Genomic DNA, 57671 nt, shown 5'->3' with positions numbered 1-57671 from the left:
TCATGTAAGCACAAGCTGGTTTATACGCAATTTCAAACTTTATGTTGGCTCTACACCAATGCAGTTCATTTTGCAAAAACGCATTTGCAATGCAGAAGCCCTGCTCTTGAATACGGAATATAACATAAACGAAATTGCACAAATTGTTGGCTATGATAATGCTTTATATTTCAGCCGCATGTTCAAAAAGATAAAAGGCATATCTCCCTCAGAATACCGCAAAAATATATAATAAACTGCAACGGACAGAGAATATTTACACACTCTCTGCCCGTTGCAATTTTTGTCTATTTATTTTTTTATTTTGGCAAGTAATATACCCCTTCGTGTTATATAATGACAGCGTAAACAGAAAGGAGATGAACTTCCATGAGAAACAAATTCCACAACTTTATTGAAAACTTACTTAGCTTTTATGCAAACTTTTTCACACACAGATTTTACCCTATGTAATATGCAGTTGTCCCACAAACAGATCTTGCAGAACATTATGGTAATAGCCATAGGAAAACGAAAGGAGATAGACTTTCATGAAAAATAAACTTCACAACTTTATTGAAAATATACTTAGCTTTTATGCAACTTTCTTCACAAGAGGATTTTATCGTTTTTAAATATCATTCAATACTTTCCTCGATTCGCCCATCCGTCAAATCATAACTCATATCAAGAAAATCTAATATCTTCGCCTCCTGGACTGTCCCATCCAGAAGAATTGTCATCCAATTGCTTTTATCCATGTGATATCCCGGCAGAAAGCCTTTCATGTGTGTCATAACACTTATCATATCCGGCTTACATTTTACAACCATAATATCAACCCTATCTTTTGTATCCAATCCGATTTTAAAGCCTTCCAAATTCATAAATACTGCGTACCATTTTCCATTGTCATTACGAAGTATTGCACTATCTGGTAAATCATTCCACAGATATTCTGGAATTGTTCCATATTGTTTTTTTACATATTGAAATATAGTGTCTCTGTACATACTGTGTATACCTCCGATCCTGTAATTTCATATTTGAATATAATCATATCATATTTTCCTCATATACAGTTATTTAAGATTTAGCGTATTACTATTGGAATGCTCAAAATAAAAAGATGCAGAAATGTATAATTGTTGATAATATACATCTCTGCATCTTTAGGATTTTAACTTTCATGAACAGCATATTTCGCACTAATATGGAGGAATATTATCCTATTTATGTCTAGTTTCATACGGCACACCATTCATAGAATAATTAGAATTAACCTGCATGGTGCAAATCCTCCTTAGTACACATTAAATCTCAAACATTTCTTATGCTTTCATGTCAAAAGATGGATTTTCTTCTAAATAATCCGGTAATTTTTCCAATTCTGATTGCTGATCATTCTTTATGGTATGATACTCATTAAAATAAATTCCATAAAACTCTTTTTCTTTTTCACGCTCAGCCGGAGTCCTTTCACATGCCCATCCATATCCTGATCCAAGATACGTCAGTGCTTTTGTACCTTGATAATAAATATCAGCACCATACCCTCCACTTGTCAAAATTGGGCAAACCAATGTACCACCTCCTGCCAAAACAAACTTCTTTTCAGCAAGATCGCTTTTATTACCTTCTGCCTTCTCCAGAAAATCAAGCAACGACAATTCACCAATCCCCTGACATTTTGGATTATGATTTGAACTTTTTACTGCATTTTTTGCTTGTTGATATAATGCCTTTCTGTTCGGTGATACATCGGACATATATTCTGCACATAACGAGGTTCTCTGTCTATGAATATTTTCCAATTCTGCCTTACTTGTAGTATTAGCGGCTTTCCGAGCCAGTTCCTTAATCTCATCAACAAACTCAGCCTGTGTCTTATTACTTTTCTTTGCACTCGGAATCATAGACCAATCAGGTTCTCCACTCTGCAATGATATACTGTTTTTTGTATTCGCAGAACTAGTCGCACTTGAAATAGCAATTTCCATGAATCCACCTCGCATTCTATTCACTGTATGTAACTATCATTTTTCCACCAAAAACAGTAAATCCATCCATTCCAGTATATTGCTGTAAAATCTTGCCCTGAATTTGTACTAAAAATCTAATATTAGCTGCTTTTCCGGCTAATGCCGTAGAAGTGCTTTTGGAAGATGGATTATTGGTTGTCTGAAACGGAATAGTTATAGCATCTCCCGTGTCTAAATCAGTAACCAAATAATTATTTATTGTCGTGTACTTTGACTGTGTTACTCTTGTCCCTGTTGGACAATAAATCGTAATACTTTTTATTGTTGCTCCTTCTTGAATAACCTTACTAAAATCAACAATCTGACCTACTGACTTAATTACTCCTGTCTGTCCAGAAGAAGTTGCATAATCTTTTGATAATATTTTTGTTTCTGATGATGAAGTTGCAAATACCGTTGTGTCTTCTGACAAAACATCTTCAATATCGACAATAACTGTTTTCAGTTTTCCTTCTGTCAAATCAGACACATTTGTTTCTATTTTAGGACTTTTTTCTGCTGCAAAGGTATACTCACTACTTCCTAAAATCACTGTTGCTGATAAAACCACTCCCATTGCTAATGATAAAATTTTTTTCATTTTAATTCCACCTTTCAGTTTTGTTATATACATTAAAAGATTGCTCTTACATCAATCTTTAACGCTACTTCATCTTTGTAAATATACTTCAATATAGTCAATTATAAAAAAATAATTTGAAATAACAATATTCATTGCAGAAAGTGACCAATTTTTGCAGAAAATGACCATTGAATTGTTTTCTCTTAATAAAAAATCCTCTTGACCTATATTTCAGATCAAGAGGATTTAACATATACTTCAAATATTATTATTTTATACACACATTTTTTCTAGCAGTTATACGCTACCTTTAATGTTATTGTAACCGTTGATATCGGATAAATATTTTCACTATATGACACACAAATCATTCATTGCCATATTTTCTTTTCTGATTATCTTCCATCAAAAAGATACACTTACTTCTCCTAACGGTGCTAAATAATCAATATACAACATTGCGTTTGTAGAATAACTTGCATTTACATAGGACAAACCATTCATCCAATTTACCTTTACTTTTGTGTTATAGGTTCCCATCATAGAACCTTCATCTGGATAATAATCAATCATCTTCTGGTTTAGATTAGCCATATTCGCAATTGTCTTGTACGAATAAGAATTAGGTGACTGATACATCATATCAGCAGATTTAATATATGTGTTAAAGTATGATGAACCCATATCTTGGAAAGTGACTCTGTATAAAGCAAACAAATCTTCTGTTCCATTACTTACAGATATAGTTACACCAGAAGCTTGATATGTTTGCGAACTTGAAGAACCATCCCATTTTACACTTCCATTAAATACACCACCTGCACTGTATGTCTGCTGAATTGGCAAAGGATTTCCCGTAAACATAGCATAATGATGATTGCCTTCATTGCCCTTATTATCCCAAAACATAATATAATAATTTCCCGCAGTTAGTTTGCATGTATAAACTGTTTTGTCGTAATTATCATATTTTACTGCTGTTCTGTAAAAGAGAAGCAAATCTTCATATGCGTCTGACGTTGTATCCAGTACTGGATTTAATTCTGCGTCATAAATCTGAAATGCAACATTTTTATCAAGTAAAACAGTTACAGAATTTAATGCTTTATTACTGCTTACTTTATGGTAATATACATGTGCACCTACTATTGATTGTTCTGTTGCCCATGTATCATTGACATATCCTTCTCTTACCGCAGAACTATACTGTGAATTGCTAGGTGCATCCAATAGTTCTGTTGCGGCTGGATAAAGTAACCCATCATTATAATATGGATATGTTGAATATACTTCTGTATCTGTTGACCACTTCTGTGTAAACGTATATGGTGTTGTTCCATAACTCCATCCATATTTTGTCGCAGTTCCTTTCCTTGCCTGAATTGTGTCATCTCCATCTGACACACTAATTACTTCATCCGGGTCAACAAGTTCAGACATTTGAATATCAGAAACTGACTCTAATGAAAATAAATTTTCTTCTGTCTCTTCACTCAATGGTAATGTAATCTGACTTCTGTCTACCGTTGTTGATGTTTGCAACTCTGCTGCCTTAACAGGACTTGAAATTGTCATTGTTAATAGCAGAGTTGAAAATAATGTTGCTGCCCAAATTTTTTTGTTTGTCATCTCGTTTCCTCCAAAAAATATTTATTTTGACACTCGATCTTTTATCTGAATTGTACTCTCTGACATGATAAACTGTACATTCAACTCAGACATAATATCTTTGTGCTGTGTCCGTTTATATGCTAAAATTTCCCGGATATCGCTTGCATAATCCTGATAGGTCAGATTTTCGCCCGGATTGTTTAACAGGTCATCCAGTGTTTTTGGCAGACCATGTATCATTGCATTTTCCACCGAAAGGTCTCCAAGCGATACGCTGCCGCCAGTTGCCTTATATAAAAATTTTTCCACATCCACCGCAGCTTGTAACAGATACTTTTCTTTATCGGACAATGCCTGTATTTCCGAATCCATAGAAAAATAAATATCCATCAGATCATCCGAATACTTTGACAAAACATCCTCTATCTTCTGTTTCATTGCATTATCATTAATGCCATCGACACTTACCTGACCATCCGCCCCAATTTTTATGGAAAACATGGAATCTGAAATATCAATTCCCGCTTCTTGCAAATCTGCAAATATCCTGTCTTTTACTGTGGTATTCATTTTTGCACTTGCATTCGCACTATCCAGCTCTGCTGCAGTACAAAAGATATTTAAAAGTGCATTTTCCTGTTCCGTCAGTTCTCCTCCTGCCGCTTTTTTTTCCAGTAAATTATGAATCTGCTCATCATCCGGCACTGCCTCACCCTGCATGATTTCTTCTGCCTGTTCCTTATGCAATTTCTCCATCTGCTCCGTATAACAGGCTTTATACTTCTGCCGGATTTCCTTAATTGCACGCATTTCCTCAGTATCGGTTAAGCCTTCCTGCATCTGCTTCCTGACTGTCCCTGCATACTTCTGAACCTCTGCCATTTCCTGATAAGCTCCATGACTTTTATCCGCTTGCGTTGTCTGAAAAGAAAGATGATATTCGGCATCTGGGTTTACCATTGAACCGTTCTTTGCCTGTACCTTTACGGTATAACCTCTGTTGTCTGTATTCCAGTTCGGTATGGTAATACTAAGACCACCATTTCCATTATCTTTCCCAATGCCGACCTGATTGCCTTCCTCATCATACAAAACCATCTCATAATTACAGCCTTCCGGTATATGATCTAAAGTGATAGTAATATCCTTATTATAGGTATCCTTCGCGAAACTTAATGCCCGGTACTCTGTAATGTTGAATTTGTAATAGTCCACATCTTGCGTATCCGATAAACTTCCCTTTAAATATCCATCAGGCTTATTGATAAGTGCCGTCAGATCCAGCGTCCTTCCAAACACATCTTTATCCGTATATTCATTTGTTTTCCAGAAATAATCATTGGAAACTTTACTATTTTCTACTGCTATATTTTTATCAGTGGGTAAACCTTTTTTCTTAAACTCATACCCTACAAGCTGCGTTTGCATTTCTACTGTGCGAGTTTTTACCATCTGTTCATTCTCCTTGCGCATAATTTTCTATTTTAGATGTTTGCAAAACATCGGAAAACACATACATTCCACATTTTATTATTAAAAATAAAATATTTCCTCAATGTTTATTGTGAAGCGTTGGTTACAGGAAATAAACCGAATTACACAAACCACATTATCAAACAACTGAAAATCTTTTAGGAATCACATAATTTGTAAAATAAATCTCAATATAGTCATTATAAAAAAATAATTTAAAATAACAATATTCATTGCAGAAAGTGACCAATTTTTGCAGAAAATGACCATATAAACAAAAATTAACCGAGTAGAAAGTAAAAAACATTTTCTTGCCCAAAACAGAAAAGTGGACGATTATTCTTTAACTGTGTAAAAAACAATCATCCACTAAAAACTCTGTCTATTCTTACTGTCTTAATTTGAATACCGAAACCATACCGCTAAGTGTAGTAGCCTGAGCTGTAAGTTCCTCACTTGTCGCTGATGTTTCCTGTGCCACATCCGAATTATTCTGAACAACTTCAGCAATTCTTTCTTCGGTTGCCTCTACCTGCTCCATACTGTCTGCCTGTTCAATGGAAATTTCTTTTATTTTTTCGCACTGTCTCACTCGCCTATATACCTCTGATCTTGTAATTTCATATTTGAATATAATCATATCATATTTTCCTCATATACATTTATTTAAGATTCAGCGTATTACTATTGGAATGCTCAAAATAAAAAGATGCAGAAATGTATAATTGTTGATAATATACATCTCTTGCATCTTTAGGATTTTAACTTTCATGAACAGCATATTCCGCATTAATATGGAGGAATATTATCCTATTTATGTCTAGTTTCATACGGCACACCATTCATAGAATAATTAGAATTAACCTGCATGATGCAAATTCTCTCTATTTTTCTTTTTTATCGACAAGCATCTAATAATATTTCACATTTTCTGCCAGAAATAATACTTTTTGTCCCAAAAGCAAAAAAGACTTGCTACTCTGAAAAGATTTTCTTATATTTATTCTGCTTTTTCCAACATAACATTTAGTTCATCACTTTTCCCTATCAAATCATCATATCTCCCTAAATCTGCAACCACTCCCTCCTTCAGTACAACGATCTGATCCACTTTGCTCAATATCTCTTTCTTATGTGTTATCACTATCACTGTTTTGTCTTTTAGCCGAGTATCAAGCAGTCCGTTTATCTGCTGTTCTGAATAAGCATCTGTGTTTGAAGTAGCTTCATCAAATATAATAATCGGCTTGTCATGCACCAATGCCCTTGCAAGGGCTATTTTCTGCTTTTGCCCGCCGGAGAGCATTGCCCCATTCTGTCCTACCACATGATCTAAGGAAACCTCTTTTATAAAATCTTCAAGTCCGCTGTCCTTGCAGGCAGCTTCTATCACCGTATCATCTATTTGTTTATACAGACAGATATTATTCCTTATTGTGTCATTGAATAAATAGATTTGTTGGCTCACAACGGATACCATATTTCGGTATTCTGGCAATGGCAGCTCTGAAATATTTTCTGCTCCCAACAGTATTTCACCACTTGTCGGCTCATACATTCTCGTAAGAAGATTGATGATTGTCGTCTTTCCCGAACCATTGCGCCCAATTATAGCTGTCTTGCTGGATTTTGCAAATAATATATCAATATTCTTCAAAATGCACTTATCCCTTTCATACGCAAAAGAAACCTTCTGCAATCTCAAATCATTTGGACATAGATCCGTTTTCTTTCCATTATCCGTTTCTTCTTCCAATTCCATAAACGCATAATATCTTTTTGTTGACGGAATAATCCCTGATAACAGGTATCCTATATTTAGGATTGCAGAAATCGGTCCGGTAACATAAGCACTATATGTAATGAAAGCGAACACACTACCTACTGAAAGTTTCATATCAAACACTAAATTTGCGCCCAGTATATATAACAATGTAGAAAGAAACTGTACCATGATACTATCTATTATCGTATTCCACTGCCCTAACATATTCATCTGCTTTTGTTTCTCTATAATATTGTTCTGGTTAAGTACAAACTCCTCATGCTTTTTATCCAAGATATTAAACAGCTTGACTTCTCGTACCCCTCCAACAGTATCTCCAAACCATTTTGCGTACTCCTGATTCCTTTTTATGAACTCGTCCATAATCTGTTTTTGCTTTTTTGCAAAGTATTTCATTACCACACACTTAATAGGTATAAACAGAAGAACCAGTACCGTCATTCTGAAATCTATTATGAATAAACCTATTATGCCGCCTGTCATGCTAAACGCCTGCGTAATTACGAAAAAAACACTGCTGTCAGCAATAGATGTCATCTGGTTAATATCCGTGTTGATATTATTCAAAGTCTCCGCATAGTTTGTGTTATTGAAATAGTTTACCCGCAGCTTCATAAGATGTGAAAAAGACTGTTCCGAAAGAAAATATTGTATCTTTGCTGAAATATCTACACGTTTCTTTTCCTTGACTATATCTATGAGGGAATTTATAGTGTAGATTACCATAGACACCAAGACCAGCTCTATCAATAATTTCTTATTTCCGCCAATAAAGCCATCGTCCATGATTCGCCTGCTGATCAGCGGAACGCATAGATTTAACCCGGTAGAAACAAGCAGACAACCGACAATTACAACTATTGTTTTTTTGTATCTGCCTAGTAACAGAAGTAATCTTTTTACAGCCTCTTTGTTATCCATCTTCTTCCTCCGTCAATATTCTTACAAGACAATTTGTAACTTTCTCGACAAAATCCTTATCTATTTCACAATCACTTATTTTCAATACAACTATATCTTCATTTTGAATTTCCGCTAAATATATATTATTTATATTTTCAATTCTTACCATAACATCTATATCACTAAAAAGTGGCTCAATAAGACTATGTTTTCCTTCCGATATACAAAATAATACACCATCGCTTTGCATGTAAAACGTTTGCCAATAGATGAACTCTTTAACCGTTTTTACTTTACTCAGGCATTGTTCTGGTACATATTCTAACCCATACAAAACATATTCTGGTTCTAACCCTGCGGTATATATATTATACTCACGATCAGCAAAATCTTTTTTGAACTCTGCGAGCAGAAACGCTACATCTATTTTCTCACTTACTTCGAATACAATTATGGGAATGTCTAACTCTTGTTCATTTCCAGTACATCTATCAATAAATTGTACTCTCTTATTTGGACACCAATAAAAGCAATCATCTAATGTCTCCTTTATTTTCTCACTTCCAACATAAACAACATTTTTTCTATATTGAGTAGCTAGTTCTAAATCTGACAAGTTATCAATAATAAGTGTATCTGCCCGATTTATTTCTTCAATTCCTACAACATCAAAATAGTAATCAGCCTTACTCTTTTTAATATTTGCCTTAATTACTGCACAGCATATCCAATCGGGTTCAACCTTTTCAGATATTGTAATCATTGTTTCTTTTTTAGAAAACCTCTTATATAATTTGGTAATATTTTGAAATCCCTGTTCCATAAAAAACATACCAATATAAGCAGTTACAAAGGGAGCTGCATAACTGTTACATTTCTGAGTAACAGATGCAACTCCATACAATCGCAGCGTATGTTCAGACTCACCAAGTATATTTATCCCAAGAAACAGTCTCTTTAAAGAATCTGAAAAAAAAGAGGAATGCGTTGCAACACCTATTATATTTGAAAAAGAAGCCGGATATGATTCATATCCACTATTAGATGTTGCAGCTACGATGCACATTCCCTTGCTCACATAATGGTTTACTAATGTTCTTATTAATGACTTATCCCTAAAATGTGTAGTGCCTAAGCTCAAATTAACCAAATAAATACCTTTTTCTATACACCAATCTAATGCTGGTTTTAAATGTTCTATTAAGCCACTTCCGTCTTCATTTAGAAGTCGAATACTGTATATTTCTGAATTTGCTAAATATTTTTGAATAATGGCTGCGCATATTGTCCCATGAGCAAATCTTACTCTACTCATGTCCGCTTCATCATAAACACACTCTTTTTTTTCATTAACATAAACTTTTCCTGATATTTCATTACCCAAAGCAGCTTCATCTACACCATTATCAATAATCGCTATCTTTATTTTCTGCACTAACATCGCCTCTTATAGTAAATTCATTAAATCCATTTTCTTACTGCCATTATAAAATTTGCCTCATAAGAAGCTACTGCCTGACTTGTTGTGACAGTCCTATCAGACGAACTACTCTCCGCCGCCAATCCCGCTCTAACATCCTGAGCTGATAACCTTTTATTTTGCACATATTCTTCATAAGCTGTTCTTTCTGCTTGTTTTTCCTGAATCCGCTTTTTTTCCTGTTGTTTCTTTACTTGATTTTCTATTCTCTTTTTATTTTCTATTCTACGCTCCCAAAAACTATTTTTTGACTTATCATTAAAAGTCTTCCCACCATTTCCATTGTTATAACCTGCACTCCACATTTCAGCATGACATTCTTCTTTTGATGCTCCATAATATATTGTAGAAAACGCTCCTCCACATATACCGGACCATTTATCCGGTTGTGACCAGCCCACCTGCAAATCATTTAATACCCATGCTTCATACTCTGGATCATTCTTCATCGCTTCAAACCCCGCCTCTGAAATTGTAACAGATATTGACTCGCCTGCCCTTGTGGGATGCATTGGAATTTGAGATATTTTATTGTAAATATACTGCTTGTATTCCTCCATTGTCATATCTTTAGCAGACACAGAACCTGTTTTTAAATTGCCCACTATACTTCCACTACCTTCGCGCTTTTCTTTTACACTATCCGCAAACCTTGTATCTTCCTTCTCCTGATCTTTAGTCACAATTTTCTGCTGGTACTGATTGTAAGCCCTTGTCATATAGTTCACATTAATTGTATTGCTCATAGTAATCTCCTTCTTGTTAAGAATTTTAAAATATTTGAATCTCATTATAACCTGTCAGTGTCTCTATTAAAAAATCTGTCATATCAAGATAGGTATTCTTGCAATATACCCTATGAACATATTGAATACACTGTGCTTCTATCTCCTCATTCTTATGTTCTAAATACTTTATCGGCAAAACTGAATTAATCGAAAACCTGTCTATTGAACAATTGCATAAATAAAAGCAATCTGCATCTACATTATAACGATAGTGCAAAAGATTGTTCATTTCTTCAAAATACTCTTCTTTGTATTCATCTTTATAAAGCGATAAGATTGTAAAATCCGGATCTACGGCATTTAAAATTTCATACGCTATTATTCCAAAATTTCCTGGCTTTTGCTTTGTAAGTGGAAGTAACTCACCCGGTATTCCAACAACAATTACCTCTGGCTTTTCATTTTCTTCAATATATTTTAGATATTGGTTGTAGCAAATTATTTTTTCACTTTCATTTAAACCATTTCCATTCATAAATCCAGGAAAAGCATGTATATTCTCGGTATTACCAAATTGCCTACTCGAAATCAAACTAACTTTATAATTTTCCTTTAATAACACACTAATAATCTGCATTTCAATCTCGAATGCATTACATCTTACCCCATTCTCTATAATCGCAATTACCGGAACATTAATATTTTGTAGACCCGAAATATTTTTCTCCCATTTAAAAGATTCTATTGGCATTTCTATTAATTTAACATTACTTTTTTCACATATATCAAGAACTTCTGAATATTCATTTTTATCTATTTTTCTTGCCAATACAATATTTTTCCCATTTTTTGCTGCCAAATTTATTTGTTCTAATATCAATTCAAATTTGACAAAATGATATGATTCGACAACAAGAAGTGCTTCCATCTCTGCCATATTATCTTCACTCATTTCACTTTTAATAATATACTTTTTATCATTTTCATACATCTGCATATTATTAATTCCAAAACCCATTGGCGATATAAGACCACATATCTCAAAATGCCACAACTTCTCATATTCTATCAACGGTCTAACATAATTATCAAAGGGAAAAACTATTACTTTCATTTGATTACCACCTAGTTTTCAAAATTAAAACCATACTCTCTTAATGTACAATATTCTACTAAATGTTCTTCAACTTCTTTTTTTGCAACAGAACATTTCTGTAGTTTTTTTGATGTTGAGAGATCATTATCCTCGCCACAATCTGCTGCACAAATACTACAAAGATTTAATGCCCAACAATTCTTACATTCCGTTTCTGTCAACTTTCCTGTATTTAATAAGCGCAGTACTTTTTTCGTTTCAATTCCACTTTTTATATCTCCGATACAATAAACCTCATTTGTTTCACTTACTCTTTCACAAGGATAAAATTTTCCTTCAACTGTTACAAATAATCTGTTATATCCCGCTATACATGGACCATTAGGGTGGCATATTCCTTTTCTGCGATATGGTTTTGTCACCCTATCATGTATTGAACTTATAAGCAGTCCTTTATGAGACACTATTAATTTTGAGATGTATTTATTATCCAACTCACCTGCATAAACAATAAAACTCTTAAAAAGCTCATAATTATAATTTATATAAAAAGTTTCACGCAATGATACTTCCTGAACAGAATCTCTATCGCTAACTCCAGCAGCTGTAACCACTGCATCCTTTAGGAAATCATATGTAAAAAAATTACTACTACACGCAAAATCATTTTGTTCATCAATAACTGCATTAAAACTAATCTTATCCAAATATTGAGGATATAATTTTTGTATCATCTCTATTTTTTGTATGATAACATCAAATGTTCCATGACTATTATCTGCAAATACTCTACTTTTATTTTGCACTGATTCCGGACCATCAAGACTAATCATTAGGTCAAAATTATGTTTCTGTAGAAAATCAACAATCTTTTCATTCAATAAAGTTGCATTAGTAGTCATATTTATTCTTAATTCTTTTCCTGCAAAAATCTTTTCGCAGTATTCAGTAATTTTCTTTATTAAATCAAACTCTAATAAGGGTTCTCCACCGTATAGTCCAATACGCACCACATCCGCTGCCCGACTATGCAAATAATAATAATCAATTGCTTCTTTTGCTATTTCAAATGTCATTCTTTTATTAGTATGTACACGGTTTTTATAACTTCCAGAGTATACGCAATATTTACATCTTAAATTACAATTTTGAGTTAACTGTAAAATTAATTGTTGCATACCTTCATCAAGATAGCTTTCAATACCAGAAGACGCTGGATGTTCAATAATAATATCTTCTTTAGATTGTAAAAAGCCGTTTTCATATAATTTCTTTAACTGCTCTAATTCCAAAAAATTTTCCTTGTTTTTTAAAATGTCATACATTGTTTCATTAATTCTGATAATTGAACATGTATTTGCATCATAAAAATAATATTGATTTCTGGTTCTAAATAAATGAATAAAAGGTTTATTACTTAACTCCATATTGTATCTCCTTTGTTTGCAAATGACTGACAGCAATAAAATTACTGCCAGTCACCGTAAAACTTACTACTCTGAATTAGCCCCACATATAATTAGAACCTGACAAAGCAGTTGCCACAATCTTGCCCATACTTGCCGCATATGTATTAGACTGTGTTGCAGCAGATGTGCAGTTACAAAATGCACTTGATTGGCATACAGAGATACAATCACATGCAAATGCAGTCATTGTTCCTTCCTGTACATGAGCTTTCTTTCCTAATTGCTTTTTCATAGGACAATCCTCCTTTCTTCAATATTGACAGAAACCTGTCATATAATATTCTCATTATGTATGAGCAACTATACCTTACATCAAATGTCTCTTTACCGAATTTATGATATTATCATACACATCAAATCTGCTATCAATTACATCTTTTTCATCAAATTTAATATGCAGTTCCTTTTCTAATTCCATATACAAAACAAACAAATCTACTGCTTTAAATCCTATTTCTGGATTAAGTAAGCTATCCGCTTTCTGAGTTTCAGATAATCTTTCTGCATGAAATTGAAATTTATTCCAAAAAACCGAAATTACCCTTTGCTCTATATCCATATTACCCATAACTTTCCTCTATCATTCTTTTCGTATGCTAAAATCCTTTTATGCTTTCGTCTTTTACATTTCCGTAAGTGTATGTATTGGCATACGATGATACTACATTAATTCCCATACTGCATTCTCCTTTCTATTTTTGTTCGATACTTTAATTATAAGCAATTAACATCATACTACAAAGTAGCTTTGCAGAAAATGACCATTTACAGCAGAAAATGACACTCAAAATATAGTCAAAAGCAAAAGCATAAAGTTATCCTTCTTAATTTAAGAACTATAAATAAGCAAATTTGAAAAATTACATAAAACTACACTGCCAATTTCATGAACGAATCAAAATCCTTGCTGTCCATTGCACGTTGGTACAGATATCGATACTGTTTCCGTTGGTCGATGTTTGTTTCATCACTTTCATTACACAACACAAACGATTTAAGGTGTCTTTCTTTTATGCAAAATCACGAACTTGCTCATTTATAGTTTAAAAAATTTTGACTTATATTTTAATTCACCCCTCCAACATATACTTCATATATCATCTATTAAACGACGCATTGTTTCTATATTTTTATTATAAATAACCATATAACCGAACTAAAAGTAAAAAACATTTTCTTGCCCAAAACAGAAAAGTGGACGATTATTCTTTAACTGTGTAAAAAAACAATCATCCACTAAAAACTTTGTCTATTCTTATTGTCTTAATTTGAATACCGAAACCATACCGCTAAGTGTTGTAGCCTGAGCTGTAAGTTCTTCACTCGTCGCTGATGTTTCCTGTGCCGCAGCCGAATTATTCTGAACAACTTCAGCAATTCTTTCTGCGGTTGCCTCTACCTGTTCCATACTGTCTGCCTGTTCAATGGAAATTTCTTTTATCTTTTTCGCACTGTCCGCAATCGCCTGTATGCCATCCACAACTTCTCTCAATGAAGTTGAGGCTTTCTCTGCATACATATTTCCATCTCCAACCTCATGAATAGCCGCTTCAATAAGTGCTTTTGAATCCACCGCTGATTTTGCACTCTGTTCTGCAAGGTTTCTGATCTGATCCGCAACAACAGCAAAACCTTTTCCGGCTTCTCCGGCTCTTGCTGCTTCAATCGAAGCATTTAATGAAAGAAGATTTGTCTGGCTTGCAATATCTTCAATCTGTGTGATAATTGCTCCTATCTTCTCAGAGGTTTCATTTATGCGTGACATAGCCTGCACTAATACTTCCATATCTCCACGACTGCCTTCTGCAATCTCCGCATACTTATAGGCTTCATCGTAAGCTGTTCCCAATTCTTCTGCTGTTGTTTTTATTCCGCTTGTAAGTTCATTGATAGTTGCCTGCATTTCCTCAACCGATGCCGCCTGATCCGTTGCGCCTTCTGCTAAAGACTGTGCCGCTTCTGCAAGATTTGTGGAACCTGTAAGAACCTGCCCCGATGCATCATCTACCCCTCTTACAGTTGTATCAATCTCCTCATTCATTTTTCTTATGCCTGTCAGCAAATCGGTAAATGCTCCTGTATATACTTCCTCACACTCTGTATCAATCGCAAAATTACCTTCTGACATTTCATTTAACATTCTGCCAGAATCTTTAATGATAACTCTGATTCTGTCTGACATTGCAGATACACCAGACACAAGTTCCTTAATTTCATCCTCAGACTCAACCGTTGGAAGTGGAGAATCTATGTCACCCTCTGCAAATGTAATAAATCTGTCCTTTAATTCATTTAATGGTTTTTCAATGCTCTTTGATATTGCAACGGAAAGACTGTTTGAATAAATCGTTGATACTGCAATTACAATTATTATAATTGTCAATGCAGCTATCATAACCGTTCTCAACTGTGCACGTTTAGCGTTTCCAAGTGAAATATTCAAACTCATTAATTTCTGTAATGCATCATCCAAAGCCTGATATTTTGGTGCTGCTTCATCGGTCATCATCTGTTGAGCCTGTAACGATTTAGCAGTATCAGTCGTTGCACCTACCTCAATTACTTTTGCATCCACTTCTTTATACTCTGCCCATGCTTTATCAATAGCGTCCATGCAGGCAGTTCCTTCTTTTGTTATCATTGTTGGACGTATTTTTTCCAAATATTCCTCAAACGATTTAACAGCCTGTTCATGCTGTTCTTTCATACTTTCAATGAGACTATCTGAATCATAACCTACAATACCTCTTGAGGCAGCCCTTACTTCCGCTGATTCATTCATTGCCATAGCAATGTCTCCCTGTGGATACGCATAATTATCCAGTATCGTTCCATAGTTGTTTATCGTATAAAGCATAATCACTACAACCAGTGCTGATAATATTCCAAAAATGAGAATAATCTGTCTGAAAGATTTTTTCAGTCGTGCACCAATCTTCATTTTGTTAAGTTTCTTAAACATTTGTCTTGTCTCCTTCCTAATGGATAAAATGGTTCTTTGTTGTCCCATCAATATGTATATATACAAGTCAATATATGACCGTACATCAAGGTGGTTTCAATATAAAAGGCACATTTCAATTATGCACTAACGCATAACCAAAATGTGCCATATACAATCAGATCATGCCAAAAGAAAACAGACTTATCCTGTCTGTCTGTCTGTCTGTCTGTCTGTCTGTCTGTCTGTCTGTCTGTCTGTCTGTCTGTCTGTCTGTCTGTCTGTCTGTCTGTCTGTCTGTCGAGATTATATGTATCAGCCTGCATATATGCAACCCCTTTCTGTGTTTTTTTCGTATAAAATTTATTACTTGCAAAATTTTATACATAACCACAGTCCATCTATCTTACTCAAAGGATAACTTATTCCTCGATAAATTACTCGCCATTTCTTGCATTTTTTTATATTTTCGCCATTTTTTGCCTGCTATTAAAACAAAACAGATAAAAAGGACGCAGGATTTTACTCCCACGCCCCCTAAACTTATCTGGCTTTATCTTCCCTGACTTTTATCAAATACAGAATTCTAATAAATTATTTGTACTATTTCAATTTATCCTCAACAGCTTTAACAATATTATCCAAATAGTCAAATCTATTTGCAATTATATCCTGCTCTACAAACTTTATTTTATAATGTTTTTGCAATTCAAAGAAAAGTACAATTAAATCCCTCGGCATTAATCCATTTCTAGGATCAAGAAGGCTAATCGTTTCATCTATATGTATACCAGTACTTTCCAATGCAAATTGTTTTATCCACAACTTTATATCTTCTCTCATGCAGTTTTATCCACCTCCCTAGAACTGCTCAAACATTGAATATTTTTTTAATCTTGCTTCAATTTTATTAAACCATCTTTCATCTTTTAAATCATCAGCATTAAAAAAATTTTTACTTTTGGGCAAAGCATTCATTTGTACATATACATATTTCAATTCACTTGAATACAAAGAATTTGAAACTATAGAAAAATTAGAAACAAAAAAGTCATCTATGTCTACATTATATCTATATTTACAAACGTTTTTCATTTCCGTCTCAAACTGATCACTATATTCCCCACTCAATAAATTAAGTATACAATAATCAACATCTACTGCCTGATATATTTCATATGCCCTTATTCCAAATGAAAAAAGATGTTTTTTGTTTAATGGTAATATTGGTCCTGGTACGCCAATTATAATAATATCCGGTTTTTCCTTATCTTCGACTTTTTTTACAAACTCATTAAATCTTAATATGGTTTCTTCACCTGAAAACCTATTATTATACATAAAATCCGGAATTGAATAAAACCCCATTATATTACTTATCTTTTTTGTTCCGATTTGAGCTACTTTATATCCTTTTTTTAGAAACATTTCTCTTAAATAAAGTTGAACATCAAATTTAGATACATTATATCCAACCCCCATGACGCTAATAATTGGCACTTCTATTTCCTGCTTATTCTTATGTACTATACTATCAATTACAATTTCATTACCTTTGCAAATTTCTATCCTTTTTTGAGAATGTTTGCCATATAAAATTTCATCATAAATTCCTGTTGCCAAAATGATCCTGACATTTTTTTCTAAAAAAACTTTTATTGCATTATCGTATTCTTCATAACTTACCATATTGCTATCTACAATTATGACTTTATCAAAATCAACTTCCTGCATACTCATTATATTTGCCATTGAATATATCATGGAAACGCCACTGTTATAGACTTCTGATACTTTTCCTCCCGGTACTATATATGATATATCACTTTTCAACAAATTTTCGCTTACTTTGCTCAAATATAAATTATCTAACGTATACGGATAAACAGCGTACTTCATACTAAGCCTCCTCAAATTTACACCCATATTTTTTCAATATAATATAGTCTTTTATTGTTCCTTCTACACCTGCTCTTGTCTGTTGACACCATTTTAACCGAGCTTCTGCATTAATCCTTCCATCTTCCTGCGCTTTAGAAATACATTGGTAACACATCTTATAGCACCAGCACTCTATACATTGTCTGCTTGTCACATCTGCTACATTAAGTATTTTAATAGCATTATCAATATTTATACCTTGCTGTAAATCGCCAATGCATAATTCTTCTGATGTTTCATCTACTCTCTCACAAGGAAAAAATTTTCCATCTGCCGTAACAAAAAAACGTTGAATTCCTGGCAGGCATTGCCCTCCAGGACTTATTATATCTTCATACCCTTCTACACCTATGTATCTTTCACACATAGCCTGTTTAATTGAAGCAATTTCGCTCTCATACAAAGTGGGTTTATATTCACTAAAAAGATCACTATCACATGCATACAAGAAAACTTTAAAAACTTCATAATTAGAAATTGCGTTTAGTTCCGGATCAAAATCTAAGATTTCCTTTCTATTAACGGGATTGATAAATGTCCCATTTACATTTAATCCTTTTACTGTATCATAATTTAAGAAAAATTCATTTGTACAAGATACATTTTGCTTTAAATCTATCACTGCATTAAAAGAAATTTTTTTATCGAAAAAAGGATACTTCTCTCTAATCAAAGCTATATTTTCCATAATTAAGTCAAATGTCCCTTTATTGCTATTGGCAAATATACGATTTTTATTATGAATATTTCGCGGACCATCCAAGCTGATTGTAATATTAAAATCATTTTGAACCAAAAAGTCTGCAATATCCATATTCAGTAAAGTGGCATTTGTTGTCATATTAAAGTTTATCTTTTTTTCACCGAAAACTTCTTTTGCATACGATACTGCCTTTTTAATCAATTCAATTTCCAATAAAGGTTCTCCACCATAAAATCCTATTGATACCTCATTGCAATTTAACGAATGTGCTGCCAAAAAGTCTATTGTTTTTACCGCTGTTTCAAAAGACATTCTTTTATTCGTATGGACACGATTAATATAACTTCCTGAATAAACACAATATTCACATCTCAAATTACAATTTTGTGTAACTTGCAAAATCACATTACCCATATTATACATATACAGGTCTTTTAAAGTATCTGTTTCATAATGTTTTATTGAACTAATTTTCTTTTTTTCTGTTAAGAAACCCTGTTCCATAAGAAAACTAATATCTTCTTCAATGTCTGCTGTAATTTCTTTTTCATCTTCTTTTCCCCATAATGAAAAAAATTCATACAATTCATATGGAATAGTAACAACTGCATTTATATTCACATCATATAAGTAATATTTTTTATGTTCAACAAAAATATGTATGTTAGGTTTTTTAATCTTCATTATTACATTCCTCTCCTCGACAAGAAAGCCTTGTACGAAAAATTAAATTCGACAAGGCTTTCCCGCTGTATACTTGGCATCAGTTATTCAATAATAAAATAGGTCCCCTGTTGGTCACGCCAGTTGTATTATACTGAGCGTCATTAGCGATCTGTGTGCCGTTCGCTTCCCCGATAGAATGACAGTTCTGGCACTTACATACGCAGAAGCAAGTACATGAACAAGAAGCATATGCCATAAATGTTCCTTTTTCAGTCTTTGTTTTCTTCCCTAATTTCATATGGAACTCCTCCTTTCTTCAAAATTATAGAAATTGATACTATGCATATGTATCAAAACCTACCTTATTTTTAGTTGTCGCTTCTACAGCAATCATATTTTCTGTTTTTTTATCTTCTTTTTCTTTATCCTCTTTCATTTTCTCCAGCCATTTGTCAATTTCTGAATCCGTACCAGTCTCTCCAAAAATGCCACAGGTTGTCATTTCGGTTCCATTATTCGTAAACTTAAACTCCACTGATATCAGTTTACTACCATGACTTATTGCCGCCTTCTGTGCATTTCGTATAACATCTGGCATAATTGCTAAATTTTCCTCAAGCCATTTCGCAGTTTTTTCATCTCCACATGCCTTTCGCATTACACTTCCGTCAATCAATACAGAAGCATTTTTGCATGGAGTCAAACATTTATACTTGTTAGTCAAATACTTTGAATAGTCTGATACATTTTTAAACTTATTGGCTGAATTCATAGCGTATCCTGCATAATAATTTGAATTTATCGCCACTGACATATTCTATCCCTCCTTTTCTTAGTTATTAAAACCTTTCCATAGCACATCAGGAACATTTTAGCGTCTACCGTTTTAATATAACATGAAATCTATACTTTTCAATCAGCATTGCAGAAAGTGACCTATTTTTGCAGAAAACGTCCAAATAAAGGAAAATACCTCCTTATTATTTCAATATTTCTCAAACATTTTAATGCCCGCATTAAACAATAAACCCAATTTTTTCAAACAGAAATTCACAATATTTATGCATATCCTGATTTCCGCTTCTTAAAACAGAAGAAAACAAAGACTTTATATCTATATTTCCTTCCGTTTTTTCATATTGCTCCAGATAAAGTGAACGGAACTCTAAATAAGAATCTTGAATATAGTCACATGCCTGATTTATATCAAAAGTATCAAACGATTCATTCAATTTTATATTCTGAAATTTCTGCTTATTTTCTGCATTTTGCTTTTGACTTTTGGCAACCATTTTATCCCATTTTATCAATTCCTCAAAACCTTTATTTAGCTTTTCCAATTCTTCATCCATTGACAGCAAACGTCTTTTTCCACTCTCTGAATCATCGCATACATACACTTCTCTTGTTCCATTACTGTATCCTTCTACAATTTTTTGATACATAGTAGAATAGGCATATGCAGCTCCCATTCCAATATCATCGAAACCATACCCATTTTTACTTTCACGGATACTCTTTAAATATTTAGCATTTTCATCCCATAATTCTCGAAGATAATCATTTGACCAAACAGTTTTAGGCACCGTTTCTCTGATATAATTTGCATAACCAGCGTCTAAGGCAAAACTATTATGTATATATGTGTTTTCCTGATTTCCCCCATCTACTTCATCTGAATGTCCTATCTTCCGCTGTTTCAGCTCACTACCCATATGGATATCTGCAACACGTTCTCCTACCCTTATCATCAATCATCTCCTCCATTTGGTTCTTTTCCATTCCAATAAGGATAATAATATTTCATGGTATAAGGTCTGGTAAAGGAAAGTCTATAATTTAAGTTCTCATAAAAATAATTGTACCATTCAATATCTATCACTTTACCTGTATCCGGATCAATATATAAATTTGCCATGTTCAAATCTTTCCAGCATGTCATGTCACTGGAACTTCCTGTCCCTCTAACATGAATCCAATAACAAGGCGTACTCCAGTCAAATACCGATAATGTTAAAACATACTTATCTTTTATTCCTGAAAATGATGAGTTTAAAACATATACCGCATCAGGAATTACCTGCTGATATTCTAATGGCAGTGATGTTCCTTCTGTTTGTAAAAGACAAACATTAAAATTTGATGTTCTTCTCAAAGAAATATCATAATTTACCGAGCTTGAACTTCTCTTGTAAGAATATGAGAAATCTATCTCATTTCCATTTACATAAAAATTTGTTCTGGCGGCATTAAATTGAAAAACTATATTTGCCCTATCACAAACGGCGTAGAATTTTGCAGTTGTATCTGTTGATATTGGCGCAATATTATGTATATATAAGGTATAACCTCTTGTTGCCGAATAACTGCCATCCGTACTTAAAACAACAAAATAATGAGTTCCTTCATCTAATGCGTATAGATTATCCTTGACTGCATACAGTGCATCGCCAGAATAATAATAGACCGCATACTTATCTGAAGTATATTTTAATTCGAACCTTACAGCACTAGCCTCTGAAAGAGTAATCTTATAAAAATCAACATCATATGGACTGTCAATAACACCGCATGTTCCATTTAAATCAAACACACCTGAAACTTCCGTTGCAGTTGAAGGAGAATCATTAAACTCATAGTCCACATCTCTTGTACTGGTATAAAGACCTAATGAAAAATTGCCGCTGCCTTCATACCCTCTTACCGCAATAAAATAAGTTCCTGCTTCAATCTTTCCAGCGATTGCCTCATCAACTCCAGTTCCTTCGTTCAAACTGTTTCCTATGATCGACAATTCTCCACTATCAGCATTTAAACTAAGCAAATATAAATCTGCATCAATTGTATCGTCCATTTCTAAATATATCGTTAATTTGCTTAATTGTTGTATGGTAAAATGATACCAACGAAACTCGTCTGTTATTAACGAATTTGTTTTCTTTTCACCATTCAGTATCTCTACCGCATTATTCGGATCAGTATTGTCCTCCTCATCATTCGTATCCAATGTCTGAATCCCTTCAAAGAAAAAGGTCTGTTCACATTTTTTATTTCCTTCAGCATTATAAGTAATTTCCGGCACTTCAACTGTCGGTATCTCGATTTCTTCTTTTTCAAAATTCTCAAATGTAGTTACAGGAGCTACACTTTCATCATTTTCTGTTGCTTGAACATTCATACTGCTACTAATACCTACTGTAAAAAAAACCGCTGCTGCCATTAACATTGCTAAAAGTTTTCTTTTTACCATTTTGTTTCCCACCTTTCCACTAAATTATTGATAAAGTAATTAAAATTTCAATTTTACAATAGCAAATTCAAATCGTATTTACAATGTACCTTGCGAAAATGACCTGTCTTTGCAGAAAATGACCATCCAAATAAAAAATCCCCTTGAATCACCCATAAATCAACCCTAAAGTTCAATCAAGGTATTTTTTACAAAGCAAATAAATCTATTGTTTTTAGTCCATTCTGGTTATTTCTTGAAACATCCTCCAGATCATAAACTGTTTCAGACAAATAAAAAGGACGCAGGATTTTACTCCCACGCCCCTAAACTTATCTGGCTTTATCTTCCCTGACTTTTGGCAGCTCCTTCCCCACCGTTTCCTGCTTTGCTTCCGATGTCTTTCTTGCCTCAAAAGCATCTGCATTATACTTGTACTCCTGTGGTTCAGCTACCATCGGTGAGTAGATGACCTCTCTTTCTGTATCCGGTGCTTTCTGTTCCTTATCCTTTGTGTGCTCCATACGCTTTTCCTTATCAAACTGCACAGTCATATCCAGATTATCCAGCTTATCAATCGAGGCGTCCAGATGCATCTCCATTGATACAAGCAGTTTTCTCACTGCTTTCATAGGGGCAAGTACAGCCTTTGTGAGATGGTGTTTCTGTTCTTTCTGTGAATAATCCACCTCCGGCTTATCTGCAAAGGTACGGAACGCATTGTTTACGGTCTGCCCGGCTTTTCGGAGTCCCTTTGCAAGAAGTGCTGTCCTTGCAATATCCCTGTCTGTAGATACAATCGTATCTTTTACCACTGTTCTGACATTGAGAAGTCTTTTCTTAATTCCTACAAATTCTGTCACCCTGTAAAGTGCCGCCCTGCCCTTTGCCTTTGTTTCATCAACAATATTCTTGGCAGTAGATTTTACCTGTACCTTTATCTCAGATACCTGTGACTTTATCTGCTCACATCTGGCATTGAGTCGCTCCTGTGCTTCTGTTAATGCTTTTTTTGCATTATTGATAAGGGTATCTTCCTGCATTTTCTTGATCTGGTCCTGCATACTGGTAAGTTCTTCTGTCATAGACACAATCTTTTTTTCCAGACCATCCACATAGGTGCATATCTCAAATACATCATTTGCCTGTTCTTTCATAGTATTCTTTTTTAATAAATCGAGAAGTTCTCTTATGATCTCCTCATTAGTAAGTGTCTTTTCTGCTTCCATCTGCTTTTCCTCCTTATAAACGGGGCAGCATATGCCGCCCCTTAGCCTTAATTATCGAAAAGGTGTATCCTTTTTATCCCTGTCGGGATTTCCGTGGTTCTGTCCGGCATTCTCCCTTGCTTTTTCGTTGCTCTTATCCTTTGCTTTCTCATATTCTGCAATAATCTCATTATAGAGCTTCTCCCTGAAATCCTTTGTGACCGGATAGCAGACATCCTGATAAATCGGTTTGCCGTGCTCGTCCACCTGCTTTGTTTTATAAGAAGGCATTGATACAAAGATTTTCTCTTTGCCCTGAAGGATGTTTACATTATTTACAATGAAGCTGTTTTCAAAGTAAATACGGGCAAGTCCCTTGATATTACTGCCTTCCCTTTCATAAGGTGTTACCGTCACAGAAAACTCCGGCATTTCCTGAGTTTTTCCCTGTGTCTGTGTTTCTGCTTTCTCCGGCTCCCTGATTTTTACATAAGCCTCAAGGATATTAGTATAGAGTTCCTCACGAAACTCTGCCGTGATAGGATTGCATACATCCTTATAAATCACGCTGTTTTTCTCATCACGCTCATTGGAACGGTATCTTGGCATTGATACAAAAAGCTCTCCCTTTTCCTTATTTTCAAGGATTGCGATATTGGTAATCTTGAATGAATCACCAAATACCACGGTCGCAAAACCCTTGATATTGCTGCCATCTTTTGCTCTTACCTCGTTTACCTTAATTGAATACTTCATACGCTGTTCCTCTCTTTCTTATACTTCTGAATTATCATTGTTTTCTGGTATGATAAGCTCACACCAAAGCTGTTCTATCTGTTCACAAGACAATCTGCCATTTAACCAGTTGCCAAGTGTAACAACCATTCCGTCCTGCTCATAGTAGAGCCATTCCTGTGTTTCGATGTTTCCCTCATACACGATAGTCACATCAAAATCAGGCATAAATAATCCTGCCTCCGTATCCCAGATACAGGCAACTCCCTGTCTGAGTGTCAGATTCAGGCTTTCGACATACACAGACCAGCCGCTTACGACAATCTGAAAGTCATCATCAATCTCTGCAATATCGTCCTGAGTGTCGATCAGCTCCTCCATTTCCGATACTGCTTCTTCTATCTCCCCCAGTCGGTATCTCTTATTCATCTGCCGCCTCCTTATATCTGCACCTGACAACAAAACGCATTGTTCCCTGTCCCGGCATTCAGCATTTCACTTCCGGTTTCTTCCATTACCGGGTATCTGATATCTATGCCCGGTATCTCAATAATGCCGATGACACTGCCTTCTTTAAGAATGGCTTCCTCCTCTTTACTAACGGTGGTTTGCTCTTTCTCAACCTCTGACCTTTCATCTTGCTTCTCCTCCAATGTCTGCTCAAATTCATTTATGAGCTGGTTCGTGTTTCTCTCTCCGGTTGTACCCCAGAAAAAAGGGACTGCCATAATGGCAATCCCTGCTGTAATCAGTAGTCCTGTGACCACTTTCCTTATGCTCATAGAGTTTCACTCCTATCTTTTCCTGTTTCTGTCTGGCATATAGATTCCCTTATCCTCTGCAACAATGCCCGCATTTTCTATTCTGTCCTCAGACTTTTCTTCGTCCGGTCCCCCAAGATCTGCGTCCATAGCTTTTGCATTCTCAAGGTCAAGCTGGGCATTTAATTCATACTGCCTTGCAAGTTTTTCTTCCAGTTCTGCACTATATGCAAACGGCTTGTCATACTCCGCCTTTGAAGCCTCAAGATCATTCTGGTACTGTTCAACCTTCTTTTCCAGAAAATCAACATTTTCGTGAAGTCCGTTGAACAGGTTCTCCAGCTTTACCATACTTCCCACCGGACTTGTGGAAAGTTCTGCCTTGTATTCCGTCTTTCCACGAAGCACCATATAGTTGATACTGAGGAAATTCTTTTCCACCAGAAGCTCAAAGCCGTGGAACTTACCGACTGGAGTGGTTTCGCCTGTCTTACATTTGCTGATTGCTTCAAGCATTACGGTTCCACCATCCACTCGCTCTGTATAAGTTGCATTGCCTATGGTAATGGCAAAATCCGGGTTATCAATCAATTCCTTATCCCTTGCCTTTATATCCTCCCTGACATTGGCAAGTTTCTCTGTCGCAGTTTTGATGAGTTTTGGATACTTGATCATAAAATTATCCTGCAATCCGTATCTCTGATTATCATAAGACGCCTTTAAGAGCTTTAATCTCTGGACATCATTGTCAACCTCCATCTTTTCCCTGATTAAAGGGTTGCCTGTAGCAACCGCCTTAATCTCCGCATAAGAAAGTGTTGCCTCATCAATGTCCTCACAGCTTCGGCTCACTGCCTTGCTTGTCATAACCTGACTGATGAAACGCTGCTTGTTTTCCACAAGTGACCAGTTGTATGCATCAAAGGTTTGTTTTGTAACATATCGGTAGATTGCCACCTCATCGTTTTTATTTCCCTGTCGGATACCTCTGCCTTCCCTCTGTTCAATGGAAGAAGGCTTCCACGGGCAATCGACATGGTGCATTGCAACAAGGTGTGTCTGTACATTAACTCCGGTTCCGCACTTATCTGTCGAACCGATAAGGACTTTTTTCTTACCTGTCCTCATTTCCTTAAAGAGTGCATCCCTCTGTGCGTCTGTTTTTGCATCGTGAATAAATGCTATCTCCTCCGCAGGGATACCATACTTGATAAGTGACTCCTTCAGATAATCATAAATCGTAAAGTCCTTGTCCGGTCCCGGTGTTCCAATATCCGAAAAAATAAGCTGACAGCCTATATGACCATCAGCATTTCCTTTTACATATTCTTTCCAGACATTTTCCGCTACCTTATTGAGCTTTCCGTCCGGGTTGTTCGGTGCGTCCTTATCAATCAGTCTTGCGTCTGTTCCAAGAAGTCTTGCTTCGTGCGTAATCTTTAAGAAGTTGTCAACACTTGGATCAACACCCCCGCCCCTTATCCTTTCTGCCCTTACAACAAATTCTTCCATTACCTGCTTCACATACCAGTCCGGCTCCGACTCCACGATAATAGGCTTGCCGCCACGGAGTGCAGGCACATCAAGGTCAAGCATATCCGCTGTCTGCACATCAGCAACCTCACGGAAGATGTTCATAAGTTCCGGCAGATTGGTAAACTTATTGAACCTGCTCTTGAAACGGAAACCACTGCCCTCAACCGTAAGCTCCAGTGCCGTTGTTACTTCTCCGAAGTTAGCCGCCCACGAGTCGAAATGATGAATTCCCATCTCCTCAAGTGCCGATTTCTGCAAATAAAGCTGCATAACATACATCTCACACATTGTGTTGCTTATCGGTGTACCTGTTGCAAATACAATTCCCCTGCCATCATTTATCTCTGATAAATACTGGCATTTAAGCTGCATATCCGTTGACTTTTTAGCCCCACTACTGCTGATTCCCGCCACATTATTCATCTTTGAAAATGTGGCAAGGTTCTTAAAATTGTGTGCTTCGTCTACCATAATAGAGTCAACACCCAGCTCCTCAAAGGTAATGAGGTCATCTTTCCTGCTCTCATCGGTCAGGGATTTAAGCTGTTCCTCCAGCTTTTTCTTCTGGCTTTCCATCTGCTTTACGGTCCAGCGTTCCCCGTTCCGCTCCTTCATATCATCAATCGCATAGGTGATCTCATTTATCTGTTCATTAAGCATTCGCTCCTTTCTCTCTGCCGAAATTGGAATTTTCTCAAATTGCGAGTGCGACATAATGATGCAGTCATAATCGCCTGTCGCAATCCTTGATACAAACTGCTTTCTTCGGCTCTTTTCAAAATCACGCTCCGTTGCAACCAAGATGTTTGCTGACGGGTAAAGCCTTAAAAATTCACTTGCTGTCTGCCCGATAAGCGGCTTTGGCACTACCATAATTGTCTTATTGGCAAGTCCGAGCCTTTTCTGCTCCATACACGCAGCCATCATTTCAAAGGACTTTCCGGCACCGACACAGTGGGCAAGCAGGGTATTTCCTCCCATAAGGATTCGTGCCACCGCATTTTTCTGGTGCGGCTTTAATTCAATCTCAGGGTTCATTCCCGGAAATTGCAAATGGCTTCCGTCATACTCACGCAGGCGGATATTATTGAAGGTTTCATTATAATATTCCACATACTTCTGTCGGCGTTCCGGTTCTGCAAATAACCATTCCTTGAACTTCTCCTTGATCATATTTTGCTTTTCCCTTGCAAGCATTGTCTCATTTTTGTTGACTTCATAATGGTACTTGCCCTCACCATCATCAATCCTGTCCCTGACAGTGACCGTTTTTAAGTTCAGGGTATCCTCAAAAATAGAATAAGCATCCATCCGGCTTGTACCATAGGTTTTCGTTGCCGCCACGGAATGTTTATCCATACTTTTGTTCTCAATGAACCATTCCATACTCATTTTATTCAAGTGTACCTGAATACCGGAATTATAATACTCCGTTCTGATTGCCCTTGCCCTTTTTGGTGTATTAAGCAGCTCATAGATAAACTGTTCATAATCAAGCGGTTCAATCCAAGTTGTACCAATCTTTACATCTATATCCGAGGCTTCAATCCATTCCGGCTGAACTTTCTCTAAGGCTGCGGCATTGGCGGCAAATCTTTCTGCCTGTGGATCGTCGGTATCAGCCGCCATTGCCTTTGCAACACGCAGCTTATCCCTTACATTGCCTGACAGATATTCATCTGCTGTCTCCCAGCCTGCGTCCGGGTTATTTTCATTGTAACGGTCAGGATTAAGAAAAATAATTCCATCGAGTTCCTTTATGAGAGTATCCCTGTCTGTTTCATAAATGGAGAGCATATAAGGAATATTTACATATCCAAACTCATTGACCGATACATTAAGAGCCTCAACTGCAGTTTCTACCCTGTCCACCACGGACTTTGCTTTAATCGTCTGCTTATAAAACATATCAGCCTTCTTCACCTCCCCGTCCTCATTTACTTCTTCCAGACTGCAAAGAAGCGGATAATCGCTGTCATCCCTGAACGCTGTACGGTTTGCTTTGGAAGTGATTGCTCCATACTTTCCAACGAATTTATCATATTTTACATTCAAAAGCTGCTGTTTGTCTGCAAGCTCCTCATCACTACAGCCCTCCATCTGGATATCAATCAGCTCTCTTGTTATCTGTCTGATTTCATCAAGGCTCTTAATACGCCCCTCCGCTGTCGGTGATACTTTCTGCCTTACCATCTCTGAATTTTCCCTGTAGTAAAGTTTTCCTTCAAAGAATGTGTAAGTATAATTTCTGACATCCGGATCAGCGGGAATGACTTCCTCTGTCTGTTCCTCATTATCTGCCAGTCTCTCAAAATCTGTCATCTGTGCTTTGATGTTACTGATTGCCTTATTGAGTGCTTCATACAGATTGAAGTTCTCATCATTATTCACACAGACGGTATATTTGCTGTCCTGTCCGAACATCCTTGTATCATACTGCATTGTACCAAGCATCATCTCCGGGTGCTCTGCAAAATAGGAATTGACTGCTATGCCATCACCTGTGACACCAAGATGTACCCAGTCAGGCTCTATATCAATTTTTCGCTCTCTTTTCTGTAAAAAAAGAATGTCCGCAGTCACCTCAGTTCCTGCATTATCCTTAAATGCAGTATTCGGAAGTCGGATTGCTCCCACAAGTTCTGCCCTCTCAGCCAGATACTTTCGTGTAGTCGGATTGCTCTTATCCAGTGTTCCCTTTGTGGTAATCACTGCAACCATACCTCCCGGTCTTGCCTGATCGAGTGCTTTTGCCAGAAAATAATCGTGAATACGGAAGTTATACTTGTTGTACTTTGGATCGAATATCTTATAATCTCCAAATGGCACATTTCCCATAACAACATCAAAGAAGTTATCCGGATATGTGGTGTTTTCAAATCCTGTAATACTGATATTGGCATTCTGGTAAAGCTGTTTTGCTATTCTTCCCGATATGCTGTCCAGCTCCACTCCGTACAGCCTGCTTTGCTGCATTGGTGCTGGCATACTTCCGAAGAAATTACCGATACCCATAGACGGCTCCAAGACATTTCCGCCTTTAAACCCAAACTGCACAAGGGCTGAATTGATACACGTTGCAATCTCCGGCGAAGTGTAAAAGGCATTATTTACAGTTGCTCTTGCCGCACTGTATTCCTCATCGGAAAGAAGCTCTTTCAGTTCTGCATACTCTTTGCTCCACGCAGCATTATTCTCATCAAATGCCTGTGACAAGCCTCCCCAGCCGACAAACTTTGATAAAACAGTCTGCTCCTCCTGTGTTGCAAGTCTGTTTTCTGCTTCAATCTGCTTTAGTGTACAGATTGCATCAATGTTCCACTGGTATCTGGTCTTTGCACCACCCTTTTCTGTTTCCCACAGGTTATAATGGAAATTGAGTTTTGTCTGGTCTTGTGTTTTTTCTTTTCCACGCAGACCTTCCACTGGCGGTAATACTTCCTGTGCAGGTGTTTCAGGGGCAGCCTCCTGTGGTTCGGTATCCTTCTGTGGAATATCTGCCGATACATTCTTATCCTCATCAGAAATTATACGACCATCCGTGTCAATCTTGGTATTCAAGCCATATGCAATCGCCCGTTCTCTGGTTTTAAGACGGCTTTCTCTCACACTGTCCTCAATATCAAAGAACTTGCGGTAAACAGGATTCATCTTTTCCCTGTCAATCTTATTTTTTATGGTCTGATAGATTGCCTTCTGGTCCTCTCCACAGTAAAATGGCTGTTTTACCATATAGGATAAGATTTCATATACCTCACGCCATGATACGGTATCCCCTGCCCTCTCTCCATTTCTGTTTTTGTAGCTTACTTTCACATCTGCACTGCTTAAAGTGTATTCTGTGAGTCCATACTGATTATTGCAATATGCCTTTCTCTCACCCTGAACATTTCCCATCGCTATCTCACAGATCAGTTCCAGCTTATTCGGCATAAATGCAAAATCCGACTGCACCACATCCATAAGGAAAGCACGGAATGGTGTGTAACAGCTACATTCTGACACAAGTATCTCAATGGCATCTCTTAAATCTTTATCCATTGCAGCTACACGGTCAGCATAATCAATCGGCTTGATATACCGTAACTCAGCCGCCTTTCTGTTTACAGCATAACTGTCAGGCTCATCAGGAATAGCATAATCATCAATTTCTGATTTCTCCTCCTGCGTATCAACTTCACGGTACTCTGCGTCAATGACTTCATCATCTTCACGAAGTCCGTCCATTGCAAGCTCATCAATACGAGGTGTCTCCGACTGGTATTCTCCGGTAAGGATAAGTACACCGATTTCCTTTTCGACATTCTTCCACGAAACGTATCCTTCTACTTCTCCATCTTCATCTTTCCATTGGATACGAAGTCCCGAACCGTGAAATGTGTCATACCCGTGCAAGCCCAGACCGTCAAGCGGCCAGCTTGCACCCCCCTGACCATATTCTGCCTTGATACGCTTTGCTCTGGTTCCTGCGTCTATCTCTGTCTGATAGATTTCACACACCCTGCCTTTTCCACCGACAAAGCCAGTTCCTTTCATAAGTATCTCTTTTACATACTCACTTGGTACACTCTCTGCTTTCTTTGGATTAAGGTAATTATATTTTCTGGCAAGGGCAGCCTTTTTATCCTCCTCGAACTGACGCATAAATTCATTGTGTCTGGTTTCCTCCGGCTGCTTCACACCAAAACTTGCCTGCCCGTTTTGGTCGAAAAAAAAGGAAGCCTGTGTATATTCGGCTTCCTTACTGACACCCAATGAGTTAATCTCATCAAGCTCTCTATTTAATTCTTCCTGTGTTTCTAATGAAACTTCATCACGATCTGGTGGAGCACTACTTCCTCTGCCTGCATCTTCGCCTGCTCTCTTATCTTCCACATCTCCATTGTCGATGACGGATTCTGTGGCTTGTGCTTCATTAGATACTGTTCCTCCAACTGATCGTAAAGCTGGTTTGCTTCCTCCTCTACTGCCGACATCTTCTCGTACATCTTCCCGAATCTCATCAGTGTCTTGTACCTTGCCGGTTCGTTCTCCAGAAGATACTTCATTGCCATTCTCCCGTATCTGCCCAGCTTCGTTAAATCCTCTGTCTCGTCCGGCATTGTCAGCTCCGGATACAGCAGTCCGTCCACTTCCTTGTAAGTCATTGCTTCTAACATATGATATTCTCCTTTCGCTCTCAATCGTTTGTAAATTCCTACTAAATTCTCTAAGAACACTACAGGAGACATCGCATACAAGGGAACCAAGACGGTAAACTATCTCCTCATCTTTGATATTTACAATCTGACTGAAATCCTGTTCTTGCACAGATAAGTCAAATCCACATCTCGTCCCTACAGCATACATAACACTGGAATATACTAACTGCTCCATATCGCTATCCTGCTGTAAGCCCTTGCGTTTTTCGTTGAATTCCTTTATCACACTACCTGATAGCTGCATTAGTTCGGACATTCTATCCCCGAACTCCTCTTTTATTATATTCCAAACATTTGTTCCTGTAAACTGTTTTAACGTATTTTTTAGTGATTCTCTGTCATCGCTTTTATACCGCTCCATCTGTCCTTCCGATACCAGAAAGTCTGCATAACTTTTCAGGTTTTCCCCCTCCAGATCCCAAGTCAGCTTCACATTCTTTCCGCCTGTATCACTGATATCGAAAATATATCTCATACGGGGATTAAGTGCCCTTGAGGGGAAGATAGCACAGCCCTTTGCTCCACGCTTTACATATCTTCCCACTTTCTTCCAAGTGTCATAATCTGCCATAAGGGTACTTTTCTCCGGTGATCTCTGAGCTGTTACCATAACGATATTATCAAATTCATAGCGATATAACTGACCAGCAACTTTTAATACATCTTTCCAGTTCTTTTCAGAACGGGTGATGTTGCTGATTTCTGAATCATATATCGCTTTGACCTTCATATCAACACTCATGTGTCACCCTCCTTTTACTTCAGTAATTCTGCAAACATTTCCTTAAAGAGCTTTGACTCCTCCCCGTCAAGCTCAATCACAAATTCTGCATCAACCGCCTGTCCATCACATTTGCCCTTTCCTTTTACAATCTTTCGCATAATCCTGAGAAGCACATAACACTGCTTTGACTTGGCTATGCTCTGCTTAAAGGCAAGTCCGTCGCTGTCAGCCGACTGCTGTGTCTCATAGACAATCACATTCAGCTTTCTGCTGATTTCCTCAACTTTCTCATATGGAATACTGACAGACGATTTTACCTCTCCCGGTCTTTCCCATTCCTTATGAAGTTCGTTTAATAAAAATTCCATATCCTTAATAACTGCTGTCTGCTCATTTTTCATCGTGTCTTTCCTCCATTTTCCTTTAATGAAGAAGGGAGCTGTTCTTCGCTGTATGGCGAAAAATCAACTCCCTTCATATCCTCCGCATCAAGGACTATCTGTTCTGAATAATACATATCCATTGCCTTGTTTATGGCATCGTCAAGTGACTCTGCCTTTACTGTCTCTACCCTTGAGAGAACTTCTTTTATCTCAATATCAAATTCTTTTTCCATTCGATATCAGCCTCCAATTCCATTTTTCCTCATCGGCTCTTTTTTTCTTTTACCTGTCTTTCCTTAAAACCTTCATCATACTTTCCATCTTCAAGCCTGTCATAAAAATATTCCTCCTCTATCGTTCCAAATTCCTTATACATCTGGTGCAGGAAATCATTCTGCATATTTTTTGGAATATCATCATCCTTTGACAAATCCTGATAAAAATAAAACTTCTGCTTGAGTTTCGCCCTGTAATCATAAACATCTTTTATCTTTTCAGGTGTCCCGTATTCTCTTTTATATGCCTTAAAGTTGGTCTGCGAAAGTGTGGAACCAAGATAAATCCCGTGCTCCCACGATACCCCAATCGTTGTGTTATCCTTAGTTGGCTCCTCGTCTTTCGGATATCGCTTATACTCTGTTGCTCCAAGAGCAATCGTGAGAGAGCCGCTTTTCATATCCATTACCACAAGATTGCGTGGAGATAATGCTTCAAGTACCATATAATCGTGGTCATTAAAATTATGAAATGTCTGCCCCCTTTCAAATGTCCTGTCGCATTTTTCATAATGCAGGATAAAGTCATCTATCCAGCCTCTATCCGTCATTCCAATCTCATCCATCTTTGTAATACACTCTGGGGAACTTGTTGCCTTATCAAAGTAAAATTTCTTTGAATCATTATAATATCCTTGCAAAAAGCGTCCCAGTTCCACATCATCTCTACAGAATTTTGCAAAAACTGTAACATTTGCTGCCCTGTAATACTCTGTAAAACCTTCCGCAAGCGTTCTTCCAAGAAGCAGCATCTGATCTGCAAGCTCTGACATATCATCAATGGCAACGAACTTCTTATAATCTTCCAAAGTCATAAGCATATTTCTTTCTGTTCCCTTATAATTCTCCATTACAAGAATCATATCCTTTAAATCCATTCTTACCTCCTGTCCCAGAGAGGACTTTCGCCCTCTCTGCCAATTTTCTATGGTCTGCCAATTACTACAATCTTTCCGACACTTGCCACATCACGGTAAACTACGCCAACTCTTTCATTCAGGGCTTCTACCACCTTGCCATTGCCGACATATACTGCCACATGGCTGATATTCTTATATCTTCCGTTGTTTGTGAAACTGTAAAAGATAAGATCACCAGGCTGCATTTCATCATAAGATACGGTCTTTCCTGCTTCATCAAGTCCCTGTGCTTCTGCCGCTGCTGTAGTTGCTCCTCCATAACTGATATTCACACCTGCATCCTTCCATGAATAATACGCAAGTGAACTGCAATCATAATAATTGCCACTATCTCTTAGTTCCTGACTGTAAGGATAACCCACTCTGTGAAGGGCATAAGAGCAGACTGCTTTCTGCCTGCTATCTGTAATACCACTGAGGATTGCATTTATTTCATCCTCTGTCATGGAACTTACTCCGGGGCTTCCACCGCCTCCACCGCTTCCACTTCCAGCATATCCAAGCTGTCCCATAAACTCAGGACTCATGATCTGCTCAAGCATTTCTACCTGATCAGAATTAAATCCATAAACGGAAATCATATCTCTGTATGATTTGAGCGTAACATTTACATACAGTACCGACTTCGTAACAGTTGTTACATTGCCATCTGCGTCTGTTTCCTCCACATCTTTTGTTCCACTACTTGTAGTATAAGAACACATATCATTTACTACAGTCTGCAACCACCCCTTTGATATATCATTCATAATTGTTGCAGTATCGCCTACACCATACTTAACCATGTAGACCGCCATAATGTCGTAGTAGTTACTTGGATTTTCATCCATTCCCTCATAATCTACATACACCAGTTCGCCAAAGTCATATCCGGTATGTTCATTCACTTTGGTATTCACATCACGGTTAAATTCAGACACATAAGCACTTGTAACTGTCTGCACTGTATCTCCTGACTCCAGCGGCGGTAAAAATAAGGCAAATGGTGAATTATAAAGAATCGCTATCACAGCAATAACCGGAACTGCAACGATTACCACTAAAAGAACCAACAGCAAAAGTACAAGTCCGATAATCGGAGCTGCCGCCTTTATCCAAAGAACTGCCTTTTTTACAATCAGATCTTTTACCAGTTTTACAACACTGTCCGTCTGATTTTCCTGTTCTTTCATCTTATCCAGAAAAAATTTAATCTTTCTGCTACGGTTCGCTGCTTTCACATCCTTCGCCTCGATAGATACACCTGTGGCATAGCCTGCCGCCATGCCGACTGCTGTACCTGCTCCCGGTGCAACCGCTGTACCTGCCGCTGTGGTTGCCGCTTTTGCCGTAGTTTTGGCAGTTTCTTTTGCAGTGTTCTTAGCAGTTTCTTTCGCTGCTGTCTTTGTCGTGTCACCGGCAACCTTTTTTGCCGTATCACTGGCAGCTTTCTTTCCCATCTTTTTTGCCAGTTTCTTTCCTGTTTCTACCTTCTTGATACGCCTCTTTGCTTCGGCTGCCGCTTTCTTTCTGAAAAGTGACGCTCCCCTTGAAGCAGTTCCCGTAACCGGACGGCTTACTTCATATGCAAGATAAGCTGCCTGTGACACTTCCTGCCCGCCTTCCACCTGCTCTGTAACTGCTCCAGCCGCAAGTGCTCCCGTTCTTCCTGCTATATGAAGATTGGTATTCTTCGTCTTGATAGAAGTATTGGACTCCCGTATATTTCTCTTAAATTTTGAAGGTTCCTTTTCTTTCTTCTCTGCCTGATGAATGGTACTCTTACGATAAGACTTCTTTTTACCTGTATCATTTATCTTTGCACTGGCAATTTTCGGACCACGCTGTACGGTGTAAATGTTACTGCCCTTAATTTTAGCCTTCTTCGGTTCATGCATATGAATCTTAGCTTTTTTCTTAGTGTGAATGACCATAGGCTTGTCATCCACTTTTTTTATCTTCAATGTTCCCACCTTCTTTCTGTATCCTTAAAAAAGGTAAAAAAGTAGCCATCCGGAACTTAGTCCAAATGGCTGATACATTGCAATTCTAATCAGCAAATTTTGCCTCCCTTTTCTTCTGCTCCGCAATCTTTTCGTGGATATTGGTGTTATACAGTCTGTAAAGGTCAGTGTCCTTGCTGATCTGGTTATCAAACGGAATTACCACGGAACCACACTTGATAAGTCCCATTCCCGATGCAGTATTGGTTACGAAACGAAGCTGTGCCTCTGATACACCGATAACCTCTGCCATCTTGGAACTGTCTGTATTCGCCTGCTTTAAGAGTGCAACAAACTCAGAGTTTGCAAGCATTGTAGTGGCGGTGTAGTTCTGTAAAAGGTCGTAGGGTAGGGCAAAGGCGCCTTATTGCATAAACAACAGGTTTCCTACACCCTCCCTCGGAACCGGACTTACATGTCTCCATGTATCCGGCTCCCCATTAGTAATTTACATATCGCTTATTTATGGATTCTTCTATGACAATCACTACAAACCACTAACGTTTTTCTGCGCTTAGCTTTCATAGTCAATTCCCAATCAGAATTACCCAATTCGTTTAAGTTTCTTACTACATGCACCTCATATAAATCTGCATGCTTTTTCCCACATAGTTCACAAACGCCAGCATTTAACCTTTGTCTGATTGTGGATTTCCAATTGAATTTTGTTCTTTGGAACACGATGTCACTAGCCTCGCCTCTTTTGCAATCAGCGATTTTTACAGGTCGCACTCTCTTTGTTCCCTCTTTGGTTTCATAGGGAACAGACCATGTTTTTCCGTCCTTGTACTGTCTGATAATTTTGTGAATTGTAGATTTATGCTTATTGGCTATCGTTTTCAAACAGCTATATTCCATTAAATAACAGAAATAATCAAGGGTATGGTAATCAACCGCTAAATTATAATAATTCAACAATCCTCTCATTTCTGCATTGTACTGTTCCACTATCTCACTGTCGGACTGATTTAAAAGTGCTGTTCTGTGGACTGGCTTAAATTTGCCATCTTCTGTCTGAATAATGGCTTTCTTTGCAAACATAAATTTCTCTATCTTTTCCGTATGAGGAATTGTAAGAGCAACTTTGAGGTGTAAGGAACGTGACTTACGCCACTTTCCGTTTTTCATCTTATAGCCCTTTATTTCCTGACTTCTTCGGACACAAATATCATATCCTAAGAAGCGTACCTTTTCAGAGCTATGTGTTATCAGCGTTTTTTCTTCACTAAGTGTCAATTTCAGTTCATTATTCAGAAATTCCGCTATTTCCGCTTTGAGTGCAATGCACTCTTCCTTTGTTCCGCACACTCCTACCAACCAATCGTCGGCATAACGCACAAACGTAAATTTCTTGTTTGTCTGTGGGTGGCATGGTATCTTATGAATTTCCTTTTTCAGATGTTTATATCGGTCAATTAATTTTTGCCTTTCATTGACATCATCTGTGTGGTCAATCCAATAAGATATTTTCTTCATCTCATTATCCATTTCTCTGTATTCGGGTGTTTTTCGTTCTTCCGCTTTTCTTGGCTTATCAAATCTTTTCTTGATTTCCTCAAACTTTTGGTCTAATTCATTCAGATAGATATTTGCAAGTATCGGAGAACAAATACCGCCTTGTGGAGTACCGCTGTACGTTTTATTATATTTCCAATTCTCCACATATCCCGCTTTTAGAAACTGGCGAATAATGTTCAGAAACTTACTGTCTTTGATTTTTCTTGCAAGAATATCAATCAATATTTCGTGGTCGATATTATCAAAACAACCTGTTATATCGCCCTCTATAAACCATACAACGCCTGTGAAGTCAGAGGAAATCTGACGTAATGCTGTATGACAACTCCTGTTTGGTCTGAAACCATGGGAGTGGTCGTGAAAGACTGGCTCATAGATTGCTTCCAGTATCATTCTGACAGCTTCTTGCAATAGCTTGTCCCTAAAGGACGGTATTCCCAACGGACGCTTTTTCCCATTTTTCTTCGGGATATATTCACGCCTTACGGGATTTGCCCTGTAAGTTCCATTCTGTAAATCCTGGATTAGTTCCTTAATATATAATTCGCTGAATCCGTCTGCGGTATCATCATCAATACCTTTTGTTGTTGCACCTCTGTTTGCATAGAGTTTTTGATAGGCGGCATAATAAATATCTTCACGTAGCAAATATCTGTACAGCCTTGTGAATACACCGTCTTTGTGTTCTTTAGAACTTTTTGCGATACGCTCTAAAATCTCTGATGTTGGTTTCATTGAGGTTTCTCCTCCCTTTCATTCTTACAATTTTAGATGTTACTAACTAGCTCCCTTCGCCATGTAGACGCTATTAACGCCCTCGGACTACTACGGAGCTTCCGTTACCATATCAGACAAATGAGCCTGACTTAGGCAATCCCCAGTTAACACTGTGTATAGGTTTACGAAGATTGTCGGACCTGCTTCCAGTTCTTTATGACGTGTTCTCACGCCTGTCCCATAACATAATGATAGTTGCTTTATCGTAGTCGATGATAAAACAGTGTTATGGCATGGGTTTCAAGGCTTATTCCCATATCTGCAAAAAACAGAAACTCGAACCTCACATTCGATAAATACAATCTAATCCTCATATCTTCTTATCATTGGAGTACAGTCGCACCTAAAGCCTTTTGGTGACTAACCCCTTTCTCACCATGCGATGTTCCCGTATGGTGTTTCCACCAAGTCGGTAAGGTGAGTTGATTCGCTCACTATCATAAGCGGTAGCACCTACGCTACTTTACACAATGCCCTATCTGGGCGCACCACGACGTTCTGGGTGATACCCGTGCACAGTCCACCTTGTTTCCTCACCTTCTTCCAGAGCTGCTGTAAATATTTTGCAGAATACTCCGAATTAAGCAGGACATGGAACTCATCAATATAGAGCCAGGTTGCCTTGCCCTTCTGCCCGTTTTCTACAATTCTGTTTTGAATAGACTCCATCATAACAAGCATTGTGATAGGACTAAGCTCCGTGCCTAAGTCCCTGATACCATATACCGTGAATCGGTTATCTACATCAACATTTGTCTGGTGGTTAAAGATATTAAGGGAACCATTTACAAAAAGTTCCAAAGACAATGCGATATCCTTTGCTTCGTCCTCCGGCTGTTCCATAAGGATATCGTAGAAGTCACTCATTACCGGAATATACTTTTCCCTGCCCCTTGCAATGTCGATATACATCTTTCTCACGCAGCGGTCAATGATTGATTTCTGTCTGGAATTTAAGCTGTCCCCGATACACTGCTCACAAAGACCAAGCATAAATTCCCCTTTTTCCCTTATCATTCCCTTTGAATCATTCGGATCAAGACTCCACACATCCATCTCAAGCGGATTTACATAATTGTCCGTGTATGTGGACATATTTACCACGGTTCCACCATAAGTCTGTGCAATATCAAAATATTCGTTCATCGGATCAATGACGATAATCTCATCATCTCCCGACAAGAATACGCTGCCCATTTCCATCTTACAGAAGAATGATTTGCCGGAACCCGGCACTCCGAATACAAAGCCATTTCCGTTGATGAGCTTCTTTCTGTTACCGATATTTACATTCTTACTGATCTGGTTGATACCGTAATAATTACCTGTGCTGTCATTCAGTTCCTGCACATTAAACGGCATAAGCACCGCAAGCGACTGGGTAAGAAGGGTACGCATTGTTTCCACCTGTCTTACACCAATCGGAAGTGCCGTGTTGAGTGCTTCCCTCTGCTTTAAGTAGTGTGTATCAATCGTACAACTGTTACGCTTTCCGATTGTTTCTACTGTTTCGCAGACACTCTCAAGCTCCTTCTTACTTTCTGCCATAAGGATAATGGTAACTCCTACAAAGAAAAGACACTGGTCATTCTCACGGACATCATCCATAATTGCCTCAATCTCTTTTTTCTCCGTTCTCTTTGCATAAGAGATTTCTGTGGAGAAGTCATTGTTCTTATTACGGACTCTCTGCTGCTTGATAATATCCGACTCAATACCAAGATATTTCTTCTGAAGCACCTTTGTGGTCAAATCCTTTGGCACAGGCACTACATCAATACTGGTAATGGAGTGGACAGGAAGGGAAGTAATCTCATTGATAAATCTGTCAGATAAACTGCTGGGATACTTCTTAATGAAAAGTGCCTTGCAGTATTTACTCTCGTCCTCAAAATGGTCTGGGAAATATTTCACCATACCATTACATAAATCATTCTTAAAATCTGCTCCGACCTTCTTTGCCTTTTTGATATCAAAATCAAAACTGCCCTCATCGCCAAGATGGTAATAGTCATAGAGCACTTTCAGCCTTTCATTGCCGTTAAGCGGCACAATCTCCGCCCCCAGTTCAATGAAAGCCTTGTGTATTGTTGCCTCAAGTGTGGCAAACTGTGCCTTTGCCTCCTCAAAGTTCTTTCTCTCAATCGTGATCGTCAGGTATCTTTCCTGTTCAATCCCCTGTCTGCCCTCAATAATCTTCTCCTCAATAATGTCATTGTAGATTCTTCGGTAATTATTGAAGCCATCGTTTTTCTCTGTAATAAGAACCTTATCACGGAGGTCCTCCATATTTTTGTTCTTATTGTTAATCGTAATCTTATAATTACAGTCCAGCGAATTTAAGAATTTGCAGTATCTTTCAAAAATGCCGATCTGCTCATCCTCCGTTGCCGTTGTGTAATTGATGTCCTGAAAGCGGTAACACTTGGAATACTTATTCCTGCTTACTTCAAAAATGCCGTTTTCAGCCACCGCCATAATCTCTATGGTTTCCTGAATGGATTTAGGTGTCTTATACAAAGGCTCACTCGCCTTCTTTAATAACTTAAATCCGTCTGTAAATAAACCCATGTCTCTAACCTCGCTTTCTTATAATGAAAGCCCGCCGGGAACTTCACCCTGCGGGCTGTGTTCCCGACCTTTCGGTCAGATACTATTCGTTTCTAATGCATTGCCTTATATACTGCAATGCCTGCTACTGCCGCCACGATGACTGCGACAAGTCCAAACAGCATGTTTCTCGTCTTTTTCTTCATTGCTTCAAACTCCTCCTGCTTCTTTACAGCCGAATCAGCTGTTACAGTCTCCGGTTCAGCCTTTCTGCCTTTCTTCTTTACCTGTTCATTCTGTTCTGCTTCTAACTGCTTTATTGCAGGCTCTCCCTCTGTTGATACATAGGTAAGTGCCCTGTTACCAAACATAAAATGCAGTTTCTTTCCCATATACTCGTAGAAATTCATCCCGTTAAAGGAATAGAATCCGCCAAGAGCAATCGGTGCCACACATGGAATTGCCACATAAGCAGAACCAGTAAGACCGATATATTTGTAAAGAAGAAGGACAATACCGCCACCAACCACTACACTTGCAATGGAAAATATAAGCTGCCTTGCAGTAAGTCCCATCGCAACCGATTCCTGATAGCGGTCAATATCCTTGTTTACTTCGATTACCATTGTCGCTTCCTCCTATCTTGATAAATCCTTTTTCTCCGGCTTTCTTGTCATTCCAATATTCGCCTCATACTTATCCATTCCATCCGGACACAGTTCCCTAAGCTTGTCTACATTGAACAGATAAAGAGGATATTCACAGAACCCGCTCCTTTGCGTGAATCCAGTAAACTCTCCAAGGTCGTTATCTGTAATAAACTTTTCAATATCCGGCATGTCATTCACATTCAGATATCCGCAGTAATTTGGTGCTGCAACCGACAAATTCACAGTCACATCCCCAAAAGGCTCCTCATATCCATCTTCATTACACATAAGACCGATAAACATTGCCCTGTTATTCATATACTGCTGGATATCAAATGTCACCTGCGTTTCTCCGGTTATACTTGAATTATAAGTAACCTGTTTCTTTTCATTATCCATTTCTACCTCCTTCTATAATCCAAATGCCTTGCTTGTAAGTGTCTGTGCACCCTTCACGCTTCCAACAGTCATTGCTATCGTAAATGTCATTTCACACAGATATATAAGCGTCTGTGCCCAGTCAGCATAACTTCCTGTAAATGCCGGAAGCCCTGCATTGATAAATGCATTACATACCACAATCGCAAGTGCCATCGTTACTGCCTCAAACACACACGAAAGAAAATATTTGCAGTAGGTAGCCATTGTATGACTGACCATTCTGTTTCCTGCCATCGTGGAGCAGGCAATCGCACCGAGCGGCACAATAATCAGTATCTTTAAGAACCTGAAATACACTGTGTAAATGATGAAAAATCCACAGATAATAATGATGATTGCAAGCAAAGCTGTAAGTATCAGCATTACTAGACTTTCACCAAATCCAAGTTCCTTAATGATATCTGCCTGTGTACTGTCAATAGCAAGCTGTGTCGTTGTCCCGGCAGATATAAGTCCTACCAGATTTCCTATGGAAGTAAAAAACGCTTTCATGATCGTGACATTATTTGCAACAAACCATTCTGCAAGTCCCAGTCGGATAAGCATACGAAATATAGACTCAAACCTCATCTCATCTTTTACATCTATGCTTTCCGAGCAGAAACCGATAACAAAGAACAGCACAACGAGGGATGAACCGACCGCTACAAAGACCGGCTCAATACCCTCAATAACTGCCCAGGGACCTCCGCCCTTGAAACTGACCGGTGACTGTCCAAGCATTGCAAAGACCAGGGATATCTGATTGTTCCAAAACCCAAACACCGCCTCAAGAAGTGCAAGGATCTTGTCTCCAAGCTTAAAAATATCCATACTTGTTATTCACCTCTTTCCTTTTACTAAAAGGGGAACTTTTTCCCCCATCTTAGAAGCCTAAGAATGTCAGTACTGTTGAAATACCAGCCATCATGACACCTGCTACAATTCCTTTCAGTGCAGAGTTCATGGTAGATGAATCCTGCTGCTGGTAGGCTTGTGCGAACTCCATAACATTCTTTGCAAGAATAATGACACCAACCGCACCAATGACTGCAATGATAAGTGTCTTTAAATTCTCAAGCGGCTGTGTTACTGCGGAAGTACCTGTACCTGCTGCAAAACAGGTAGTGCTCATAAGCATCACTCCCATAAGTGCTCCGGATAATGCCGGAACGAATCTCTTTTTTAAGTGAATGAATCTACTCTTCATGCCTTTCTCCTCCATCTGATTGTTGTTTGTTGTTGAAATAACCTGTTCTTTTCTCATGTTGTTTAATCTCCTTTTTTGAAGTGACAGAAGCGGAAAAAGCCAGAAAGGAATACACATATTCCAATCCGGCTAGCTTTCCGAACGGAATATATGCATTCCTTTCTGTCCTGTTGATAGTTACTCTATGATAATCAGGCAATGCCTGTTGTACTGGTTAATCGGGCTTTCCCCGATGCGTTTTTGCTGTGACCATCTCCTTTCAAGGTATGAAAAAAAGCACCTTACCCATATTGGCTAAAGTGCTAATTTACTCTCAAATTTGCTTTATTCTAAAAGCATTCCATCAATTATTGCAAACTTTGTCTTAAATATAGATCTATTCTGGCAATATCGTAATATGACATCCTGTACATAAGGTCTTGTACAATAACTGTCTACCACAATCTGTTTATCTTCCTCTTTCTCTATCCTCTTAAATATGCCTTTTGCATTCCAATCCGTCTTTACAGCATCTACTAAATCATTACTCATCTCAAGATGTGATAAAATCGTGGAATTCAACTCGGTTTCTTTAATTTCAGATATTTGTCCATAGTCATTAAGTTGCTTCAATTCTCTCTTAATTGCCTCCGTGTAACTTGTCATATTATTATCTCCTATCAATAAGTATTCAGGTGTTACATCTAGTGCCTTTGCTAGTTGTAAAAGATTATACGCACTTGGCTCTTCATTGAGTCTACCTTGTTCATAACGTCGTATACTCTGAACAGATATATTTGTTATCTTACCCAGCTCTTCCTGTGTATAGTTTCGTATATTACGCAACTCTTTTAATCTATCTGCAAAAGTCTTTTCCGTATTCATCCTGTACCTCCAATATAAAATAATTTCTGTCTTTTGTAACTGCTCACATGTTAGTAGTCCAATAAGCTGAAGCATACCATGTGAGCAAATTATATCATATACTCTGTAATATATCTAAAAACATTACTGCTTCTTTCGATATGAACTCATCTTCTCCACAGTAACCTCCGGATAGAAATACGTCAGAATCGTTGACTTTGGAACTCCTGCCGCAAGTGCCTTCTTCACCTCTTCTTTCTGCTCCGGCGTATATGACCAGTGCAGCATTCTGTTTGTAATGGTATCTTCCCACTTAGGTTTTTCCCTCTCAGGATTCCTTACAGGCTTAGCACCAGCACTTCCATTAGAAGTGTTGGCACTTTCTGCAGCATCAGACTTCTGCGATTCATCGACATACTCAAGCTCATTCGCCTGCTCCCTGTCAATCTTTGCTTTCTGCTTTGCTTCATCCTGCATGGAGAATCTTCTGCTTAATTCCGCATCACCAAGCATCATAAACTGCTCATAGGTAAGAGAATCTATATACACATTCTCGCCCTTATCCTTCAGCTTTTCATAATACTTAACTGCCTTGTCTGAAAGAATCTCAAATGGCGGACCGATAAGATTATCCGTTCCTCTTATCTGATGAACATATGGTTTTCCCTTACCATCTGCCGTCTGGTTAAACATCGGATGATTGAATGGTATAAACTTATTATCCATGATAGGATCAAAACCACGGATAAAGATAATACACTTTTTGTTATCCAGCTTTCTGACTTCATCGGGTGTAAACAATTCTCTTCCTAACACATCATAATTCCTTGATGAGCTTCCCTGTCTGCCCTTTGTCTCTCCACTTGACTTCTTATCAATCGTACCTTTTCCAAGCAACTCAGACACATACTTATGTGTACTCTGCTCATTTCCACCAAGATATATGAAAGTATCGCAGTTGCCGGGAATTGTCTCCCAGGTATCTTTAAAAAGTGCTTTTAACTGGGCAAAGTTCTGAATAATGATAATACTTGAAATCTCACGGCTTCGCATTGTCGATAACAGGGAACAGAAGTCATCGGGCAATGCGACATTCGCAAATTCATCTAACATAAATGTCACATGGATAGGCAATCTGCCTCCACAGTTAAAGTCCGCCTGATAGTACAATTCCTGAAATATCTGCGTGTATAACATACCGATAATGAAGTTATAGGATTTATCACTATCCGGGATTACACAAAACAGTGCTGTCTTTGTCTCACCATCCCCATTTACTCCAATACCGATATCGGACAGATTAAGCTCATCTTTTGAGAGTAATCGTAAAACCTGCTTATTCTCAAGAAATGCAAGTCTTGAGTTGGCACTGATGATAATGGAACGGACGGTATCTCCTGCACCTCTCATACATTTGTTGTACTGCTTTACTGCCGGATGATTAGCTCCAAGCGGAGAACTTTCCTCTAAAAACTTCATACGCACATCCAGCTTTGATGCTTTTCCCTGTTCTGTAACCTCTGCTTCTCCAAGAAGTTTAAGTACTGTCTCAAAGTTTCTCTTTGCCGGCTGTACCTCCAGCCACACATAATAAAAGATAGCCTGTAAGAACAATCCTTCCGCCTTTTCCCAGAACGGATCACTTGGTGTCGCTCCCTTTGGTGTCGTATTGCTGATAAGGTTTGTAATCAGCTTGACCACATCTGTTTCCTCTCTGATATAGGAAAATGGATTGTAACAGTCTGATTTATCCATCTCTAACAGATTTATGACTTTCACATTATATCCGTTATTCTTTAGCATCTGACCGCAGCTTCTAAGGATTTCTCCCTTTGGATCGGTACAGATAAAGGAACAGTTATGCGGCATCTGCATAAGATTCGGCTTTACTTCATAAAATGTTTTTCCTGCTCCGGAACCACCACAGATAAGTATATTTCCATTGAGCTTGAGTCTCCTAAAATCCAGCGACATCTTCACATTTTGGCTGAGTATCCGGTTGAAATTCTCATCCTTATCTGCAAGTATCTTGTTGACCTGCTTCGGATTTTCAAATCTTGCCGTACCAAATTCCTTACCGGGCATATAGTTTCTCTGACTGGTATAATACATGACAATAGCCATCGCATAGATACCTAATGCAATGGCTACTGCTTTTACTGTATTGGAATTGTAATAGTTGGCAAAGGGAACAGCACATACCTCATTGAATCTGTCCATAAATTCATTAAAGGCAATCCCTTCCGTCCACGCACCATTTATCAGATAACCAAGATACCCGGCTAACACTGCACCCACAAGAATGAATATCAGTGAAGGCTTTTTCTTTGTTGTCTGCATGGGCTGCTACCTCGCTTTCTTCGTGGTAACAGTTTTCTTCTGTGCTGTCTTTTTCTGCTGCTTCTGTACTTTCTCGTAACGCTCCCTGACAGATGACTCCACCTTGTCATAGTGAGTATAAAGCTCGGTTCCTTTCTGAGTTGTCACCACACGATTCTGCTCATCGTAGAGCTTATAATCCTTGGTTGAATCAAGGAAGGTAAGCATTGTCTTTCCACCATGAATCTCCATGATGTTTTCCTTACGGAGCCATACATATTTTGCCTCTTCTCCCCATGTGCCGGGAACTCTGGTCTTAACAGCATGGTCATTCTCTTCTATAATCAGCTTCTTGCTGATAGTCACATCTGACAGGTTCGCATTCTTTGATGCCGCAACCGCCCTCATTCTCTCAGCAAGGTCCTGATAGCCTCTGACACGGTTGATAAATGCATCCTTGTCCATCATGACTGTATGGGTGCCATCCTCATTCTTACTGCCAAGCACACCGATTGTCTCAAGCTGTCTGATAACACTTTCAGCCTGCTCACCATTGATACTGAAATTCTCCTTGACCTGATCCACACTGATAGCTTTCTTTTCCATTGCAAACATTCCGACCTTTTCGATCAGTCCGTCAATGGCAGAATTTACCTTATCCCCTTCTATCGTGTGGCTTTTCTCGTTTCCCTGCTGTTTCTTCAAAAAATCCATCAGCTTGCCAAGGGATTTTTCATCTCCATTCTTCAGATAATCGTCAAATGTGGCAATCTTGCCAAACTTGAGTTTCTGTATCATCATATTCACACGTGGAACTGCCTCTGTATGAAAGATTACCTCACTCAGTCCGTCTTTCCTGTTGCAGTCCGGAAGTACTGAATAGAGTATTCCATACTTCTTTGCCATCTTTTCAACCTTTTTCATATCTTCGGTATTAAACTGTAACACCTGTAAATCGCCACCTTTTAAGATCAGCTTTCTCATGGATGTCTTGCCAAGTGACTTTTCATAATCAAGCATCCCTTTTAAGAAATCTATTGCCTTCTGCATGGCAGCAATGCCGCCGCTTCCTACCTTCATGGCAATCTCAATGCCATCATAAGCTACACGGATGATCTGCACCGCTTCCTGAATCTCTTCTGCCATTATCGCACCTCCACTTTCTCTCTGACTGTTGTTTTAAGCGTTTCTGTCTCTGTAGTACGGATTTCCTCGGCTGATACATCAATACCATAAGCAGTCAAAATATCTGCCAGATGATTGATTGCTTTCTCCTCCTCGACACGATACATTTCAAGTGCCACAAGCAGGTTTTCCACCTGTTCCACCCATGCAGGCTTCATATCATATTTAGCCCTGTATGTGACCATAATCTCGTCCGACTCAGCCTTATCCGCTGAATGTGCCAAAGCTTCAATAAGAGAAATCGTGTCTTCCTTGCTGCCGCTTCTGAATGCGAACTGGACAACAAAGTTTTTCTCTTCCTCTGTAAATTGATGCTCCACACCATTCATCTCTGTTACTGCTTCATTTACTACTGCTAAATTCATAAGTTCCTCCTAATCTGCCATGCTGTTTTCAAGCACAGCAATCTCAATGATCTCCTTCATCTTTTCCGCTGAAATGTTGTTGTTTATAAGCTCTACAAGCTGTGACTCAGTAAGTCCCTTTTCTATTGCACTCTTAATCTGCACAAGCTGCGCCGGAACAAGGTCTCCCGATGCAACCAGCTTTACAATGTCTGCCCTTGACTTTTTCTTAAATGACAGTCTTGCAAAAAGGCTCACCACTCCGCTGTTGCTGCTCTTTCTCACACTTCTCTCAATCGGAAGTCTCTGCACCACATTTCCAGTACCATCAACTACCGGAATCTGATAATAGACCGGAATCCCGTTTGCCACAGCCTGCATATTCTGAGGAACTGCAACTGTATCAACCATCTTTTTATCTGCCTGTGATACGGACTGGCTTTCCTGCGGCTCTGCCTTACTTTCTGCTTCTTTTTTATTCTCTGTGGCAACACTTATGATCTTATCTTCCAATGACTCTATTCTGTCTCCCATACGCTTCATCTCCTTATCCTTTTTCTCAATATCATCCCTGAGTCTTGCAATCGTACTGCTTGCCTTATTCAGTTCATTCTGCTGACTGTTGATAAGAGCATCCTTATCCTGGTTCTCCTTGACCAGACGCTCCCTGACTTCCTCATCATCTTTGGAAGTTTCTATTTCAGAAAGCTTCTTATTCAAGGCATCATACCTTTCATTCTGGTGATTGATCTTTTCAACCACTTCATCCATCTGAGCTACAAGACTTTTCACATACTCTAAATCCTGTGGCATCTGCTCTTTGGCTTTATTAAGCTTTTCTAATACCACATCAAACATCCTGCGCATATTTACTGCTGTATCATCTTTTTGGACTACCTCTCTGATTGCATCAATCGGCACACCTTTTTCATAGTAATCCAATGCTGTCTGCATCTTAGGTGCTGCCATCCTGCTATCTTTCAGCAGCGTTAACAACTCTTCTGATACACCCTTATGCAGACATTTTGATAACACCTTCATCTGCTCAATGTCATAACTTTTGTTAAGATACAGACCGATTTCATCATCAGTCAGTCCATATTCATAATCGCTTTTGACAAGAGCAATAACCTCACTGTCCATATGCTTATTACGAAGAATCTGTATCTTTCTCTCAATCGCCATTTCACTTAATGGCTCTCTTTTTTCTTCCATATATGCCTCCTAACCACTAAAAAAACAGCCTAACGTATCGGCTGTTCTTTTCTGTCTCTTATTGTTTCTTTGTCATACTGCTTCTCTTCTGCCGAAGCTGATACAGTAAGTTCCTTCCATATTGATTTTCCAAGGCTAAGTTCCTTTGATACCGCCCGTTCTGCCTTACAGTCCTGTGCATACTTGCTCTCATATTTCTTTCTAAGACTCTCGACCTCTTCCACACTGTATCCCTGTGCTAAAAGTTCAGTGTTAAGCCTTTCCCATGCATTGTGCTCATCTTCAAAGAAGGTATCCCCACTCTGATAACACGATTCCGCATCATCAAGCTCCCGGATCTGTTCAGCCTTGTCAAAAATATCTTTGAATCTTTCCTTAGCCTTATAGGTCTTACTCTTTTCCTTTGATGCTTCTTTCTTCTTATCCGTCAGATTATCAAGTACCGAAACAAGTTCTTCCGCACTCTCAATCTTATGCCTTACCAAAAATAGATACTGCTCCTGCAGCTTATGCATCTTTCGGATATCATCCCTATACTTCCATACCTGACTGTATGGCTTCTTTTTCAGCTTTCCAATCCGATAAAGCTTTGCATAATATCTTTTCTGCAAGCCTGACATCTTCGCCCTGCGATATCTTTTGACATAGCACTTTACTATCACTGCCTGTTTTTCCTCGTTCTGTGACTGGTAAAAAGATAAATCTTCCTTAGCAATACGCTCCACAATAGCTTCCTGTGAATAATTCTCGCCAAGAGTCTTACATCTTCTGAATCTTGTCATCCCCTGTGGTCTGACTGCCAGATACTTTCCCTGCTTGACCTCATATCCTTTTTCCGACAGCAGCTCCAGAAATCCACTAAAATCATTTGCCTGTAAAATGCAGGCATCAAGATCTCTTTTTATCATATCTGCCCACACAAAGCTGCCTTCACGATATTCGCTCCAATCCTTATAATTCTCGTGCTGTTTCTCTTTGCTGCCATCCTCCACATCTATAATGGAAAGACCATACTCCTGACACAGCTTATTGGTAATCGGCTGGATATACTTTGCCCAGTCACCTTTCTCGTAGCGATACTTTTTCCCATCCACAAAGCTTACACTGTTAAATACAATGTGTGAATGAACATGGTCTGTATTATCATGAACCACAAATACCGCTTCATAGGCATCACCAAGATATTCTGCTACAAACTTCTGTGTTATCTCAAAAGCCCTGTCTGGTTCCACCTCATCCTCTTTGAAAGAAAGAATGATATGATACCCCTGTCGCTTGTCTGTTTTTCCAAACTGCTTCTTTGTATCCATCATCTGTTCAAAAGCCATATCTGCCTGGCAGTTTATGGCTCCCACAAGTCTTCCTCCCTGCGTTTTCTCAGGATTCATTACATAATCCAGTGCCCGCTTTAAATGCCTTGCATGAAAAGAATTCCCGCTGTCCTTCATGTGAAGTATCTTACTGATTGCCAATCTTTACCACCGCCTCGCTGACAGATTGATTCAGCTTTTTCATATATGCCACAAGCTGTTCCTTATCTTTCTTGGAATATATCTGAGCATTACTGTTAAATACAATCTGATTGATGTTAATGCCGATTCGGTTTATCTCATTGATAAGCTCTTTAAGAAGTTTCCTTACTTCCGGATAATCATTTGGTTTCTGACTGATTAGAAGCCTGATATATTCGGCTTCATTCATTCCATTTGCCTTTGCCTTATCAGAAAGTACCTTCGCTTCCTGTGGCATAAGTCTTAGTGTTTTCCTTATACAATGAACTTTATCAGCCATAGAATCACCTTCCTCTCTTACCCGTACTGTATTCTCTTACTCCTTCTGCTACTGTTACAGCAACTTTTTCCAGTTCTTTATTACCCAGCTGGGCAATAACCCTGTCTGCAAGCTCTGTAGCAACTTCTATAAGTTCCTTACCATAACTGGTTTTATCAAACAATCTGTCCAGTCTCTTTTCATCTGCTTTCAGACTTTCATACTTGCTCTGATACTCGTTATAGTCGTTAAAATCCTTTGGATCACTCCTGTGTGCTTCCGCATCAAGTATCAGTTCATAGTTCCATTCACAGACAATATCTATAACATCATCAATCAAATATGGTTCTATCTCGCCATTCTCTTCAGCAATATCCTGCCTGTACATCTTCCCATCTGAATCTATGCCAATGGCATAATCATGTCCTTCCATATAGTTAAGCAGAATTGCAGCATCTTCTATCGAAGGGTTTAGTAAGATATCAAATGTGTCTGCCCAGGCAATAAGTTCCTCTGGTTCTGTGATTATTGTAAGTTCTTTATCCATTGCTTTCCTGCACCTCCCTTATCCGTGTTTTGTATATCTCTTCCACCCACACGCCTGTCTGAATCTCTTAGGTTTACGGCTAGATACGCATTAGAGACATCTCTGTCCTAATGCCATCTAGTTAGGGAGAAAATCTCCCTAAAACCCTCTGTTTATGGAAGTGGGGGCGCTTTTTGCCCCCACTTTGCTACTTTGGGGGCGCTTTCTGCCCCCACTTTGTTATTTTGGGGGCACTTTCTGCCCCCACTTTTATACTGACTTTCATCCGGATTTTGTCGTGTCCGAATTGCGGGGGCGCTTTTTGCCCCCACTTTGACATTTTGGGGGCGCTTTCTGCCCCCACTTTGCTGTTTTGGGGGTGCTTTCTGCCCCCACACATTAAAATCCAAGTTCTCATGCCCTGACCGGTTCATCTGCTCTCTGATTCATTTGATTCAGATTAAGCTTTGCCGCCACAAGCCACTCGTTGTAATCCTTATATCCGGCTGGAGGCGGACAGTCTTCTACCTCATATCCAAGCTCATAATACTTTCTCATAAGTTCAGCTGCTGCTTTTCTCCCCGGCTCATCTCTATCAAGGCAGAACCGGATGAAAGTAATCTGCGGATGTTCCCGAAGAAAAGTCTCAAGTGGTGCATCTGCAAGCATCCCAAGTGCCAGCTTATTTGATTCATAATCCGTGAAGATATCCACATAACTCATAAGGTCGATTGCAGCCTCAAATACCACAAGCTCTGTACTGTTAACATTTACCACATTAAATCCATAGTTCTTATCATTTCCTGTGACATCACACTTGAATGGCTTGCCCTGCTTATCAAACACTCCCCGCATACTTGCAAATCTTGTCACTCCATTTTTATCATTTCCTTTGAAAACAACATTGTGGTAATGCCTGCTCTCATAAATCAGTCCTTCTTTTAAAAACAGATCTATGACTGCTCTGCTGATTCCTCTCTCCTGGTTCAGATAGGAAATAAGATAGGAATTATCTCCTGCCGGTTCCGGTAGGACAAATGGCTTTCTCTCCTCTGCCTGCTTCTGCGATACCTGATGAACAAGTAGCTGCTTTACAGGCTTCTCGATTCTTCTGTATCCTGCGAAATCTAAAAGCCAGAACACAGCCTCTTTTACACTCATTCCACAAAATACCCGTAAGAAATCTATCTGTGAGCCGCCATTGTTGCCTTTGTCAAACTGCCTTGACCATCTGTACCAATGGCTTCTGTTATAGATACGGATGGAATCCATCTCCTTTAAAGTGTGGTATTTGCCAATCCTCTTTACTGTATACCCAAGGCTTTCAGCAACTGCACACAGGTCAACACTCTTTGCTATGGCAAGCTCTTCATCCGTAAATCTTCCATCCATGCTTTCACCTTGCCTTTCCCTGCTCTGCTACAAGCGGTGACTTGATATCAAGTGTCCGGTAATCTGTGCTCAGGGTAATCTTAGGATTATCAATCATGCCTTTTTCCCTGAAACTGAAAAATTCACGATTGTCTCCACCGACTATGATATGGTCAATGAGCGGTATTCCCATCAGTTCACACAGCTTGTTCATGCGGTCTGTCATCATCGTGTCTGCCTTGCTTGGGAATACATTTCCGGATGGATGACAATGGATTAACATCATGCTTGCAGCATTGCTTAAGATACTTGATTTAAACAGCTCTCTCGGATGTGCCATTGCCTCATTTAAAGAACCAACACTTGCAAAATGCACATTGATAGGTTTTAAATCTGACCTTAGATTGACCACACACACTACTTCCCTGTCAAACTGGCACATACAGTCTCCCATGACAGCAGCTATATCCGCCGGATTATTAAAGGTGTGCTCCGAATAAATCGGAGCATCCTTTACAAGTCTTACCGAAACCACATCAAGCTTGAAGTCATTCTTCTTTGGCATCAGACACCGCCTCCTCTCCAAACTCGACACGGATAACAAAGTCACCTTTCTGGCTGTTTATGAGAGCAATGAGTTCTTCCATTGTAAGTTCCTGCTCCATAACTGCCTCCTATCTGGACTTTTCCTTCGCATCATATACAAGGGGAGGTTCAGCAACGATACCATCAAGTCTCTTGTTCGGTGTATCAGTTGCAAGGGTGAGTTTTCTTAAATCCTTATCATAGTGATATACCTGATTGGAAAGTCTCTCGTCCAAAGACACCTCCTGCATATTTATCTCGACTACCATCTGTGCAAGCATCTCAGGGCTTCCCATATCTGAAGACACTGCAATAACCTCATGCACGCTCGAAGGGAGAATATAAAGATCACTCTCTAAACTCTCTGCCAGCTCATGAAGCTCATTCTCATAAAGCATGGATGCTGCGCCATTGATACCCTTTTCATTGGAAATCACCCACATCGTCTGCTCAGGTGGAATCTCAGCTATCATCATATCTGCAATCTCCTGTGGCATCCCATCCCTTGCGAACATTTCTTTCATAATGTCATTCATGCTACGAACGACAGGTGGAAAGAGCCTTCTTGTGTTTTCAGCAGCACACTTAAAGAGCTGTTCCTCGCTCATCCCAAGTCTTTTCGCAAATTCATTTGTAATTTTTGAACTCTGCACCGCATCCTTATCGGCACTGATTATTACCTTATACACAATAGAGAGATCCTGAAACTCCCTGTGAGGCACCTGTTCCAAAAATGTCTTATTCTGCTCTGTATTGATGAGCTGGAATACAATCTTCTCGTTAGCATCCCTCATAATGCTGTCCACATCAACAACCGGAGCCTGCTCATATGCCCTTTCCATAAAGTCACATGCAGCCATAAGTGTTTCCTCAAGATCACCACAGTTCTGATACTTCTTATACATGTCATTGATATAAATCGTAGGCGAAATATTCCTGCCTTCCTCTCTTAAGATGATGCCATCAAGAGTCACATTCACCTTTTCCACGGGTTCTACCACAAGCTCCATCCCTTTGAACTTCTCAGGCATATAATCCATAAACTTTTCTTTTACTACTTCCTTAAAAATCTCGTAATTCATCATATTACGGTTCCTCCTTAATCTAAAAAAGCAGGGAACATAAGTCACTGGCTTACATTCCCCGCAAGGTTAATTGTTACTGTTTATTCTTTTTCTTTCTTCCACGAAGTCCGACTCCAACACCTGTAATAAGTGCAAGTGCACCAATTCCAAGATAAAGAAGCGGATTTGCATTGTCTCCTGTCTGTGGAAGCTTAGGCTCTGTCGGTACATTGACAAGCTTAAGAGTTGCTACAACAACATCCGGTGCATTATCATCATATCGAAGTGTTACATCGTGCCATCCACCCTTGCAGTGAACTATTTATCTGTAATGCACGGGACACATAGGACTGTCCCGTATTCTGTGCATCTTAAACTCCTTTCATTATACCAGCTCTCTTATTTTAAAGAAATACTGCATAAGTCTTCTGTTTTTCTTATAATTTAAGAATAAACCCTTTACCTGCATACGCTCACCTCCTCTCAGAATGTGCCCATTCTTACGAATGAAAGAAATATCCTTGCCACCATAGCGAATAGAAGAAGAATTATTCTGGCAAGTCCTAAGACCAGCTTCAACGCTCCAAGAATTATCCTTAATATCCACTTGAGTATCTCTAAAATTACTGTTCCTACGGCTCCCATAACTCTTCTCATAATAATCAGTCTCCTTTCGACATCCATCCCATTGCAAGTCCTGCAACATCTGCATCGTCCATAACATCTTCTGTAGGTTCTTGTGCTTCACTATTGGCTGCCTGCATTATTACCGGCTGACCAACATTCATCCCGGATATCACTCCGCCTAACAGCCTTATGACCTCTTTCCTAGCCTCATTGGTTGCTACTTCAATGACTTCTTCCTTAATATCCTCAATATCTTCTGACCGGATATATTCAGCCCTCTCTTTTTCCTTCTTCTTGATAACAAAGGTTTCTTTTCCATAATTATCAATATAGAACTGAATCGCATCTATGATGAACTGGTTCTTAGATTTGAAAATCTTCGGATCAAGGTTCTGAATCACATCATTGATTTTCACATGCTGAGGATTGCTCATGTTGAGGCGGACAGAAGTTTTTACTTCATATTCAAGTCTTCTTCCCATCATCTGCCTCCTTATGATAATCGCTTAGTGCTTTTAAGTCCCATTGTGGCAAGCTGCTCATATCCTCTTGCATTTGCCTTTACATCAAGGTTATAGGAAATGTTCTTAGCATCATGACTACCAAAATTCTTCATCACAACTGCCCCGCCTCCGACAAATACAATCGGTGTAGTTTTTAAGTTATACCCAAACTCACGGATTGAGTTATATACCTTATCGACAAAATCCTCTATCTCTGCCTTGATAATGGCAAAGTATTCATCATCAATATCTGACCTGCCATATCGCATGATATTCTGTATCTCTGACTCGTCTACCTCTCCGTTAAGCTGTCTTACACACTGCTCATTGATAGAACGCATACAGGTAATAAGACCTTTTGGAATCGTCACACACTTTGATTCATCCGGTGACTTGTTGATTACCGGCATAATGTCGATTGTCCAGCTACCGATATCTACTATCAGCGTTTTCTTTGCCATTGTAGGAATCTTGTCCACTACTGCTGCATAGCACTGAGGAAATACTGCCACATCATCAATTTCAATATGATACGGCTCATTCTCATATTTGAAGCTTACACGCTTATTCTTTGTCAGGTACTTGATAAAATCATTCTTCTCAGCTCCAAATCTTGTAAGTGGAAGTCCTACAGCAAGGAATACTTTTGCCTCTTCAAGACCTCTTCTTTTAAGTTCCTTAGCAACTGTTGCAAGAGTGAGAAGATAAAAGCTGTCATCTTCAACCTTGGTATCCTTTACTTCCTGCCTCACAGTTCCAACCTTATAGAACTTTCCTTCATACTCAAGTACATCGCCGAAAAGTGCCGGAGTTGTTGTAATCTCCTTAACACCTGTGACAAATACCTGAGAGATTGTTTTCATCATTGACCAGCCATGATCAATGCCGATTACTTCTAACTTGTTATTCATGTTCCTTTCACTCCTTTTCTGTATTGTCTGCATTATTGTTTTGCAAAATTTCATATAATTACCCACACCCTTTCAAGTGCTCAGTTTTGTCAGATGCAGGAATATCATCAGACCTGCCATAAAAATGCTTTCTCACTAATTTCTCATACAGTTCATCACTCTCTGCCTTAACTTTCATAAGACAGTAGAGAACCACTGTACTAATAATGATTACGAACCAAATTAACACCTTGCCCATTCGACCACTCCTCTCAAATAAAAAGAGGACCAAATCAGCTGATGGAATATTCCATCTCAAGTGCTAATTTAGTCCTCACTAAATGTTTTTGATATAAAATTGTACCTAATCTAAGCGCACAGATTCACTCTCAGACTGATTGTGGACATCTGTGATGCTGACTTGAATTTTCGGTTTAATATTGCAGCGCTGCCCTATCTTTACCGCTAAAATGGTATAAAAATAAGGACTAAATTAGTGCTAACCCCTTGATTTTACTGGGTTTCTCTAACTTTGTCCTTATTATAACGCGCTCATCATCAATTATTATAATGTCAAAATCATTTTCATTAAATTTTGTCATTATATCTTCGCGTGCCATCATCTGCATTGTAGAAAACAAGAGGTCTGAATTATAATCCTTTGAGTTACCTGACAAAAGTCCAAAACTATATTTTTCTCCAAATACATTTTTATAGCTTTTAACTGCCTGTTTTGCTATCTGCTCTCTATGCACTACAAAAAGTGCCCTCACGTTTCTGCCTGTTTCTTTTTCACGCTTTCGCAAGATTTCCCTGAGTGCAAATGCTGAGGCATATGTTTTTCCCGTACCTGTAGAACTTATAAGCAATGCTCTGTTTTCACCGTTTTCATATAATTCCATTACATTCTCAATAAATTTAACCTGCATACTGTTTGGCTCTAATTTATATTTTTCAATACTTATAACTT

54 protein-coding genes and 2 pseudogenes (2 of these 56 running past the window's edge) are annotated in these 57671 nt (G+C 38.5%); 2 read left to right on the top strand and 54 right to left on the bottom strand.

Annotated features, from left to right (window positions below):
* On the top strand, positions 1–8 hold the final stretch of the coding sequence (locus DW721_RS14115; protein WP_347560392.1) for an AraC family ligand binding domain-containing protein. The gene continues 625 nt to the left of window position 1, outside the view; 8 of the gene's 633 nt are visible here — the last part of the coding sequence; the start codon falls outside the window, past its left edge; its stop codon occupies positions 6–8.
* Positions 1–232, top strand: the 3' portion of a protein-coding gene (locus DW721_RS16710; RefSeq protein ID WP_347474539.1) for an AraC family transcriptional regulator. The gene continues 68 nt to the left of window position 1, outside the view; the window shows 232 of its 300 coding nt (coding positions 69–300); its start codon lies off the left edge, out of view; the stop codon is at positions 230–232. Before DW721_RS14115 ends, DW721_RS16710 begins: the two co-directional genes overlap by 76 nt.
* A gap of 385 nt (positions 233–617) precedes the next feature.
* On the opposite strand, the gene DW721_RS14110 is transcribed toward DW721_RS16710, so the two are convergent.
* The 54 genes and pseudogenes from DW721_RS14110 to DW721_RS13835 form a co-directional block, all read right to left on the bottom strand.
* Positions 618–992: an MmcQ/YjbR family DNA-binding protein gene (locus DW721_RS14110; protein ID WP_118507331.1), complete on the bottom strand. Its 375-nt coding sequence runs from the start codon at positions 990–992 to the stop codon at positions 618–620.
* A gap of 318 nt (positions 993–1310) precedes the next feature.
* Positions 1311–1979 carry a hypothetical protein gene (locus DW721_RS14105; protein WP_118508236.1) on the bottom strand — a complete coding sequence of 223 codons (669 nt, stop codon included), beginning with the start codon at positions 1977–1979 and terminating at the stop codon, positions 1311–1313.
* 16 nt (positions 1980–1995) lie between these two features.
* Positions 1996–2601, bottom strand: coding sequence for a hypothetical protein (locus DW721_RS14100; protein WP_147355415.1), 606 nt, complete (start codon positions 2599–2601; stop codon positions 1996–1998).
* A 387-nt stretch (positions 2602–2988) separates the two neighbouring features.
* Positions 2989–4212, bottom strand: a complete 1224-nt coding sequence (locus DW721_RS14095) for a hypothetical protein (protein ID WP_118508219.1) — start codon at positions 4210–4212, stop codon at positions 2989–2991.
* 21 nt (positions 4213–4233) lie between these two features.
* Positions 4234–5646, bottom strand: coding sequence for a prepilin peptidase dependent protein A (locus DW721_RS14090; protein ID WP_118508218.1), 1413 nt, complete (start codon positions 5644–5646; stop codon positions 4234–4236).
* Between the two features lie 409 nt (positions 5647–6055).
* Positions 6056–6307: a methyl-accepting chemotaxis protein gene (locus tag DW721_RS14085; RefSeq protein WP_055196143.1), complete on the bottom strand. Its 252-nt coding sequence runs from the start codon at positions 6305–6307 to the stop codon at positions 6056–6058.
* A gap of 360 nt (positions 6308–6667) precedes the next feature.
* The gene (locus DW721_RS14080; RefSeq protein ID WP_055196134.1) at positions 6668–8374 is read right to left on the bottom strand and encodes an ABC transporter ATP-binding protein; all 1707 of its coding nucleotides are present in this window, start codon (positions 8372–8374) and stop codon (positions 6668–6670) included.
* Positions 8367–9791 carry a S8 family serine peptidase gene (locus DW721_RS14075; RefSeq protein WP_055196133.1) on the bottom strand — a complete coding sequence of 475 codons (1425 nt, stop codon included), beginning with the start codon at positions 9789–9791 and terminating at the stop codon, positions 8367–8369. Before DW721_RS14075 ends, DW721_RS14080 begins: the two co-directional genes overlap by 8 nt.
* A 26-nt stretch (positions 9792–9817) precedes the next feature.
* Positions 9818–10582, bottom strand: coding sequence for a hypothetical protein (locus DW721_RS14070; protein ID WP_118508191.1), 765 nt, complete (start codon positions 10580–10582; stop codon positions 9818–9820).
* 25 nt (positions 10583–10607) lie between these two features.
* Positions 10608–11678 (bottom strand): TIGR04066 family peptide maturation system protein, encoded by a 1071-nt coding sequence (locus DW721_RS14065; RefSeq protein WP_055196131.1) that lies wholly within the window; start codon positions 11676–11678, stop codon positions 10608–10610.
* Positions 11679–11689: 11 nt separating this feature from the next.
* Complete coding sequence (gene ccpM, locus DW721_RS14060) at positions 11690–13087, bottom strand: Cys-rich peptide radical SAM maturase CcpM (protein WP_118746111.1); 1398 nt, start codon at positions 13085–13087, stop codon at positions 11690–11692.
* A gap of 76 nt (positions 13088–13163) precedes the next feature.
* Complete coding sequence (locus DW721_RS14055; protein ID WP_055196129.1) at positions 13164–13361, bottom strand: CLI_3235 family bacteriocin precursor; 198 nt, start codon at positions 13359–13361, stop codon at positions 13164–13166.
* 75 nt (positions 13362–13436) lie between these two features.
* Complete coding sequence (locus tag DW721_RS14050) at positions 13437–13697, bottom strand: hypothetical protein (protein WP_055196128.1); 261 nt, start codon at positions 13695–13697, stop codon at positions 13437–13439.
* Between the two features lie 687 nt (positions 13698–14384).
* Positions 14385–16091, bottom strand: coding sequence for a methyl-accepting chemotaxis protein (locus DW721_RS14045; RefSeq protein WP_243036035.1), 1707 nt, complete (start codon positions 16089–16091; stop codon positions 14385–14387).
* 119 nt (positions 16092–16210) lie between these two features.
* On the bottom strand, positions 16211–16396 hold the full coding sequence (locus DW721_RS14040; RefSeq protein ID WP_182436338.1) for a hypothetical protein: 186 nt from the start codon (positions 16394–16396) through the stop codon (positions 16211–16213).
* Positions 16397–16673: 277 nt separating this feature from the next.
* Positions 16674–16913, bottom strand: coding sequence for a hypothetical protein (locus DW721_RS14035; protein WP_055196153.1), 240 nt, complete (start codon positions 16911–16913; stop codon positions 16674–16676).
* An 18-nt stretch (positions 16914–16931) separates the two neighbouring features.
* Positions 16932–17969 carry a TIGR04066 family peptide maturation system protein gene (locus DW721_RS14030; RefSeq protein WP_182436337.1) on the bottom strand — a complete coding sequence of 346 codons (1038 nt, stop codon included), beginning with the start codon at positions 17967–17969 and terminating at the stop codon, positions 16932–16934.
* Position 17970: 1 nt separating this feature from the next.
* Positions 17971–19398 (bottom strand): Cys-rich peptide radical SAM maturase CcpM, encoded by a 1428-nt coding sequence (gene ccpM, locus DW721_RS14025; RefSeq protein ID WP_118746108.1) that lies wholly within the window; start codon positions 19396–19398, stop codon positions 17971–17973.
* A gap of 79 nt (positions 19399–19477) precedes the next feature.
* Entirely contained in the window at positions 19478–19678 is a 201-nt protein-coding gene (locus tag DW721_RS14020) for a CLI_3235 family bacteriocin precursor (protein WP_055196150.1), read from the bottom strand.
* A gap of 39 nt (positions 19679–19717) precedes the next feature.
* Positions 19718–20194, bottom strand: a complete 477-nt coding sequence (locus tag DW721_RS14015) for a hypothetical protein (protein ID WP_243034646.1) — start codon at positions 20192–20194, stop codon at positions 19718–19720.
* 202 nt (positions 20195–20396) lie between these two features.
* Positions 20397–21134 (bottom strand): hypothetical protein, encoded by a 738-nt coding sequence (locus DW721_RS14010; protein WP_347560391.1) that lies wholly within the window; start codon positions 21132–21134, stop codon positions 20397–20399.
* Positions 21131–22630, bottom strand: a complete 1500-nt coding sequence (locus DW721_RS14005) for a hypothetical protein (RefSeq protein WP_118506705.1) — start codon at positions 22628–22630, stop codon at positions 21131–21133. Before DW721_RS14005 ends, DW721_RS14010 begins: the two co-directional genes overlap by 4 nt.
* 311 nt (positions 22631–22941) lie before the next feature.
* A complete protein-coding gene (locus tag DW721_RS14000; protein WP_055225100.1) occupies positions 22942–23838 on the bottom strand; it encodes a DUF6674 family protein in 897 nt (298 codons plus the stop codon).
* A 51-nt stretch (positions 23839–23889) separates the two neighbouring features.
* Positions 23890–24573, bottom strand: a complete 684-nt coding sequence (locus DW721_RS13995) for a SpoVG family protein (RefSeq protein ID WP_118506704.1) — start codon at positions 24571–24573, stop codon at positions 23890–23892.
* Positions 24574–24591: 18 nt separating this feature from the next.
* Positions 24592–24981 carry a hypothetical protein gene (locus tag DW721_RS13990; protein WP_118506703.1) on the bottom strand — a complete coding sequence of 130 codons (390 nt, stop codon included), beginning with the start codon at positions 24979–24981 and terminating at the stop codon, positions 24592–24594.
* An 11-nt stretch (positions 24982–24992) separates the two neighbouring features.
* Positions 24993–25334, bottom strand: a complete 342-nt coding sequence (locus tag DW721_RS13985; RefSeq protein WP_118506702.1) for a sortase — start codon at positions 25332–25334, stop codon at positions 24993–24995.
* 12 nt (positions 25335–25346) lie between these two features.
* Positions 25347–32792 carry a helicase-related protein gene (locus DW721_RS16705; protein ID WP_118746107.1) on the bottom strand — a complete coding sequence of 2482 codons (7446 nt, stop codon included), beginning with the start codon at positions 32790–32792 and terminating at the stop codon, positions 25347–25349.
* Positions 32793–32806: 14 nt separating this feature from the next.
* On the bottom strand, positions 32807–33175 hold the full coding sequence (locus DW721_RS13975; RefSeq protein WP_009860904.1) for a hypothetical protein: 369 nt from the start codon (positions 33173–33175) through the stop codon (positions 32807–32809).
* Complete coding sequence (locus DW721_RS13970) at positions 33172–33390, bottom strand: DpnD/PcfM family protein (protein ID WP_005602909.1); 219 nt, start codon at positions 33388–33390, stop codon at positions 33172–33174. The genes DW721_RS13975 and DW721_RS13970 overlap by 4 nt, the downstream gene beginning before the upstream one ends.
* 29 nt (positions 33391–33419) lie before the next feature.
* Entirely contained in the window at positions 33420–34310 is an 891-nt protein-coding gene (locus DW721_RS13965; RefSeq protein ID WP_006859557.1) for a hypothetical protein, read from the bottom strand.
* A gap of 47 nt (positions 34311–34357) precedes the next feature.
* On the bottom strand, positions 34358–36304 hold the full coding sequence (locus DW721_RS13960; protein WP_347560389.1) for an NlpC/P60 family protein: 1947 nt from the start codon (positions 36302–36304) through the stop codon (positions 34358–34360).
* A 76-nt stretch (positions 36305–36380) separates the two neighbouring features.
* Positions 36381–36677, bottom strand: a pseudogene (locus tag DW721_RS13955) (hypothetical protein); the annotation flags it as partial.
* A 116-nt stretch (positions 36678–36793) separates the two neighbouring features.
* Entirely contained in the window at positions 36794–38587 is a 1794-nt protein-coding gene (gene ltrA / locus DW721_RS13950; protein ID WP_118506701.1) for a group II intron reverse transcriptase/maturase, read from the bottom strand.
* Between the two features lie 531 nt (positions 38588–39118).
* Positions 39119–41200: pseudogene (locus DW721_RS13945) on the bottom strand (DUF87 domain-containing protein); the annotation flags it as partial.
* A gap of 92 nt (positions 41201–41292) precedes the next feature.
* A complete protein-coding gene (locus tag DW721_RS13940) occupies positions 41293–41805 on the bottom strand; it encodes a PrgI family protein (RefSeq protein WP_118506700.1) in 513 nt (170 codons plus the stop codon).
* Positions 41806–41817: 12 nt separating this feature from the next.
* A complete protein-coding gene (locus DW721_RS13935; RefSeq protein ID WP_117831121.1) occupies positions 41818–42228 on the bottom strand; it encodes a DUF4313 domain-containing protein in 411 nt (136 codons plus the stop codon).
* Positions 42229–42240: 12 nt separating this feature from the next.
* Entirely contained in the window at positions 42241–43083 is an 843-nt protein-coding gene (locus DW721_RS13930) for a hypothetical protein (protein WP_015560911.1), read from the bottom strand.
* A gap of 52 nt (positions 43084–43135) precedes the next feature.
* A complete protein-coding gene (locus DW721_RS13925) occupies positions 43136–43516 on the bottom strand; it encodes a hypothetical protein (RefSeq protein ID WP_040894197.1) in 381 nt (126 codons plus the stop codon).
* A gap of 267 nt (positions 43517–43783) precedes the next feature.
* On the bottom strand, positions 43784–44323 hold the full coding sequence (locus DW721_RS13920; RefSeq protein WP_227701393.1) for a helix-turn-helix domain-containing protein: 540 nt from the start codon (positions 44321–44323) through the stop codon (positions 43784–43786).
* A 123-nt stretch (positions 44324–44446) separates the two neighbouring features.
* The gene (locus DW721_RS13915; protein WP_118746106.1) at positions 44447–46642 is read right to left on the bottom strand and encodes a VirD4-like conjugal transfer protein, CD1115 family; all 2196 of its coding nucleotides are present in this window, start codon (positions 46640–46642) and stop codon (positions 44447–44449) included.
* A gap of 6 nt (positions 46643–46648) precedes the next feature.
* Positions 46649–47767 (bottom strand): PcfB family protein, encoded by a 1119-nt coding sequence (locus DW721_RS13910; RefSeq protein ID WP_055068873.1) that lies wholly within the window; start codon positions 47765–47767, stop codon positions 46649–46651.
* On the bottom strand, positions 47767–48171 hold the full coding sequence (locus DW721_RS13905) for a hypothetical protein (protein WP_055068874.1): 405 nt from the start codon (positions 48169–48171) through the stop codon (positions 47767–47769). Before DW721_RS13905 ends, DW721_RS13910 begins: the two co-directional genes overlap by 1 nt.
* A gap of 9 nt (positions 48172–48180) precedes the next feature.
* A complete protein-coding gene (locus tag DW721_RS13900; RefSeq protein ID WP_118506699.1) occupies positions 48181–49365 on the bottom strand; it encodes a hypothetical protein in 1185 nt (394 codons plus the stop codon).
* A 29-nt stretch (positions 49366–49394) separates the two neighbouring features.
* Entirely contained in the window at positions 49395–50837 is a 1443-nt protein-coding gene (locus DW721_RS13895) for a relaxase/mobilization nuclease domain-containing protein (protein WP_330380219.1), read from the bottom strand.
* A complete protein-coding gene (gene mobC, locus DW721_RS13890; protein ID WP_008395341.1) occupies positions 50824–51156 on the bottom strand; it encodes a plasmid mobilization relaxosome protein MobC in 333 nt (110 codons plus the stop codon). Before mobC ends, DW721_RS13895 begins: the two co-directional genes overlap by 14 nt.
* A gap of 4 nt (positions 51157–51160) precedes the next feature.
* Complete coding sequence (locus DW721_RS13885) at positions 51161–51682, bottom strand: multidrug transporter (RefSeq protein WP_117690975.1); 522 nt, start codon at positions 51680–51682, stop codon at positions 51161–51163.
* A gap of 393 nt (positions 51683–52075) precedes the next feature.
* Positions 52076–53053, bottom strand: coding sequence for a DUF3991 and TOPRIM domain-containing protein (locus tag DW721_RS13875; protein WP_118746104.1), 978 nt, complete (start codon positions 53051–53053; stop codon positions 52076–52078).
* Positions 53054–53057: 4 nt separating this feature from the next.
* A complete protein-coding gene (locus DW721_RS13870; protein ID WP_004611525.1) occupies positions 53058–53597 on the bottom strand; it encodes a JAB domain-containing protein in 540 nt (179 codons plus the stop codon).
* Between the two features lie 109 nt (positions 53598–53706).
* Positions 53707–54702, bottom strand: a complete 996-nt coding sequence (locus DW721_RS13865; protein ID WP_004611524.1) for a DUF5688 family protein — start codon at positions 54700–54702, stop codon at positions 53707–53709.
* A gap of 462 nt (positions 54703–55164) precedes the next feature.
* The gene (locus DW721_RS13855) at positions 55165–55338 is read right to left on the bottom strand and encodes a hypothetical protein (protein ID WP_015516967.1); all 174 of its coding nucleotides are present in this window, start codon (positions 55336–55338) and stop codon (positions 55165–55167) included.
* 5 nt (positions 55339–55343) lie between these two features.
* Positions 55344–55793 (bottom strand): hypothetical protein, encoded by a 450-nt coding sequence (locus tag DW721_RS13850; protein WP_006859711.1) that lies wholly within the window; start codon positions 55791–55793, stop codon positions 55344–55346.
* 8 nt (positions 55794–55801) lie between these two features.
* Complete coding sequence (locus tag DW721_RS13845; protein ID WP_117922569.1) at positions 55802–56722, bottom strand: ParM/StbA family protein; 921 nt, start codon at positions 56720–56722, stop codon at positions 55802–55804.
* Positions 56723–56780: 58 nt separating this feature from the next.
* Positions 56781–56960: a hypothetical protein gene (locus tag DW721_RS13840; RefSeq protein WP_055225095.1), complete on the bottom strand. Its 180-nt coding sequence runs from the start codon at positions 56958–56960 to the stop codon at positions 56781–56783.
* A 229-nt stretch (positions 56961–57189) separates the two neighbouring features.
* Positions 57190–57671 (bottom strand): DEAD/DEAH box helicase family protein (locus DW721_RS13835; protein ID WP_147355416.1); only part of this gene is annotated, 482 nt, incomplete at its 5' end.

Origin of the sequence: Clostridium sp. AM27-31LB (assembly GCF_003480745.1) — a bacterium.
GTDB classification, from domain to species: domain Bacteria; phylum Bacillota; class Clostridia; order Lachnospirales; family Lachnospiraceae; genus Butyribacter; species Butyribacter intestini.
Note: the sequence above shows the minus strand (reverse complement) of the source record. Positions and strands in the feature narration are given on the sequence as shown.

Coding starts and splice junctions, on each gene's coding strand:
- DW721_RS14110 (WP_118507331.1), bottom strand. CDS start 992: ATGTACAGAGACACTATATTTCAATATGTAAAAAAACAATATGGAACA.
- DW721_RS14105 (WP_118508236.1), bottom strand. CDS start 1,979: ATGGAAATTGCTATTTCAAGTGCGACTAGTTCTGCGAATACAAAAAAC.
- DW721_RS14100 (WP_147355415.1), bottom strand. CDS start 2,601: ATGAAAAAAATTTTATCATTAGCAATGGGAGTGGTTTTATCAGCAACA.
- DW721_RS14095 (WP_118508219.1), bottom strand. CDS start 4,212: ATGACAAACAAAAAAATTTGGGCAGCAACATTATTTTCAACTCTGCTA.
- DW721_RS14090 (WP_118508218.1), bottom strand. CDS start 5,646: ATGGTAAAAACTCGCACAGTAGAAATGCAAACGCAGCTTGTAGGGTAT.
- DW721_RS14085 (WP_055196143.1), bottom strand. CDS start 6,307: ATGATTATATTCAAATATGAAATTACAAGATCAGAGGTATATAGGCGA.
- DW721_RS14080 (WP_055196134.1), bottom strand. CDS start 8,374: ATGGATAACAAAGAGGCTGTAAAAAGATTACTTCTGTTACTAGGCAGA.
- DW721_RS14070 (WP_118508191.1), bottom strand. CDS start 10,582: ATGAGCAATACAATTAATGTGAACTATATGACAAGGGCTTACAATCAG.
- DW721_RS14065 (WP_055196131.1), bottom strand. CDS start 11,678: ATGAAAGTAATAGTTTTTCCCTTTGATAATTATGTTAGACCGTTGATA.
- ccpM (WP_118746111.1), bottom strand. CDS start 13,087: ATGGAGTTAAGTAATAAACCTTTTATTCATTTATTTAGAACCAGAAAT.
- DW721_RS14055 (WP_055196129.1), bottom strand. CDS start 13,361: ATGAAAAAGCAATTAGGAAAGAAAGCTCATGTACAGGAAGGAACAATG.
- DW721_RS14050 (WP_055196128.1), bottom strand. CDS start 13,697: ATGGGTAATATGGATATAGAGCAAAGGGTAATTTCGGTTTTTTGGAAT.
- DW721_RS14045 (WP_243036035.1), bottom strand. CDS start 16,091: ATGTTTAAGAAACTTAACAAAATGAAGATTGGTGCACGACTGAAAAAA.
- DW721_RS14040 (WP_182436338.1), bottom strand. CDS start 16,396: ATGCAGGCTGATACATATAATCTCGACAGACAGACAGACAGACAGACA.
- DW721_RS14035 (WP_055196153.1), bottom strand. CDS start 16,913: ATGAGAGAAGATATAAAGTTGTGGATAAAACAATTTGCATTGGAAAGT.
- DW721_RS14030 (WP_182436337.1), bottom strand. CDS start 17,969: ATGAAGTACGCTGTTTATCCGTATACGTTAGATAATTTATATTTGAGC.
- ccpM (WP_118746108.1), bottom strand. CDS start 19,398: ATGAAGATTAAAAAACCTAACATACATATTTTTGTTGAACATAAAAAA.
- DW721_RS14020 (WP_055196150.1), bottom strand. CDS start 19,678: ATGAAATTAGGGAAGAAAACAAAGACTGAAAAAGGAACATTTATGGCA.
- DW721_RS14015 (WP_243034646.1), bottom strand. CDS start 20,194: ATGTCAGTGGCGATAAATTCAAATTATTATGCAGGATACGCTATGAAT.
- DW721_RS14005 (WP_118506705.1), bottom strand. CDS start 22,630: ATGGTAAAAAGAAAACTTTTAGCAATGTTAATGGCAGCAGCGGTTTTT.
- DW721_RS14000 (WP_055225100.1), bottom strand. CDS start 23,838: ATGGAAGCAGAAAAGACACTTACTAATGAGGAGATCATAAGAGAACTT.
- DW721_RS13995 (WP_118506704.1), bottom strand. CDS start 24,573: ATGAAGTATTCAATTAAGGTAAACGAGGTAAGAGCAAAAGATGGCAGC.
- DW721_RS13990 (WP_118506703.1), bottom strand. CDS start 24,981: ATGAATAAGAGATACCGACTGGGGGAGATAGAAGAAGCAGTATCGGAA.
- DW721_RS13985 (WP_118506702.1), bottom strand. CDS start 25,334: ATGAGCATAAGGAAAGTGGTCACAGGACTACTGATTACAGCAGGGATT.
- DW721_RS16705 (WP_118746107.1), bottom strand. CDS start 32,792: ATGAGTGTTGATATGAAGGTCAAAGCGATATATGATTCAGAAATCAGC.
- DW721_RS13975 (WP_009860904.1), bottom strand. CDS start 33,175: ATGAAAAATGAGCAGACAGCAGTTATTAAGGATATGGAATTTTTATTA.
- DW721_RS13970 (WP_005602909.1), bottom strand. CDS start 33,390: ATGGAAAAAGAATTTGATATTGAGATAAAAGAAGTTCTCTCAAGGGTA.
- DW721_RS13965 (WP_006859557.1), bottom strand. CDS start 34,310: ATGGATTTAAAGGATATGATTCTTGTAATGGAGAATTATAAGGGAACA.
- ltrA (WP_118506701.1), bottom strand. CDS start 38,587: ATGAAACCAACATCAGAGATTTTAGAGCGTATCGCAAAAAGTTCTAAA.
- DW721_RS13940 (WP_118506700.1), bottom strand. CDS start 41,805: ATGGTAATCGAAGTAAACAAGGATATTGACCGCTATCAGGAATCGGTT.
- DW721_RS13935 (WP_117831121.1), bottom strand. CDS start 42,228: ATGGATAATGAAAAGAAACAGGTTACTTATAATTCAAGTATAACCGGA.
- DW721_RS13930 (WP_015560911.1), bottom strand. CDS start 43,083: ATGGATATTTTTAAGCTTGGAGACAAGATCCTTGCACTTCTTGAGGCG.
- DW721_RS13925 (WP_040894197.1), bottom strand. CDS start 43,516: ATGAGAAAAGAACAGGTTATTTCAACAACAAACAACAATCAGATGGAG.
- DW721_RS13920 (WP_227701393.1), bottom strand. CDS start 44,323: ATGAATACGGAAAAGACTTTTGCAGATAGATTAAAAGAGTTGCGTAAT.
- DW721_RS13915 (WP_118746106.1), bottom strand. CDS start 46,642: ATGCAGACAACAAAGAAAAAGCCTTCACTGATATTCATTCTTGTGGGT.
- DW721_RS13910 (WP_055068873.1), bottom strand. CDS start 47,767: ATGGCAGAAGAGATTCAGGAAGCGGTGCAGATCATCCGTGTAGCTTAT.
- DW721_RS13905 (WP_055068874.1), bottom strand. CDS start 48,171: ATGAATTTAGCAGTAGTAAATGAAGCAGTAACAGAGATGAATGGTGTG.
- DW721_RS13900 (WP_118506699.1), bottom strand. CDS start 49,365: ATGGAAGAAAAAAGAGAGCCATTAAGTGAAATGGCGATTGAGAGAAAG.
- mobC (WP_008395341.1), bottom strand. CDS start 51,156: ATGGCTGATAAAGTTCATTGTATAAGGAAAACACTAAGACTTATGCCA.
- DW721_RS13885 (WP_117690975.1), bottom strand. CDS start 51,682: ATGGATAAAGAACTTACAATAATCACAGAACCAGAGGAACTTATTGCC.
- DW721_RS13875 (WP_118746104.1), bottom strand. CDS start 53,053: ATGGATGGAAGATTTACGGATGAAGAGCTTGCCATAGCAAAGAGTGTT.
- DW721_RS13870 (WP_004611525.1), bottom strand. CDS start 53,597: ATGCCAAAGAAGAATGACTTCAAGCTTGATGTGGTTTCGGTAAGACTT.
- DW721_RS13865 (WP_004611524.1), bottom strand. CDS start 54,702: ATGATGAATTACGAGATTTTTAAGGAAGTAGTAAAAGAAAAGTTTATG.
- DW721_RS13855 (WP_015516967.1), bottom strand. CDS start 55,338: ATGAGAAGAGTTATGGGAGCCGTAGGAACAGTAATTTTAGAGATACTC.
- DW721_RS13850 (WP_006859711.1), bottom strand. CDS start 55,793: ATGATGGGAAGAAGACTTGAATATGAAGTAAAAACTTCTGTCCGCCTC.
- DW721_RS13845 (WP_117922569.1), bottom strand. CDS start 56,722: ATGAATAACAAGTTAGAAGTAATCGGCATTGATCATGGCTGGTCAATG.
- DW721_RS13840 (WP_055225095.1), bottom strand. CDS start 56,960: ATGGGCAAGGTGTTAATTTGGTTCGTAATCATTATTAGTACAGTGGTT.